This window comes from Bradyrhizobium sp. USDA 4502 (assembly GCF_054063355.1).
Genome location: NZ_JBSSGF010000001.1, coordinates 1,551,680 through 1,608,723, shown reverse-complemented (window position 1 = coordinate 1,608,723; position 57,044 = coordinate 1,551,680). Strand labels below are relative to the sequence as shown.

Sequence of the window (57,044 nt, the reverse complement as noted above, 5' to 3'; positions counted from 1 at the left end):
TCAAGCGCATCAAGCAGGAGATGAAGCATCCGGTCGTCGTCGACCTGCGCAACATCTACCGTCCGGACGAGATGGCCGCGCACGGCTTCACCTACGACAGCATCGGTCGGCCGCGCTGAGCGCTCGCGCCTGGCGACGATAGCCGCCGGCCGGTTCAATCCTGGAGCCTTGGTTCTGATCAAATCAGAACCAAGGCTCTTTTCTTGTCTGACGCGTTTTCTTCACGCGCACGGGCATCCACTTCCGAAGCCGTCCTAAGCGTGGGCGGGCGCGCCAAGCTGGACAAATGCATCCAGTTCGCGCGCCAGCGCTTCCCGCCAGGTCGGCATCGCCACGCCGAACTGCGCCTTCAGCCGCGACAGATCCAGCCGCGAATTGCCCGGACGGACCGCCTTGGTCGGAAAATCGGCCGCTGCGATCGGAGCGACGTTCTCGACCGCCAGCGTGACGCCGCGAGACCTCAGCCCGCCGACAATGGCGGTTGCGAAGCCGTGCCAGCTGGTTTCGCCGGCGCAGACGAGATTGACGACACCGCCCCGGCGCACGAGCTGATCGTGCAACGTGGTGAGGTTCGGCAGGACGATGCCGGCGACCGCACCGGCGATCGCTGATGCCGTGGTCGGCGCACCGATCTGATCGGCCACGATCCGCAGCTCCTTACGCTCGCCGGCGAGCCGCGCGATGGTGCGCAGGAAATTCGTGCCCTTTGCGGCATAAACCCATGAGGTGCGCGCGATCAGATGCGCCCCGCCCGCCGCCTGGATCGCGACATCACCGGCAAGCTTGCTGGCGCCGTAGACCGACAGCGGTTCGGTCGGGCTGTCCTCGCGCCACGGCCTGTCGCCAGAACCATTGAAGACGTAGTCCGTGGAGAAATGCACCAGCGGCACGCCGTTCGTTGCAGCCCATTTGGCGATCGCTTCAGGTCCCTTCGCGTTGACCAGGAACGCCAGCTCACGCTCGTCCTCGGCGCGATCGACGGCGGTATAGGCCGCCGGATTGATGATGAGATCGGGCTTCAGACTCTCAAGCTGGCTCGTCAGCATCTCCGGCTTCGACAGATCGAACTCCGCGGTGGGCGGCGCGATGATCGTGCCGTGGCTCTCCAGCAAAGGCTTGAGCGCACTGCCAACCTGGCCGCGTGTTCCCGTCAACAAGATCCGCATCAGATTTGTCCATAGGTCGGAAGGTTGCTGGCGTCGGCGAGGAGCGGCGCGTCCGCATCCTTGGCCGACAGCTGTGGCTTGTCGACGCCCCACTTGATCCCGATCGCGGGATCATTCCACCGGATCGAGAGCTCGTCCTTGGGACTGTAGAAATCATCGCATTTGTAGAAGAAGTCGGCGGTCTCCGAGAGCACCACGAAGCCGTGGGCGAAGCCGCGCGGCACCCATAATTGCCGGCGGTTCTCCTCGCTCAATTCGACCGCGACATGCTTGCCGAAATTCGGACTGCCGACGCGCACGTCGACGGCAACGTCCAGCACCTTGCCGCGCAGCACAGAGACGAGTTTGCCCTGGGTGACCGGGTTTTGCAGATGCAGCCCGCGCAGCACGCCATAGGCCGACCGGGACATGTTGTCCTGCACGAACGGACGCGTGATGCCGTGCTCGACATAACGCGGAGCCTGGTAGGTCTCAAGGAAGAAGCCGCGCTGGTCGCCGAACAGCTTCGGCTCGACGATCAGGACTTCAGGAATCTCGGTCTTGATGACGTTCATCTAACATTTGTTCCAGTTTGACGCGCTTGAAATGTTAATTTCCTTCTCATAACAAACTTGTGCAGCGCACGCTATATGTTATGTTCTGATAGTCAAATTGTGAGGGACCATGAAAGGCATTATCCTTGCCGGTGGCACCGGCTCGCGCCTCTATCCGGTGACGACAGTCGTCTCCAAGCAACTGCTGCCCGTGTTCGACAAGCCGATGATCTACTATCCGCTGTCGACGCTGATGCTGGGCGGAATCCGCGATATCCTGATCATTTCCACGCCGCAGGACAAGCCGCTGTTCCAGCGCTTGCTTGGCGATGGCAGCGAGATGGGTGTCCGGTTCGCCTATGCCACGCAGGAGACCCCGCGGGGTCTTGCCGACGCCTTCATCGTCGGACGCGACTTCATCGGTGATGACTCCGTTGCCCTTGTGTTAGGGGATAACATTTTCTATGGCCACGGCCTGCCGAGCATGCTGTCGTCCGCCTCGATCCGCAAGAAAGGCGCCACCGTGTTCGGCTATGTCGTGAACGCGCCTGAACAGTACGGCGTGATCGAGCTGGACGGCACCGGCCGGGCGCTCTCGATCGAGGAGAAGCCGAAGCGGCCGAAATCCAACGTCGCGGTCACCGGCCTCTACTTCTACGACAATGATGTGGTCGACATCGCGGCCGGCATCAGGCCATCCCCGCGCGGCGAGATCGAGATCACCGACGTCAACAAGGCCTATCTCGAACGCGGCGACCTCTATGTCGAGGTGCTCGGCCGCGGCTTTGCCTGGCTCGACACCGGCACCCATTCCTCGCTGGTCGAGGCCAGCCATTTCGTCCAGATCCTGGAGCAGCGCCAGGGCCTGCGCATCGCCTGCCCCGAGGAGATCGCGCTGCGCCAGGGCTACATCTCGCTCGAGGCGTTCGCGAGGGTCGCACAGAAGACCGCCAAGAGCAGCTACGGCGAGTACCTGCTGTCGGTCTACCGCTCATTCCACGGCGAGCCGCGCGCGGCGGAGGTATTCAAACATGCGGTTTAAGGGATCGACGATCTTCGTCACCGGCGGCGCCGGCTTCATCGGCTCCGCCGTGGTCCGCCACCTGCTGCGCGACACCCACGCCCGCGTCGTCAACATCGACAAGCTGACCTATGCGGCAAACCTGGCCTCGCTGCCCCGTGCCGCCGAAAGCCTGAATTACACCTTCGAGAAGGCCTGCATCTGCGAGGCGCAGAACCTGCGCCGGCTGTTCGAGAAATATCAGCCCGATGCTGTGATGAACCTTGCCGCGGAAAGCCATGTCGACCGCTCGATCGACGGCCCCGGCGAATTCATCCAGACCAACATCGTCGGCACCTTCACGATCCTGCAGGAGACGCTGCGCCACTGGCGTTCGCTCTCGCCCGAGAAGCGCGACCGGTTCCGCTTCCTGCATATCTCGACCGACGAGGTGTTCGGTTCGCTCGGCGACGAAGGGCTGTTCACCGAGACCACGGCATATGCGCCGAACTCGCCCTATTCGGCCAGCAAGGCATCGTCCGATCACCTGGTGCGGGCCTGGCGCGAGACCTACGAGCTGCCGACCCTGGTGACCAACTGCTCCAACAATTACGGCCCCTATCACTTCCCCGAAAAGCTGATCCCGCACATGATCATCAAGGGGCTCGCCGGCGAGCCACTGCCGGTCTATGGCGACGGCAAGAACATCCGCGACTGGCTGTTCGTCGAGGATCACGCCAAGGCGCTGACGCTGGTGCTGGAGCGCGGCGAGGTCGGCGAGACCTACAATGTCGGCGGCCGCAACGAGCGCACCAACCTGCACGTGGTCGAGAGCATCTGCGACCTGCTGGACGAGGTCGTGCCGGCCGCGGCAGGCCCGCGCCGCCAGCTGATCAATTTCGTCGCCGACCGGCCCGGCCACGACCGCCGCTATGCCATCGACGCCACCAAGCTCGAAACCGAGCTCGGCTGGCGCGCCGAGGAGAATTTCGAGACCGGCATCGCCAAGACCGTGCGCTGGTATGTCGACGAGCAACCCTGGTGGCGCGCCATCCTGGAGGGCGGCTACAAGGTGGAGCGCGTCGGCCTGAACCAGTAGTCGCCGATCTTTCCAATCACCGGCGTGGATGGCCAACAGGACGTCGAGAAGCGCGATGACGACTCAACCAGATATCATCGCTGCTTGACGAGCCGCGACCGCCTTCCGACGGTGGATTGGCAGCCACCCGCCAGACAACAACTCGAGAAACCACGGAATCCCGTCATGAACATCGCAATGGACGGTCAGGAACTGACACTGTTCAAAAGTTTCGTGGACCTCTCGACGCGGTATCTGGAATTTGGCTCGGGAGGAAGCACTTGGCTGGCCTGTCAAACCAAGAAGGAGTGGGTCATTTCCATTGATTCCTCCGCGGAATGGCTCGCCAACGTTGCCGACGCCACGGGCGACGCGAGCACCAAGCCTTTGCTGCTGCACGTCGATATCGGCAAGCTGCGCGAGTGGGGTTATCCCGTGGAAAAGGACAAGGAGCGCTCGTGGCCCGAGTATCACGAACGTGTCTGGGAGCGTCCGGAAAGCAAGACCGCCGACCTGTATTTCGTTGACGGCCGGTTTCGCGTGGCTTGCTTCGTACAGTGCGTGCTTCACGCCGCACCGGGAGCCTTCATCGCAATTCACGACTTCGAGAATCGTCCCCACTACCATTCGGTGCGGACGGTCGCTCGCGAAATCGCGCGCGCCAACAACATGTCGATCTTCCAAAGGCCGGCAGAGATTGATCTCGTCGCCGCACAGCAGTTGCTTGCGAAATACCGGCTGGAACCGCTGTAGCCGATCGCTGCGGCCAGAGTAGCCGATCGCGGCGATCAAGAATCACTTCAAGCACACGATCGGGCGCGCCGCCTGGCGCGCCCTCCTCCAGCGAGGACATCGCTGTTCCCTTGAATTCAGCCCTGAATCAGTTTCTTCAGCTCCGGAAGAAACCTCTGGATCGTGGCGTCTTCGACATCGTTGCGATCGCGCAACGTGAAGAATTCCATTGCGCGGATCTTTTCAGGATCTCCATCGCCGAGCGGCCTGCCCCGCTCACGCTTCTTCAGCAATTGCTGCCGCGACTTCGTGTAGTAGTGATTGATCACGAGCTTGTTCCGCTTCGGAGCAGTGCAGCGCCCGCCGATCGGGAAGACAGGCGTGCCGTCCTCGTGAACGTAGCAACCCAAGACAAGCGATTGATGGGGATGCAGATAGGACACGATGGTGTCAGGCCGCACGATTGACTTCATGATGAAATGATCCGGGAAATCGTCCGGAGCACGACGCGTGAAAGATTCGATGCACAGACCGGCCGGCCTCGCGTCGTGACCGTTCGACCCGAAGTTCAACCAATGCACCGCCACCGCCGGCGCCGGCCCGAGCTCGGTCAAGACGTCCTTGATGTTGCCGGCCTGCGTCGGAAACAGATACTCATCGGCATCGATGAAGGCGCACCATTCGGCACAATTGCGGTAGCTGTCGATCGCATGCGAGAACGCGCGCATCTGGCCGAATTCCCCTTCCACGAAATGATAGGTGATCATTTCGGGCCACGGGAAGGACTCGATCACGGCACGAGTATCATCAGTGCTGCCGTTGTCGTAGAGGTAGAAGTGATCAACGCCGACCAGTTTGTGGAAGTGTAGCCATTCCAGCAGATCGTCGCCTTCGTTCTTGATGGCGCACACCACCGCCAAGCCGTGCTTCTTGCGATCGACCCCGGCGTAGAGCTTCTTGGCCTCCATCACGCGCAGGAGGCCGGCAAACTCTCGCCGCAGATTTTCACTTTTCGGGGCCGCAATGAGCGCGGCAAGATAGACATCCTGCGCTTCATGGGCGGACCCCATATTGAGGGCCGCGATTGCCAGGCGATGCAACACCCGCGAGTCGGATGGCATCTGCTTGACGAGGTCGAGAAGGATTCCACGCGCTCCGGCGAAATCGCATGCCTGCACAAGCGCCGCCGCCTTTGCAAACTGGAATTCCTTGTAATCACCGAATTGCTGCTCCAACTGCTTGACCGATTGGATCAGCTCGTCGGGCTTCGGATTTGCGATCCGCCCGGAAAAGAACTCTCTAAGCCTTGTCTCGATCTCACTTGCTGGAAGCGTATCGAGATTCACGCCTGAGCTGAAACTAGACAATGCTGGAATTTCCATGTCCAACCTGAGCCGCTCCACGAGATCAACAAGCTATTAACATTGGTTCGCACCACGAATTCCCTATTAGCGCACATATCCTACAAGAATAAGGCTATAACACGCAGTGCTCACAATTAACTCTTGTAAGGTTATTTCGAGGAAAATCAATACAATAGAGCAAGGGGCTCGACGTCATTTGCACGAAAACCGCGTCACGGGACCGGAACGATCGGAGATCGCCGATGGACGACGGGAATGAAGCAGTCCGCTAGTCGTTCGGGCTTACAAGAACGATGCTTTTGACATCGTTATCCGCAAGCCTCCCGCCCGGCGCGTTCAGCTTTTTGAGTTCCAGCACCCTGCTGCGGCTGCGGCACGCTCCAGACCTCTCGTCGGCGCAATTCGATCGGACGCCAGGCTCCCAGCCGACGAAGCGATGAAGCAATCGCTCGGTCTCCATCCCAATCAAGGCCCCGTTCCGATTGTGTCGGAACGGACAAGACTGGCCTTGCATTGCTCGATCAGCGCCAGCGAACCGGCCGGGTCCGATCGTTCGACTCCACCGTCCGGTGTTCTACATGATAGGGCGCGTAGATCTGCTTCACCCAATAGTTGAAGTTCGGGTGCAGCTTCACGAAGTCATAGAATGAATCGCCGAAATTCGACGGACTGAGGCAGGTCTTGTTCTGAGGCCGTGACGCGATTGCATTCAGGCAATACGACATCATGCAAGCCTTTGTCTCGCTCTCTGCCACCTTGCTCAGACTTCGGAAACTGTTGGTTGAATGAAGTCGGTACAGATAGCGGTCGGTCTCGAGATAGGTCGGCTCGACCTTGGTTACCGCGCGCAACGCAAAGTCCCAGTCATGGCAGTATTTGAGATCGGCAAGCCAACCCACCTGCCGCAGCAGTTCACGGCTGAAGACAAAGTTTCCGGTCGATGCCGCGATCTGAGAATCCAGAAATGTCCATGACAACGGCGCACCTGCGATCTGGGCCCGATCGATCGCATAGCGCAGGCGCGTTGGAAACTGGAAGTTGCTGATCGACTTTCCATGTTCGTCGATTGGCTCAACCGCCGAGAAGCCGAAGAACAGCCGATCATTGGCATGCTTATCCGCGAACAGCCGAACCCGATCCTTGGAAAAGGCATCGTCCGAATTCAAAAGGAAAATCATGTCGCCGTTCGTCAGCGATAATGCCCTGTTCCAGGTGTAGTGGGCGCCAAGATTTTGAGGGTTCTTGAGCAGCTTGCAGGAAACAAAGCGCTTTCCGAACGACCTCTTCTTGATGACCCTCTGCGCGACTTCAAAACTCTTGTCCGGCGAATTGTCGTCTACGATGACGAGCTCGATGTCGGCAAACGTCTGTTGATAGACAGTCTCAAGGCATTCCTCAAGATACTGCTCATGCTTGTAGCACGCGATGACAACACTTGCGAGCATCGGTGGCGACCTCAACGTCTCACGATGATCGAGTGGCGAGACCGCACGAGTGCACTAGTCCCGTCGCCGACCTCCAGAACCGCGAGTTGATATTCACCATCCGGCAAATCTCGAATCGAGAAGGACAGCTGGAAACCGAAATAGCAGTCCTTGCTCTCGGCCTTCATATACTCCTTCACGTCCACGCGCTCGTGCCAATCTACGATCAGACAATAGCCGCCGTTTGCTGCGCCATCCGGAGTAAGCCCCGACAGGACCAGGAATCCCGTTCTCTGTCGGCTGGCCTCAAAGGCGTTGCCCGCGCAAATCCATCCCCGCACCAATATCTCATAGCGCGGATCGACAATCACCCGTTCGCCGGTTTGAGAATTGATGTTCTCGATCACCAGCAACGAACCTGCCGGATTACCGGACGCGCCTTCTGCCTCCACTGGCGTGCCGCTTCTTACGCGCTGCACCCCCGAATGGGTGAGGCCCGACCGGTGCAGGCTTGCGAGCACTTCGACATGCGTCGAGGCTTCTTTTACCGCCCACTCAAGCTCCTGCCTACTCAGGCAATCCAGCAAATCCGGGCTATTTCGAATCTGGGCCGAAATGGGCTCAGCCGAAGCGACCCTTCGCACGACCTCGAGAAACGCCCGTCCATGGCGCGAATCCGGCTCGAGATGCGCACCTTCCGCCCACTCGTTCCAGGAATTGATAAACACCAATGATTCGGAAAAGCTGTTGCCCTTGGCACGCAGGGTTGCATCGCGAAGCCAAACCTCAAACGCTTCCGGACTGGACCTGGTAAAGACGTGACCGCGCGGCCCCTTGCGAGGCGTATTGTCCCAACGCGGCATCACCGCAGGAAAGAACGGGAAGTCGTAGATCTTGCCGATCGACGATCGCATGGCATCGACATAGTCGTACACCTTTCCAGCGAAGGTCGGCGGTGCATCGACTTCGGTCGGCGGCACCTCCCTTGTCGAGACCGTGTGCGGAGGAAACTCGATTGCCGCGTCGCAATTGACGTCGCGCGGATCGAACTCTCCGAACGTCATCGCATTGCAAATGAGAAGCTCGCCGATTCCGAGTTCTCTGGCTCGCTCGCGCCAAATCTCGAACAAGCGCTGCTTGTCCGGCAACAATGACGGCCTGTAGATGACGATGACCTTTCGACCGTCGACAGTTATGTAGCGCTCATCGAGCAGCAGGTCGGCCATGTCGTCGATAAAGCGGACATCGTCGTCCAGGGAGTGGTTTTGTCCCAACAGAAGCTCAGCGTCCGAGCCGTCCCACCGACGAGACCAATTCTCGTTTGCCCAGCAAATGCAGAAAGGCAGGTTCGGCTCGCCGTCCTCGAGCAGCAGCTGAAGCGGCTTTTCCAATAACCTTCGGCCCTGGAACCAATAGACGTAGTAGCAAAATCCATCGATGCCATACTGGCGCGCCAGCTCGCCCTGCTGACGACGCGTTTCCGGCAGCCGGACGTCATAGAATCCAAGATCGGCCGGCAACCATGGGGACTCGTGTGCCGGAAACTGGGCACGCATGCGCGCGACGTTGGTCCACTCGGTAAACCCTGGCCCCCACCACCTGTCATTTTCATCAAATGAATGGAATTGCGGGAGGTAGAAGCAAATGTAGCGCACCTCCTTGGGAGGCGCGTCCGCCAGTCCAGCAACGATCCTGTTGTTGCTCGGAAACAACAAGTCGTCGTAGTCCGCGGTCGAGAACCCCAGCGCGACGATCAATTCGCCTGGCGTATAGTTCTCGAACAGGGGTATTTCGTAGTACTCGCCATCATTCAGGCTGATACGCAGATAGATCTGCGCACGCTTAGGCTCCACAAGCGCATTTCTCAGGGCGCGCGCCAAGCGACGGCGCACTCCCGGCGCGGATAGATCGATACGAAATCCGGGACGTCCGATCACGCTCCGCGGACCTACGCGGGCCGGCATAGATCGGCCTGTCCGTCCCTCCTCGACACAGTGGGAACCAACAAAAAGCGCGATCGAAACGGTTGAAGCGGGCGACTGGGCATCGACAATCCAACCCGAAATCCCACGCCCCGAATACTCCAGTATCGCGCCGCGCAGACGCGATCCTGACTGGAGATCGCCTACGTCGGGATCCAGGAACAGGCTCTGCGGATGGTCGTCCTGCTGAACCGGACTGGCAACGGGCAACATATCCTTTGTATCCCTGACGCTCCGTTCGACCATCTTGTTCATTGCCACTCAATCTCCTGCCAACGCTCAGCGCCGGGTCCAGTTTCTCTTTCCCGGTCGCGCGGAAGTTCGATCCCGAGATCACGCTGCCTGACATGCCCGGATCGTGACCTCTTGATCCTTATCGATCATCTCCACACAACCAGAGGTACAATGAACATTTCTTCCGCGAACGCAACATTAGCGCAATCTCTCTGTCGTCGATGTGAAAACCATTGTTAGTTCTGCCTAGATTGTCACGCGGACTTGCCCGCTTCCGTGCCTTCGCGCTCAAAAACAAAGCTGTCCATCATCTCTGCCGTTGCCTGCGCGCGACGCGATGCCGCCTCCAACAATCTCAGCCAACGCTCTCGCCCATTGCCTGCAGACGACGTCGCGCGCCTTCGTTGTTCTGCTGTGCCGCTTGTCGATACCAGTGCAACGCCTGATCGCGGTCCTGCGCGATGCCGTCGCCGGCGCGCAGCGCATCGCCAATCGCGAGTTGGGCTTCGACCATGCCCTGCTTCGCCGCGGCCTCGAACCATTCGGCTGCCTTCGCCGGATCGGCGTCGCACCCCTGTCCCCGGCCGAGCATCACGGCAAGGTTGTATTGCGCCGTCCTGTGGCCCTGGCGCGCCGCCGCCTCGTACCACGTGACGCCCTTGGCGAGGTCCTGCTCGACGCCCTGCCCGGTGCAATACATCACCGCAAGCTTGAACTGCGCCGCGGCATTGCCGCCGTCCGCGGCCTTGACGATCCAGCCGGCGGCGGCCTGCGGATCCTTGAGGCCGCTCTTGGGATCGGAATACAGCAGCGCCAATGTGTGCTGGGCCTCGACGTGGCCGGCGCTCGCCGCGCGTTTGAACCATTGGGCTGCGGCCGGAACGTCGACGGCGCCGCCGGATCTCCCCATGTGAAGCCCGCCCAGCTGAAATGCCGCAGCCGGATGGCCCGCCTCGGCAGCGTCGGTCAGCAGCGCACGTGCCTGCGCAAGACGCTCCGCGGACGGTTCATCCTGGGTAAGAAACATCGCATAGGCCGTCTTCGCATCGGCATCGCCGCCGTCGGCCGCCTTGCTGAGCCACTCCGCCGCACGTGCTTGATCGCGCGGCACGCCGTTGCCCGCCGAGTAGAGCCGGCCGAGCTGCACGCCGGCGGCGCTAATGCCTCCTTCGGATGCGCGCTCGAACCACTTGATCGCAGCGGCGACATCGCGCGCCACGCCCCTGCCATTGAGATAGAACACCGCAATGTTGTGGGCCGCCGTGGCATGGCCGCCCTCCGCCGCACGCTCGAACCATTTCGCAGCCTGGCGAATGCTCGGCGGAACGCCGGTGCCGGTGGCATAGAAGCGTCCGGTCAGGAACTGCGCCTGCGTATCGCCGCGCTCGGCCGCCTTCTCGTACCAATACGCCGCCTCGCGCAGATCCGGCTCGGCGGCAGTCCCGAGCGCATAGAACTCAGCCAGCGCCTGGATCGCCGGCAGGAAGTCCTTCCGCGCCGCCTTGCGCAATGCGGTCTCGGCCCTGTCGAGATCCTTGACAGCCCCTTTGCCGCTCAACCGCAACAGTGCAATGTTGTAGAGCGCGATCGTATCGTCATGCGCAGCGGCGCTCTGGAACAGCCGTGCGGCCTCTTCGACATTTTCGGGGAGCCCGGTGCCCTTGAGGCACATGAAAGCCAGCGCAACCTGTGCGCGAACATGTCCCTGTTCCGCGGCCTTGTGATACCAGATTGCGGCCTGCGCGAAATCGACGGGAACGCCCCGCCCCTGATAATACACATCGCCAAGCGCGAACTCACCGGCCGCCGCCTTCTGCTCGGCCGCGGCCTCGTACCAGCGCAGGGCGGCAGCGTGATCTTTCGTGCAGCCTTGCCCGTTGGCGTACATATCGCCAAGGATCGCTTGCGCCTCCGCTTTGCCGGCCTCCGCCGCCACCGATAACCAGAGGAACGCGGCGTCGATATCCCTGGGCACGCCGATTCCGTTCGGGAAAACCAGATCGTGGAGGTTGACCGCCTTGTCGCCCAGACGCGCCGCAGTGGATTGCCGCCACATCTCTGGCCTGTTCGGTCCAACCGTAGCGTTGACGCCGTTGAAGTAGATCAAGCCAAGCTGGAATTGGGCTTCCGTATGCCCCTTCAGGGCGGCGCGTTCGTACCACGCGACCGCATCCGGAAGGCTGCCGATAACGCCCTCGTTCCGCGCATAGAGCAGCCCGATCCGGTAATCCGCCTCCGGATCGCCGGCTTGCGAGGCGAGCCGCCAAAACCGCAACGCCTCGAGATATTGCCGGTTCTCGTACGCCTCCAGCCCCCGTTCAAACGGCTTCGAGTCTGAACGGGACGAGCCGGGGCGCAGCAAGTCGAGAAGGGAACGCGTAGATACCGTCATGGCTCGCGCATTGCTTCTTTTGCGCTGCGCAGCATGCCGCCGAGCAGATACATCGCCACCGAGCGGGTGCCGACATTGACATCACCCTGCAGCGTCATGCCGGGGATGAGGCGGAAGGTCTTCGGAACATCCTTGAAGTTGGTCTGGTCGACCGAACACCGCGCCTTATAGAAGGCGTCGACAGGCTTTCCATCATCGTCGTTCGTGAAGGCGCCTTCGCTGATCCAGCGAATCTTGCCTTCGGCCGTACCGTGCTCCGCCGCGTTGAACGCATCGACCTTCATCGTGCAGGGGTCGTTGGGCCGGACGAAGCCGACGTCGCGCGACAGGATCTGGATCTCCGCCTCGAGCCGCGTCTTGAGCGGCATCAGCGTGATGAAGGGATCACCCGGCTTCAGCACGGACCCGACCGAGAGCTTGGCGAGGGTCAAGACGACCGATGGCTCGGCAGCCGTCCACCGCACGAGGTCCTGATGCTTGATCGCCTTGTCATACTGTGAGCGGGCCGTATCAAGGTTGTTGCGCGTCGTGACCAGATCCTGGCTCAGCTGCGCGTTCCACTGCTCGGTGAAGGCGTTGCGATCCGCCTTCAAGGAATCCAGCTGGTGCTGCGCTTCAAGCAAAGTGTTGTGCGTGTTGTCGATCTGACGCAACAGCTCCAGGCGCGTGTCCTGCGACAGATACAGGTTCAGCTTGGACCCGCTGCCGCTTTCGGCGAGCGTCGAGCGCATGTCCTCGATCTTGCCGGCGATCTCGGCACGCTGACTGTACCGCTCGTCGTCCTTCTTCGACTTCTGGATCGTCGCTTCGGTTTGGCTGATCTTGGAATCGTAGCTGTTCACCTGTGCGTGGTACTGCGCGACGCGCTGGTCGTAGAGCGCCTTTTGCAAGGAGTTGTACCTGGTGACATCAGGATCGTTGGATTGGCCGTACGACAACGGCTTTCCGGACAATTCGGCCTCGTCCCGGGCGACCTGCGCCTCAAGGCTCGCAACCTGCAGCTTGTACTGCGTGACATCGGCAGCCGTGAACGTCGAGTCCAGAGTCGCGAGCAATTGTCCCGTCTCAACCTGCTGACCTTCCCGAACATCGATCGTCTTGATGATGGACGCGTCCAAAGCCTGCAGGACGTTGATCTGATCGACGGGAACGATCTTGCCGCCCACGCTCGTGATCACGCGATCGACGCGCGTGAAGCACATGATCGCCACGACGGCGGCGAGGAACCCCACCAGGACGAACAGCGTTGCGCGGGCCAGCAACGGCTCGGCGGCCTCGCGGATCGCATCGGTCTCGGACTGGAACTGGCGAACGGTCGCGAGCGAAGCTTGATTAGGAGACAAGGGTCGGACTCCTGAAGTTCTTTTCATTGCGGCCCGCCGGCGCAAGGTGAGTGTTCTGCTGGTACCAGAGCGAGCTGTAGATGTCGTTCCGTTCAAGAAGTTCCTCATGACGACCGATATCGTCGACGACGCCGCGGTTGAGAACGAGGATCGCGTCGGCCTTCGTCAGCGACGACAGACGGTGCGAGATGATGATCAGCGTGCGGCCATGGGCAATCCGCGAAATATTCGCGTTCACGATCGTCTCGCTCTCCGCATCGAGCGCGCTGGTCGCTTCGTCCAGGATCAGAATCGGCGGATTGACGATCAGCGCTCGCGCGATCGCGAGGCGCTGGCGCTGGCCTCCGGAAAGATTCGTGGATCCCTCGTAGATATAGGTCTCATAGCCTCGCGGCAGCTTGTCGATGAATTCCTCGGCACCGGCCAATCGCGCCGCCCTGACGATGTCATCGAAGGTCGCATCGGGCTTTGCGGCCGCAATATTCTCGCGGATCGTGCCGCTGAACAGGAAGTTCTCCTGCAGCACGACGCCGACGTTGCGCCGGAGATGGTCGACGTCGTATTCGCGGACATCGATACCGTCGACCTTGATCAGTCCGCCATAGTCGGAGTGCAGGCGTTGCAATAGCCGCGTGATCGTGGTCTTGCCCGAGCCGCTCTTGCCCATCACGCCCAGCGTCGTACCGAGCGGAATCTCGAAGGAAATATTGTTGAGCGCCGGCGACACCGCGCCCTTGTACTTGAACGTGACGCCGGAGAATTCGACCAGCCCCTTCAGCGGGACCCTCACACCATGGCCGGAGCGTCCCTCCTCGGCCGGCTGATTCACCAGCCTGCCGACGATCGTGACCGCGGTGCGCGCCTCGTCATATTGGTTGATGAGCTGGGCCATCTGCATCAGCGGGCCGGCAACGCGCTGCGACAGCATCAGAAAGGCAAACAGCGCGCCAACATAGACCGGATCGCCACTCGACACGGCCATGTAGACGCCGAACGCATAGGGAGCACTCACCGCCAGCCGCTCCAACGGCTTCACCAGCGTCTGGATGGCGGTTCCGGTCATGCCTTCCGCAAGCCGCGCCTTGGCGACGCGCGCCACCAGCACGTCCCACATGTGGCGCTGGCGCGCATCGAGCGCCAGCGATTTGATGGTCCGCATGCCGTTCAGGCTCTGGATCAGAAACGCTCCCTGTGCCCCTTCGGCCGCCAGGGTTGCCGAGGACTTCTTCCGATAGGCGGGCAGCATCACGATCAGCCAGGTCACGATCATCGCAGCAAAGGCAAGAACCATCAGCGTCATGAGCGGGCTGAAGAAGAACATGACGGGCAGGAAGAAGAACAGCGTCGTCGAATCGAGAATGGTCCCGAACAACTGCCCGGTCAGAAAGCCGCGAATTCGAAATACTTCGCGGATATCCCGGGAAATCAGGCCGACGGGATTCTGCTCGAAGTAGTCGATCGGCAGATTGAGCACCTTCTCGAACACGTAGGTCGACAGTTTGACGTCGAGGCGTGCCGTCAAACGCTGAACCAGATACTGCCGCAGGAACGAGAATGCCGCCTCGAACACGATGACCACGAGCATCGCAGTACACAGCACATAGAACGTGTTGTAGGCCTTGTAGAAGATAACCTTGTCCGAGAGCAGCCGCCAGAACATGATCGGTGCCAGGCCCATGAAGCCCAGGATCAGCGCCGCAATCGCGACGTCGCGCAGGATGCGCCGTTCGCGGAACAACAATGCGGTGACAAAGCCGAAGCTGAACGGCTGCGTCTCGTCGGAAATCTCATAGTCGCGCTTGGCCATGACGACGTCGCCCGACCAGATGTCCTCAAAGCGCGGTTGATCGATCACGAGCAGCGCGTCCTCGCTCGCGTTCGGATCCTGCAGGACCACCCGGGAGCTGTTCTCGTCGCCTTCGAGGCGCAGCAGCACCATGTGGCTGCCGTCGCGCAGCCGAACGATGGCCGGCAGCGCCCTCTTGAGATGGCTCAGACCCTTCCAGTCCAGCGTGACGGCCTTTGCCGTCATGCCCGAGGAATTGGCACACTTCAAAAGCTCGGCCAGCGTGACTTCCTGATCGCCCAGGAGGTTGTCGTGTATCAGCTGGGACGGGGTCAGATGCAAGCCATGCTGCCTTGCCACGATGACGAGACAAGCGAGGCCCGAAGGTGGCAGCGCCTCCACCGAAGGTGCGCCGACGAGCGAGAGGTGTTTGGTCATGGATGCCTCGAAGTTTCGACTGCGCAAGGTCCGGTCCCAGCGAGATATAACGTATCACTGTTAGTTCGCTAACGCAGCATTTTCAGCGCGTCACCCGAAAAAGATATGTTTCACGGCAGGCCGCGAAGCCAATTTCGAGCACGTTCTCGCGCGATTTAACCAGGGAACCTTATAACATTGTTTAACATCGACAAATCACGAGTCGGCGGTCACCGTCTCCTGGAAGTCGAATCCGCAGGCCTCCAGCTGCGGCCTGATCCGCTCGTCCCTGGCCTCCGGCATGAGTGCCAATGCACAGATCTCAAAATTCCCGCTCCGAACGGAAACCGTCGGAAAGCCGGCGCTGAGCAGCAGGTTTCCCATCCGCTCGGTCGAAAAGCCGGTCTTGTGCGCCATGTGATAGCGCCCCTGCTCGATCGCGCCGGAATGCCCGTAGATCATGTCCAATGGCCGGATCGGACCTGCCGGCGAGACGTAAGCGATCGCACCGAGACCGCGCGTCAACATGTGCTGCGCGACCGCCTCGAGGTCAGGAGACATGATCAGTGCGAATCCGTCCGGCTTGAGGACTTGGCGGAACTGGACGAACGTGGGGTGAACCTCATGGGCGTAGAGATGCTCCATGACATGAGAACACCAGATCGCGTCGAACGAGGCCGCCGGGAACAACCGGGCAACATCGGTAATCGACCCGACGACGTCGGGGTTCACGCCGCCGTCGACGTCTAATCGAATCTCGTCCCATTCATGCGATGTCAGGAGCGGCTGGATGCGCTTGGTAACCGTCGATCCAGCGCCGGCATTCAGCATTTTTTTCTTGGCCAATTCGAGAGCTCCGCGAGTTCGTTAAGCGGCTGAGTTCTGCAGCGATCGTTCGTCTTGAACAAAGGTGCCAGGGCCGCAGATAGCCATCGGGCGCAGCTCCGTTGTGTCAAGCAAGCGGCACGGCTTTACAAAAGCTACGTGGTCCGAATGTGACGAACTAACTTATAACATCCATTGGCGGAAATGCCCCGGGCGGAACTTGTGATTGATTCGATGCATCCGACGCGAATCGGCCGACAAAGTTCCAATCGGGATGCGCGCATGCGCTTCCCCTTGAGGCGAGCCGTCGAACTCATCGCAGGTGCGTCATGATCATCAACGGCAGCGTATTCGATTGTTCAATTTCAATTACCCGTTCCTGACGGCCATGCTGGCGATCAAAGAAAAAGGCGCCGCCTCAACCTCGGTTGGGGCGGCGCTTTCGCTTAGTGCAGACCTAGGATCTTACAGCTTGGTCGAGTTACCATCGTTGAAGATCAGGTATTCAATGTTGCTGATCTGGGTCACCTGACCATTGCTGAAGGTGATGTCCATAGAACCGTTCGATCCAGAGCTGATGTCGCTCACGTCGGTCGAAGCGTGATCCAGGAAGGTCAGGGAGTCCTTGTTGCCGCCACCGCCATCGATGGTGTCGCTGCTGGTGGCGTTGTTCAGGTAGAAATAGTCCTGACCGGAGCCGCCAACCATCGAGGCCGTACCGGTGTCGGAGCCGACGAACGAGTCCTTGCCGTCGCCGCCGATCAGAGTCTGCGTGCCGGAGCCGGCGACCAGCGTATCGTTGCCGGAACCGCCATGCAGCGTGTCGTTGCCGGCGCCGCCATAGAGCGAGTCGTTGCCGGCACCGCCGTCGAGCGAGGTCGCGTGCGACGCATCGCTGCCCGAATAGAGCACGTCCTTGCCGTTGCCGCCGAACTCAGCAGCAGTCTGGGCACCGCCGACAAGGAGGTCATTGCCGTTGCCGCCATGCAGCGTGTCGACACCGGAACCGCCATACAGCGAGTCGTTGCCGGCGCCGCCGTCCAGACTGTCGTTGCCCGCACCACCGTACAGCGCATCGTTGCCCTTGCCGCCATCCAGCGTGCTGGAATTGCCGGCGGTGCTGCCGGACACCAGCACGTCCTTGCCGTCACCGCCACTCAGCTGCGACGAGCTGCCGCCGTAGAGTGTGTCGTTGCCGGAGCCACCATTCAGGGTGTCGGCACCGGAGCCGAACAGCAGATCGTTGCCCTTGCCGCCATCCAGCGTGCTGTGACCGGAGACGTTGTCGACCAGCACGTCGTTGCCGGAGCCGGCATCGATCGAGTCGTGACCGGCACCGCCGAAGATGGTGTCGTTGCCGGAGCCGGTGAGAACCGTCGTGTCGCCGGTGTTGTTGATGAACACCTGATCGTTGCCGTGGCCGGTCGCGACCAGCACCGGGGTGCTGCCGTTCACCGTCAGCGTGACGTCCTTGTTGGTGTCCTCGATGATCGCCTTCAGGTTGGCGTCGGTGTTAACGGTGTTAATCGGGTTGGTTTCGATCAGAACATTGGCGTTCGGATCCGGGTTGGTGATCCCAGCCCCTTCCTGCACCGGAATCGTCGCGCCGTTATCCGGGCTGGTGTATCCGATCCCCGCGTTGATCAGATAGTCAAGAATCTGTTGCTGGGTCGAGTGATCGATCGTTCCGTTGATCGCGTGTTTGAGGTCCGTCTGGTCTAGATTGTAAGTCGCCATCGATGTAGCCCCTGCTTGGGATACGAGGATTCAAGCCGCTCGCCCACACATAAGCTGTTGATTCACAACTGGTTTGTTGCGACGCAACTCAAATGTGGACCCAGGTTACGAACTTGTTAAGTCCATTGTTAAGACCGTTAGGCCGGAGTGTCAATCAGCAATGCGCTGTTAACACCTGGTTCCCTGAGATTTATGTGAGACTTAGCACTACTTCCAATGCACTATAACATTGGGCGCAGGCCAATCGCCAATGTTAGCCGCGACGCAAAAAAGGGTAGCGATTATACGGGGTTTCACGGGGCCCCGGGATACCGCGGGAGCGCAGAATTTCGCTGATGCTGTGAGCGCTTCGACGCGATTTTCTGATCTGAAAAAAATATTTCTGCATCGCATGAGACGTTTTGCAAAAAAGCGTCAAACTTCGCAGCCGGCGCCCCACCGGCCAGTGTTATAGCGCCCCTTGGCAGCAGTTTGCGGGCTCGATCAAGCGAGATCCATGGAATCACCCGCAGAATCAGCGCCGTTCGACCGCAAGATCAAAAACCTGGCGCGATGCCGCTCAGACACCCTGCTGTAACAAATTAACACCAGATTTGCCGCAATATGTTAGCAACGCCGGCATGGAACCGGCGATGCCCGATCGCGGGCAGAGCGCCGACCTGCGGCGATCATCCCCCGGCGGCCCGCGCGTAGATGGCCTCGAGCAGCCGGCGGTTCTCGTCCGGCGCGTAGCGCTCGAGATAGGCGGCTCGTGCGGCCCGTCCCCATGCGGCGGTCAGTTCGGCGGCGCCGAGAACCTCACTGATCCGATTTCGGAGCGTGGCCGCGTCGCCCGGCGGCACCAGCGCGCCGGTCTTGCCGGCGCTCACCACCTCGGCAAGTCCGCCGATCTCGGAGGCGATGACCGGCGTGCCGCACGCGAAGGCCTCGACCACGACCATCGGAAATCCTTCGTACCATAGCGACGGCACCACCAATGCCCGGGCATTCGCCATTTCCCGCAGCACCTCATCGCGCGAGAGCCCGCCCAGGAAGGTGACATGATCGGAAGCCCGAGCCTCCAACGCAGCACGCTCCGGCCCCTCGCCCACGACGCGCAAGGGCACGCCGGTCCCCGCAACGGCCTCGAGCAGCACGCCGACGCCCTTCTCGCGGCTCAGCCGTCCAACATAGAGTAGCCCGCTGCGCGGCGTGGCTGCATCGGGCGCCCCCGGATCGGCCATGAAATTCGGTTTCACGTCGATCCGATCGGCGTCGAAGCCGGCCTGCGTGAACAGGGTTTTGGCGAACTGCGTCAGCGCGATCAGGCGCAGGCCGGGACGCGTCCAGGTGCCGCGGCGCTGGTGCTGCGCGATCATGTAGGCCGAGGCGATCGAGCCCGGAAGCGATCCGCGGTAGCAGCGGTGCACGACGCCCCAGAGGTGTCCGCGATCGAGGCACTTGTGGCAGATGCGGCCGTCGCGCAGCAGCATGCCGCCGGTGCAGATGCTGCGATAATTGTGCAGGGTCGCCACCGCGGGCACGCACTTTTGCCGGCAGAGATCGAACACGGCGGGCGACAGCAGCGGGAAGAAATTGTGGACGTGCACAACGTCGGGGCGAAAGCGGTCGATCGCTTCCGCCACGACCCGCTTTCCCTCCGCATTATCGGCGATCGACAGCGTAGTCGTGATGCGCGCGGGGAGCGAATTGATCGCCGCGTTGCTGACCGTGAGCGTTTCAACGCTGTGTCCTGCGGCGCGCAGCAGGTCGACTTCCGCTTCAAACACGACGTCCTCGCCGCCGCGTCCCTGATACCTGTTGTGAGCGACCAGGATCTTCATGATCCGGCCGGGTCTGAAAACCAGCGCAGCTCGGTCACCAGGTTTTGCCTGCCCGCGAGCGTACCGCAGCCGATCAGCGTCGTCGCCGGCACCTTGAGATCGAAGGACGGCGAATACCAGCCGGCCGGCATGGTCTCGTCACCCCGATACGGCACCCAGCTGAGGGCCGCCGGCAGATCGAGCTCGCCGCGCCCGCCGGGCCATGCGAGCTGCGCCCTGTGCCCTTCGAGCCTGCATTCGACCTCGGGACCGAGATGCCAGCTGAGGCTCGCCGGCACCGCAAGCCCTTCATCAGCCAGCACGGTATCGGTGACGACGAGCCGCGCCGCCCGACGCTGCAATTGCACCGAGCGGCGATGCACGACACCTGCTTCGTCGCGATATCCCGAATGCTCCGCGACCCAGTTCGCATCCGCATCGCGATCGTCCAGGCCGCTGGCTGCGACAAGCCGGCTCTGCGCATGCCTTGTCCAGAGAAACGGCCCGCCCGACCCCGACTGGTCGCGCGCGAACAGGCACAGCGTGTTGTGCGCCAGCGTGGAGCGGAAGTAGGCCCGCCATCGCGGATCGCCATGGTAGCAATAGGTGCCGGGCTCGGCGAAGATCTCCGCACCGCCGATCCTGCATTCGAGCGACAGCGCGTCCGCATGGGCGTGAGCGGCAATGCGGCCGAAGCCATGCGGGCCGTGGTCGCAACGGCACCACACCGCGCGGTCGGAATCGATCAGAAAGGTCTGTCCCGCCCCTTCAAGCAGATGCGGGCGGCGCGTGGGCCGCCCGGCGATCGCACGGGCCTCGATGCCGTCGGTGAGCACAAAGCTACGCAGATCGGGCTCCGGCGATGTGGGCCACCATGGCTGAGCGCCGAACAGGCGCGCGCCGCTGGCGAGCAAGCCGAGCCAGCGATTGCCGGCGTGATCGTCGAGCAACAGGCCGATGCCGTCGTCGCCATCGCCCTGCCGCGGCGGATGACCGCGATCGTCCAGCATCGCAGCAATGACGTCGCTCATGCGGCACATCGTGGTCCACACTGCATCGCCAAGCGGATGTCCGGAGGACTCGCCCTGCACTGCCGCCGCCAGCAGCAGTTCGAGAACAAAGCCATGATAATCGGTCGCGAGCTCGCTGTTGCTGCCGCAGGCAAGCGTCTGCGCAACGACTTCGTGCGCCAGTGTGGCGGCCGATTGCTCGCGCCATCGCGCACTGTCCTGGAAGAACGGAAACACGCAAGCCGCCACGAACTGCCCGGCAGCCTCCGCGATGAGGTGGTTGTTGGCCGAGGAGCCACGGCTTGGGAACTGCGACAGCCAGTATTGATGCGCATAGAGCTGCGTCAGGAACAGTTCGTTGTCCTCGAACAGCGCGGCAGCGCCGGGCCAGTTCTGCAGCAGCTGACGTACCCAGGCCCATGAGATCAGCCGCACGCCAAGCTCGATGCCGCTGATCCAGTGCGGGCCGCGCGGGAACGGATTTTCGCGCCACCAGCTCACCAGATGCTCGGCCGCGCGCCTGGCGTAGCGCTCGTCGGAGCTCAGGTAATACGCGGCCGCGAGCACCGTGAGATGGTGGTGACGCGACGGCTCCCAGATGTATTTGATGTTTCCGACCGCGGTTTCGTCACGATAGGGAACCGCGAATGCGTGCACGCCGGCCGGCGCCCGCTTGCCGCTTCTGATATCGACGAACCAGTCAGGCCGTTCGCCGAGGGCCCCATGGTCCCTGGCGAAAATCCGCCAGTGCCCTACGAGAATCCGGTCGGCGCTCTGGATCAGCCGTTCGGCGGCCTGTTGCGGGGCGCTCGCCCGCGAAGGCAGCGGCTTCAGGCGCGGCTGCCGCGGGCCGGGAGCGAGCCTGGCGCCGGCGCGCCGCGCGATATCCGGCGGAGTGATCCGCCAGAGCAGATGCAGCACCTGGTCGTTCACCCGCCCCGCAAGCTCGGACGGCTCCATGCGCTGCAGCCTGCGCAGATACCAGGCCGGATTCATCTCACGCCGTCGAGGCGTGCGCGACGCCCTGCTCTGCCGCGCCGGCCGTCAGATCGATCGGCATCCCGGCGGCCGCACTTTCCTGCACGGCAAGCGTTGCGCGCGTGGTCGCCAGCAGCGAATCGAGCGCGATCGGCATCGCGGCTCCCGATGCGACCGCGGCGATGAAGGCATCCAGCATCGGCCGCTGGCCCTTGTCGAGCCGCGCTGTCTTCGCCGTGCGCTGTCCGGCGTGCCAGACCTCGAAGCCCGAGAAATTGTCGAAGGCGGCAAAACCCGTGCTTGCCGATATCTCGAGCGCTTCCTTCGGCACCCGCGGATCGCCGCCGGTGAGATAGCTGAGACTCGCGACCGACCCGTCGGAAAAATCGAAGGTGGCGACGAGATTGTCGACGTCCCTGCCCGCCGTGCTCGCGGAGACACGCACCGGCTCGGCGCCGAGCCACCAGCACAACACGTCGATGAAATGGCCGCCCTCGCCGACGAAGCGGCTGCCTTCGCTCTCGGCCTGCAGATACCAGGACGATTTCTCCAGCGGCCCGGCGATGACGCGATATTGCAGGGTCTGCGGTCCTGCCGGCGCGAACGCCGCGCGCATGCCCTGCAGCAGCGGCGAAAAGCGGCGGTTGAAGCCGACCATCAGGCGGCTGTTGCCGGTTTCCCGGATTACCTGCTCCAATCGATCGAGCGAGCTTGTATCGATCGCCAAGGGCTTTTCGACAAACACCGCCTTGCCGGCGCGCAGCGCCTGCGTCGCGAGGTCGGCATGGGAGGCATGGCGCGTTGCGATCAGCACGGCGTCGATGTCGTCGGCGCCGATTACCGAGGCCGCGTCCGTCGAGGCACGCGCGAAGCCGAACTTACGGACCGCAGTGGCGCCGCTCAGGCCGGTATTGGTGGCGACCTCGACAAGATCGACGCGCTGGTTATTCGCAAGCTGCGGCAACAGCATGCTGGAGGCATAATTGCCGGCGCCGATGACGCCGAGCCGCACCCGGCCGCTGCGCAGGGCAACCGCCGGACGATAGGTCATCTGCATCGCGCGGGGAGCGGCGTCCGGATAGGCGAACACCATGCCGAGACCGACCTCGCCACGGCTCATGCGCTCGAACGCCGACGTCGCCTGCTCCAGCGGCACCGTTTCGGAAATCAGCGAGGAAAAATCGAGCCGCCCGTCGGCGAGCAGCGCGACGATCGCCTCCATATTGCGCTTCTCGGTCCAGCGCACATGACCGATCGGATAATCGATGCCGCCCTCCTCATAGAGCGGATCGTAGCGGCCGGGGCCGTAGGAGCGCGAGAAGCGCACGTCGAGCTCCTTGTCGTAGAATTCGCTCCACGGCAGGTTCAGCGTGCATTTGCCGATATCGACAATGCGGCCGCGGTCGCGCAGCAGCGCCGCCGAACGCGACGCGAGATCGGGATCGTCGCTGCCTGCGGTGATGAACACGCAATCGACGCCGTTGCCTGCGGTCAGCTGGTCGATCCGGGCGCGGAATTCGGCCGCGGCATCATCCGATGCGACGGCACAGACCGCGGCGCCAGCAGCCTCCGCCTGCCGGCATCGCGCCTCCAGCCTGTCGAGCCCGACGACCACGACACCGGCGCTGCGCAGCAGCCGCACCATGATCTGCCCGATCAGGCCAAGGCCGATCACGCAGGCGGTCTCGCCGAAACGGATCTCCGACTGGCGCATCGCCTGCAGCGCGATCGAGGCGATCGTGGTGAATGCGGCCTGGTCGAGCGCAGCGCTGTCCGGCAGCGGCACGCAGAGGTTCACCGGCACCCAATTATATTCGGCGTGGGTTGCATATTGATTGCCGCCGCAGCAGACACGCTGTCCGACCGAGAAGCCGCCGACGCCCTCGCCCACTTCCACGACGGTGCCCGACAGCGAGTAGCCGAGCGGCGTGTAGGAATCGAGGCGGTTCATCACCTTCTGATAGGTCGCGGCCAACCCCTGCTGACGGACCGAGCGCACCACCTTGGCAACCTGGTCGGGTCGCGCGCGCGCCTTGCCGAGCAGCGACAGGCGGCCTTCGGTGAACTTCATCATCTCGGTGCCGGTCGACACCGCGGAGAACGCGGTGCGCACCAAAACCCCGCCGGGGCGGCAGCGCGGCGCCGGCACATCGATCAGCTTGAGCTCGCCGCTCTTATAGTTTTGCGCGATCTGCTTCACAGTCGGTCAATCGCCTCAAGTTAACAGCGCTCCTTGTATCGCGCCCAACGCCCGCAATGAAGCCAAGAACATCGTCATAATTGTCTCATTACCGGAGACTTAACATTGTTATCATTCCAGCAACAGGACCGGTTTTGGCGAGATCTCGACCTCGCCGTTGGCGACAGGCCCTTCGCCGCCGTCGAGGCCCTGGTAAAGGCTGAAACGCGGGTCGACCCGGTAAACGGACCGGCCCTTGGTGGTCCAGAGGATCAGACCGTTGCGGCCATCCGGCATGCGAAGCTCGACGCGCCAGGTCGTCGGCGACGTCCTGCCTGCCGCCACGACACTTGCACCGACCAGCCAGGACTGGATCGTGCGGTAGGCAATTCCGCTCGGAAGCAGCCCGCGCGCCGGGTCCCATAATTTTCCAAAGTCGCTGCCGCCTCCGGCAAACTCGTACCAATAGAACCGGTCGACGCCGCTGATCCATTTCAGGATGTAGGCGCGTGCCAGACACCCGTCCGGATTGTCCTCATAGGACGACCAGCCGGCCTCGGTGTCCCAGATCGGCCTCGCGGACAGGTCGTGCGCGGCAAGGATTTTCTTGAAGCGCGCGATGATTCCGATCACCGCTTCGGGCTCGCTCGTATAGCCGTGAAAGGCGAACACATCGGCATATTGTCCGCCGCCTTGCGCCATGAAGGCCTGTTGCCAGCGATATCCGTCCGGTGTGCCGTTGGACGGCGGTGTCAGCACGGTCAAGGTGGGATCGCTGGCTTTAATGATCTCGTAGGCCCGCTTCTGCAGCTGGACCATGGTCGCGATATCGCCCGAGTAATATTTGGGATCCTCGGGCTCGTTCCAGATTTCCCAGTATTTGATGCGGCCGGCGGCGCGCGCCACGGCCGCGCGCACCCAGTCGTCCCATGACGCGAGATCGGCCGGCGGTGAGCTTGCACCGGGCGTGAACGCCGGCGGCGCATCCTTCACCGACGCGGCCCAGCGCGGCGTATAGGCGAGATTGAGAACGATCTCGACGTGTTCTCGCTCGGCCGCCGCCAGGATGGCATCGAAGCGCGCCCAATTGTAGATGCCGGGCGCCGGATTAATCTGTGCCCAGTAGATCGCGCCCCATAGCCGAACGCCGTCGAATTTGAGCTCCGGCCAGGGCTGCGACTTCGGCTGCGACTGCCCGATTGCGTTGATCGTCATGCCGAACAGCGCCGGCGGGATCACCGCATTCACGCGGCTCGCACTCAGCGCATCGCTTGACGTCGAACCATTCCACTGCAGCGGCCATTTGTAGGCCAGCGGCAGCACCGCGCTCAAAACCAGCGCAATCAATGCCCGTTGGCCCCAATCCCTCACTCTGCCTGCCATGTCCTGTCTCGTCGCCGTCACATCGGTGCCGGGATTGCATAGTGGAAGCCGCGCATGTTAATGCCGATGTTAGTCGGATTGTGATGTTGTTAGGTCAATGGTATAGATCATCTCAGATGTCGAGAGCTGAACCATCACCGCGGCGGATCCTGTTCATCGTCGAGAACCTTCCGGTTCCTTTCGATCGCAGGGTGTGGTGCGAAGCAACGTCGCTGCGCAAGGCGGGCTATGAAGTTTCCGTGATCTGCCCGAAGGGGCGGGGTCATAACGAATCCTACGAATGCCTCGAAGGCATTCACATTTATCGCCATCCGATGCCGGTGGAAGCGCGCGGGATCGCCGCCTACCTGATCGAATATCCGGTCGCGCTGTTCTGGGAGACGTTGCTCGCGATCAAGGTGGCGTGGAAGCACGGCTTCGACGTGATCCAGGGCTGCAATCCGCCCGACCTGATCTTCCTGATCGGCCTGTTGTTCAAGCTCGGCGGCAAGCGCTTCGTGTTCGATCATCACGACGTCAATCCCGAGCTCTACGAAGCCAAATTCGGCCGCAGGGACCTCTTCTGGCAGCTGCTGCGGCTGGTCGAATATCTCACCTTCAAGACGGCGAGCATCTCGATCGCCACCAACGAATCCTATCGCGAGATCGCGATCACGCGCGGCGGCATGCCGGCCAGCCGGGTTTTCGTGGTGCGATCCGGCCCCAATCTCGACCGGGTGCGCTCGCGGCCGGCCGATCCGGCCTGGCGCCGTGGCCGGCGCTACAGCGTCGGCTATGTCGGCGTGATCGGCCAATCGGAAGGCATCGATCTTCTGCTGCAGTCGATCGGCCACATCGTGCACGATATCGGCCGCACCGACATCCAGTTCAACATCGCCGGCACCGGGCCGGAGTGGAATGCGGTGGTCAAGCTCTGCGAGGAGATGCAGCTCTCCGACTACGTGAACTTCACTGGCGCCATCGCGGATGATGCGCTGTTCACGATGCTCTCGACCGCCGACGTCTGCGTCAATCCGGACCGCGTCACGCCGATGAACGACATCTCCACCATGAACAAGATCATGGAATACATGGCGCTCGGACGGCCGATCGTTCAGTTCGACGTTCGCGAAGGCCGCCGCTCGGCGCTCGACGCCTCGCTCTATGCCGCGAAGAACGATCCAAAGGATTTTGCCAGCAAGATCATCACGTTGATCGACGATCCGTCGTTGCGACAGACGATGGGGGCGTTTGGCCGCAATCGCGTCGAGCGCGCGCTCTCGTGGACACATGAGGAGCCGAAGCTGCTCGCGGCCTATGAGGCGTTGTTCGCCAGAAAGGTCCCCGCACCGCGCGCGCATGCACCCGCCGAGCGGCCGACCTCGCAACCTTCCAGCGCGAACGCAGCCTCCGGACGGGCATCGTCTTGAACGCGCAGCCGCCTCACTCACGTCAAACGCGACGCGGCTGCGGCCACGCGCACGTCCTGGATTGTTGAAGGTCGAAGCATGAACGTCAGCATTTTCGGCCTCGGCTATGTCGGAACGGTGTGCGCCGCCTGCTTCACCGAACTCGGCCACCAGATCATCGGCGTCGACAAGAGCGTTGCGAAGGTCGACCTGATCCGCGGAGGCAGGTCGCCGGTCGTCGAGCCGGGCATCTCGGACAAGGTGGCGCGCGCGGTGGCAACCGGTCAGCTGACCGCGACCACCGACGCCACCGAAGCGATCGTCAACAGCGACATATCGATGGTCTGCGTCGGCACGCCCTCCTCCGGCAACGGCAACCTCGACCTGACCGCGATCCGACAGGTCGCGATCGAGATCGGCCGCGGACTGCGCGCCAAGAACGCGCCGCACACCGTGACGATCCGCTCCACCGTGCTGCCTGGCACCACCCGCGGCACCGTCGGGCCGCTGATCGAGGAAGCCTCCGGCAACAGGATCGGACGCGATTTCGACCTTGCGTTCAATCCCGAGTTCCTGCGCGAGGGCAGCGCGATTGCGGATTTCAACGCGCCGTCCAAGACCGTGGTCGGCGCTTTCAATCAGGAAACCGCCGACCGCGTCATGGCGCTCTACAAGGACCTGCCGGGCACCAAGATCACGCCGCCGGTCGAGACCGCGGAACTGGTGAAATATGTCGACAACAGCTGGCATGCGCTCAAGGTCAGCTTCGCCAACGAGATCGGCACGATCGCGAAGACGCTCGGCATCGACGGGCGCGACGTCATGAACATCTTCATGCAGGACACAAGGCTCAACATCTCGCCGGCCTATTTGCGGCCAGGCTTTGCGTTCGGCGGCTCCTGCCTGCCCAAGGACGTCAAGGCGCTGAAACACCTTGCGCACAGCCGCGGACTGTCGACGCCGGTGCTCGAGAGCATCCTGCCGAGCAATGACATGATCATGTCGCGCGGCGCCGACTGGATCCTGTCGCATGAGGGCCGCCGCATCGCGTTCCTCGGCATCAGCTTCAAGGCCGGCACCGACGACGTCCGCGACAGTCCCTTCGTGAGGCTGGTGAAGAGCCTGCGCGGCGCGCGGCGCGACATCCGGATCTACGACCCCAATGTGCAGCTCTCGCAACTGATCGGCGCCAACCGGGATTTCCTGATGCGCAATCCGGAGCTGGTCGGCCTGTTGAACGACGACGTGACGGCAACCATCGAGTGGGCCGACATTATTGTGCTGACGACGGCGGATCCGCGCTTCGTTGCGGCGCTGACGGCGACCCGTCCCGACCAGGTCGTGCTCGAACTGTCGGAGATCGGATTGCCCGAGCAGGTGCGCGCCAAAGTGAGCGGCTTCCACTGGTAGGGAATATCATGGCCACCATGGGCCGGACCCGCGAGCGACCCGAAATCCGCTTTCACGACGAGATTTCGTCGGGGTGGGAGACGCTGCATCAGAGCCGCACCTTCAGGGCGCGGACGGCCGCGATGTTCGGCCTGCTCGGGAACGCAGACCTCAATGGGCAGCGCTGGCTCGACGCCGGTTGCGGCACTGGAACGCTGTCCCGCCTGCTCGCCGGGCGCGGCTGCGACGTCACCGGCGTCGACGCCTCATCGGAGATGATTGCGGCGGCTCGCGGCCGCGGCGCCGACGGCACGCTCGCCGAACGGCTCACATTCCAGCAGATTCCGACCATCGCAAGCCTGCCGTTTCCCGATAGATCCTTCGACGGCGCGCTGTGCGCGAGCGTGCTGGAATATGTTCCCGACGTGGCGCAGTGCCTCGCCGAGATGCATCGCGTGCTCATGCCCGGCGGGCTGTTGCTGCTCTCGATCCCCAACCGCGGATCGCTGCTGCGCCGGAGCTACAAGCTCGCGCATGCGGCCTCTTCGCGCGTGTCGGCGCGGCCGCTGTTTCGCTATCTCGCATTCTCCAAATTCGATACCTCGCCGGCGGCCATGCAGGGTCTGCTCCGACAACCCGGCTTCACGATGCTGGGGAGCAGCTTTGCCGGCTCCCCGCTGCCGCCGGCACTCGATCGCCAGCCCGCAGTGGGCACGCTGATCAACATCCTGGCCCGGCGCGACGATTGACGTGGCAGGCGGATAGCTGCCTCAGGCCTTGATCGCCATCAGCGATTTGGTCATGCCGAGATAGCGTTCGCGATAGATCTTCGCGTCCGGAAACGTTTCGGTCATCTCTCGCCAGTCGAACAGATGCCAGTCGGGCGCGGTGCGCTTGAACCAGAAGCGATTGAATCGCTCGATCAGCGCGATCTGCAGCCGCCTCGGCAGCAAGACGATGATGCCCGGCAGCCAGGTATGGCTTTCGATCGGAAAGTACCGGTACGGCGTCTGCACGTAGAAGGACTTTGCGACCCGCGAGATCTCGCCCGCAAAACGGTTCTGATGCGCGCGCGCGATGCTCTGAAACGCCGCTTCGTCCTCGATCGTCACGACATCCTGCTTCGGCCCGGTGACATGTTCGATCACCGACGAGCAGAAGCAGAAGTCGAACGCCTGATCGTCGAACGGCAAGCGCTCGGTCTCCCGGAGCAGGACCGTCTTGAACCCAAAGCGCTCGCGCGCGGCTTTGAGATCGTCGGCCGAGATGTCACAGACCGTGATGTCGGTATGGCGCGGCAGGATCGCGCGAATGTGCCGGCCGGTCCCGCCGCCAAGATCGAGGATTTTCGCATCGAGCGGCAGGTTCACGGTGCGGACGAGGAATTCGCCGCGCCGCTGGCGCGCTGCATTGGAAAATCGGGCTTGAATCGCACCCAGCAAGGTCAGTCTCCTGCTACCGGCCGGTCCGGTCTAGCACGGCATGCGCGATCCCTCACGCTACGATGCATCGATTTTCCTGTCGCGCTCACTTGATGGCCTCGAAGAAGATCGACTCGTCCGGCCGGTTGTCGAGCCGGTCGATGTCGGGACAGACCCCCTCGCGATAGGCACGGGTGTAGGTTTCCGAACAGCCGGCGTTGCGGAATAGCGCGGCGAGCGAGGCGCGGGTAAAGCCCCAGTGATGCGCGAAGGCGGCCTCCTTGCGGCGATCGATCTCGAAAACGCCCTTGAGGAAAGCCAGCGGCGCCGCCGGATCGTAGAGCGCGACGATCCGCTCCATGTCGGGGACGACGATGCGACATACCCCGCCAGGCGCCAGCACCCGCGCGATCTCGCGCGCCAGCCGCTCGACCTCGTCAGGAAACAGGTGCTCGAAGACGTGCGCGCTGAACACCGCCGAGAGGCTGCGATCCGCGAACGGCAGCGGCTTGGTCAGGTTCATGTGGCGCAGTCCGGCAAACTTGCCTTGGCGATGCTCGGCATAGCGGGCATCGCTCAGCATGCCGGCGAGATGTAGCGCTTTCGCCGCGAACGGCACCCGCGCGATCCACAGGTGCATCGTGATGTCGGTATTGATCCAGCCGTCGATGCCGCAATTGAAGGCGCCGATATGCAGCTTTTCGAGCGAGCCGCCGCGCGCGTCGTCGGTCATGTCCGCTCCCGCGCCGAATTGGTCAGCACAACCGTGATCACCGACGCCGCGCTGGAGGCCACCATCGCCGCAACCGCGCCCATCACCTGCCAGGCCTCGGCTGCGAACGGCAGGACGCAGCACAGCGCAACGAGGCCGGCAATCCGGCTCAGCATGAACCGCTGCGGCTTGCCGGTCGCAAACAGCGGCAGAGCGAGGCCGAGCCACACCGCGTCGAGCGCCATCGCAGCGCCCATCAAGGCGAGGCTGCCGGTACCGATCTCATAGCTCTGTCCGTGGATGACAAGCGCCAGAATGCGCTGGCCGAGCAGCACGACCGCCGCCCCATAGGCCGCGGCGATCGACCCGAGCAACAGGGCATTTTCGCGCGCGGCAGCGGCGACCGCGCTGCGCCGGCCGGCGCGCAGTTCGGCCGCGATTTCCGGCAGGCGAACCGAGAACATCGTCGCGCAAAATTGGCTGAGCGGTGCGAACACCAACAGCAGGATTCGCAGCGACGCGCTCGCGTCCAGCCCGATCAGGAAGCCGCACACCGGGATCAGCCCGATGCTGCCGATCCAGTAGGTGAGCGAGGTCGCGACGAACCAGCGCCCGTTCCGAAACAGCCGCCGCAGCGAGCCGCGGAAGATTCTGGCTTGCGGCCAGGCCAGCTCGCGGGTGTGGGCCAGCAGCAGGCTGCCGGCGAGCGCGGCCGAGATCGCGATACACGCCATCGCCGCGGCGGCGCCGGCGAGCTTGAGCGCGATCATCAGCCCGGCCGAGACGACCAGCGCCACGCAATAGGTCAGCGAGGACGCCAGCGCGCGCGGCAGTCGCCCGTCGAGATAGCAGATCCGGCGGAACATGCTCTGCAGCCGAACCGCCGGGATCGCGAGCCCGGTTGCGATCACGAGCCCGCCGGCCTCCCCGCCGACGGCTGCGATCACAAGGCCCGCACTCACCAGCAGCAGGCCGAACGCACCCGAGACGAGCAGCGACGATAGATAGAGGCCGAGCCGCAGCTGCGGCCATAGCGATTTCGGAATCCGGTGCGCAGCCGCCGGCAGCCCGTCGTCGAACAGACCGCGCAGAAACACCGCCTCGATCAGGATCGACAGCGACCAGGCGACGCTGAACCTGCCGAACGAATTGATGTCGAGCACATTGGCGAGCACGATCGTCAGCACGAAGGCGGAGCCGCTCAGCAGCGCCTGATCGATCAGGCCGAGCGCGACATTGCCCCCGGCCCGCCGCAGCCGGCAGAGTAATCCGCTCACGGCACCGGCGACCCGGGCCTGAGCCGCCACCCGGTCCAGCCTGTCGATCAACGCACTCACGCCTCACTCACCCGCAATCTGTTGAATGTCCGCCGCGGCGCCATTTGCAGCCTGGCCTCCGGGCCGAAATAGCACCAGAACACCAGCACGCAGCCGAAATAATTGTGCAGCAGCTGGCTGGAGTCATTGGCCGACGCGATCACGACGAACAGCAGCATCGCGAATGGTGCCAGCCAGTACATCCCTGTCCGCTCGAACGCAAAGACGATCGTGTTCCACAACGCGCGCGCCAGCAGCAGCATATAGAGCGCACCGCCGAGCAGGCCGAACTGGAGAAAGGCGTCAAGATAGGAGTTCTCGAACGAGCCGAATTCGGTATTCCACGGCGCCATGCTCGTCAGCTCGTTCACCGGCGAGTTCGGCAGTTCGTTGAAGAATCCCGAAAACCCGTAGCCGAGCCAGGGGTGCTGCCAGAAGAAGTGCGGCCAGACCGACCAGAGGAACGAGCGGCCGGTGAGGTTTCCGCTGCGGCCCACCAGCCCGTACAACTCGTCGCTCGGCAGGGCGAACACGACAAGCGCAACAAGAGCGAGGCCAAGCCAATAGATCGAGGCAGCCCCCCTGTGCCCGAGCACCACGAGCACGAGCCCGAAGGTCACGGCAAGCGCCGTCAACATGCTGATCAGCGGACCTGCGGCGCCGGCCGCGGCGAGCGCAAAAAGATGACATCCCATCAGCAGCAGCGTCCAGCCGAACTGGCGGCGCGGTCCTGCCAGCATGCGCACGAAGCAGATCAGCACCATGAGACCGAAGAATGCGCCCGCGAGGTTCTTGTGACCGAACACGCCGGCATAGGCCTGGGTTCCGAGCACCGTCGGCCGATGCAGCGGGTCGTAATCCCATTGCGAGCCGATCACCGGAAACAGCAGGACGTGAACGATCAGCACCACGATCCCGATCCGGAACAGCGCATCGACGAGACGATCGACCGGGCAGCTGATCACGACCCACGCCGAGAACATCGTGGTCAACAGATACATCGCGAACTTGATCGACGAGCCGGCGGGGTCGGCGCTCAGCGCCAGTGATACCAGGGCGAAGGCGATGAACGTCAGATAGAGATGCGACTGCAGCATCAGCAGGCCGAAGCGCATCCGATCGATTGCAATGTGCAGCACCAGGAGGATGTAGAGCAGCAGCCAGGCGCCGCGGAACAGCGTGGATTCCCCGGCCCTTTCCGCGAACGAGATGCCCTCGATGAAATTGAACAGGAAATAGATGCAGCCGAGCACCATCACCAGATAGGCGTGCAGAAAGACATCGGTTCGCAGCCACCATCTGCCGATCATTGCACGGCCTCCTGCCGGGCCGGAGCCCTCAAGAGATGATCGACCGCGGCCGCAAAACGCGCCGCCGCGTCGGCAAGCGCATCGCGTCGCACGCTCTGCCGGGCCTGCCGCGACATCGCCTCCCAGTGCGCGGGATGTTCGAGCAAGCCGCGCGCCGCGTCGACCCAAACCTGTTCATCGAGCGCGCAAACATAGCCGTTGTCCTGGTCACGGACCAACTCGCCGCCTGCCCCGACATGGGGCGACACCAGGCACGGAACCCCGCACTGCAGGGCCTCGTTGCACACCAGGCCCCACGGTTCCAGCAGTGAAGGCAGCAGCAGCAGCCGCGACTGCAGAAAAACGTCCGATATCGCCTGCCACGGCAGGTAGCGGTCGTGGCTGACGTCGATGCCGGCACCGCCGAACCGCGCCAGCATGCGCCGTTCGGCGGTGCCGGACCCGACCACACGCACCTTCAGCCCGGGCACGATCCCACCAAGCGCGATCGCGACGTTCTCGAAGAAGATCGCGTTCTTGGCGTCGTCATTGAGGCGGGCGCACCAGAGCAGATGAAATGGACGGTCGTCGAATGCCGGCACAATCGCCGGCGGATCCCATGCCGGCACCAACGGCACCACGAACAGATCGTCGGCGCGAACGCCTTCGCCGCGGAAATACGCCCTGCCCTTGTCGCTGCAACACACCACTGCGTCGCACTGGCGCAGCAGCCAGGGTCGCGCCAGACGGTGATAGGCGGTGTTGGGCATCGTCTCGCGCCAGCCGTCGATCGTCAGCGCGAGCGCCTTGCCGTTGGCGCGCGCCCATGCCGCGCCCGCCAGCATCGAGGGATAAAGACCGTTCACGAACAGCAGGTCGGGCGCGAGCGCATTCAAGGCGCGCCCGACCCCGATATTGACATGGGTGTGACGCGACCGCGACAGCGGAATCGATACACCCGGCACCGTGCGCGTGATGTAGCGCGGCGTGAACGAGCCGGCCCAGGAGCGATCGGCCTCCTGCTGTGTACAGGACAGCACGGCGAGATCCAGCCCGCGGCTGGCCAGCTCGTTGTAGAGACGGTTGGTGTAGGGTGTGATCATGTTGTTGAAGACGACCACGCGCGGCGCCATGGCTTACCGGTCCTGCGACAGCGCCTGCGCCTCGTCACGCCGGCAGAGCGCCCCGCAATGATAGGTCGCAAGCCTGGTCGCGAACGCCGGGCCGACCGACAACAGCGACTTCCGCACAATGCTTTTGGCGAGCCCCTTCACCCGCGACGAATGGAACGCATGAACCGGCAGGCTGTGATCATAGGTGCCGAAGCCGGTGACGCGGAGCCCGGCCGTCTCCAGCACCAGGCGGAACGTGTCGGGCGTGTAGAAATTGATATGGCCGATGTCGAGCGTCGATTGCAACGCCCGGCGATTGGTCCGCGCATGCAGCTCACACGGCACCTCGACATAGACGAAGGTCCGCGCGACCCGGGCGAGCTCGTGCAGGAATGCCCGCGGTTCGGGCACGTGCTCCAGGACGTGGCTGGCATAGACGAGGTCGAACGATCCGTCGGCGAACGGGATCGTCGCGCCGTCATAGCTGGACCAGCGAAATGGGGCTGAAGCGGCGCCGTCGATCTCCAGATTGGTCGCGGGATCGATCACGTCGATGCCGGTGAAGTCGCGGCCGACGCCGATCGCCGACAGCCGCGCCAGCACGGCGCCGGTGCCGCAGCCGACCTCGAGCACATAGCCGACCTTCGCGGCGGCTGCGCCGAGCAAGCCGGCGATATGATCCGCCTTGTCGACCGCGCAGACGCGGCGCCAGTCGCGCTCCTCCGCCGAATAGACGCCCTCATAATGCGCGTTGTGCTGTCCGATGCAAAATTCCATCGTCATGGCTTAGCCCTCGCCTCCGGCGGCATTCGGGCAAGCTCGTCGAGGCGGTCGTTCGATTTGCGCTCCCAATTGCGCCGTTCCGCCGGCGAGCGGCGGTCGAGATCGTATCCAATGTCGGCCATGGTGCGGGTCAGGATGTCGACGTTCCGTTGCGGGACAGCTGCAAGGCCGGCCAGCAACTTGTCGCGGTGTGCCCAGCCCGGTCCCTTCAGGAGATCGATTGCCTCGGTGTACAGTTCGGTCTTCACGAGACGCGCGAACTCGGCAACCACGTCGGACGAAAGGTCAGGCGGCAGCGCGTCGAACATTGCGAGCGCCATCGCGCTGCGCTTGACTACGATCCAACCCTCATTGGGTCCGAGCCGGTACGACATCCGCAGCAGGTCGAAATTGGCGTCGCTCAAGCCCTGCCGTATATTGCGAAGCCAGAACAGCACGAGCCAAAGATAGGGTTCGGCCGGCGCGCAGCCGAGCGATTTGCGGACGGCTTCGTCAAGCTCGCCCATCCGGGCGTCGACCTGCGCGCCGGATGCAAGCGCGTTCTCGGTGAGCCGCAGCCGGATCACCGCCACGCTGCGATCGATCGCCGGTATGCAATCCTTCTCCGCCACGGCGCGCGACAGCAGCGGACCGAGGTCGTCGAGCTCGGCGTCGCTGACCGATACGTTGCGAAGGATCAGGTCCTTTGCGCCGTCGAGCCGGGTCTGGTCGACAAAGGCCGGCAAGGTGGTCGTGCCCCAGGCGACGGACGAGCATGCGACCGCGGCCAGCAAGCCGCGCGCAAGCCAGGCGGCTGCGCGCCCGGGCATCCCGCCGTGCGTCTCACTCGGTGTAGCCATATCGCCCATAGTGCGAGTTGTAATAGTAGTTCTTGCCGCCATAGCCGCTATAGCGGCTCATCGCGGCAATATCGGCCTTGTTGAGCACGACGCCGAGCAGGTTCTCGTTGACCGCTCGCGCACTGCGCAGCGCACGCTCGACCACCTGCACCTGGGTCTTGCCCCATTCAACGATGAAGACGAAGGAATCGACGAAGTGGGCGGTGATGCGGACATCGACCACCGGCGTGAGCGGCGGGAAATCGACGATCACGTAGTCATAATGGCTGCGGGCCCCGTCGATGAAATCCCTCATCTGGTCGGAGGCCAGCACGTCGTGCGAATGGGCGATGCGCGATCGCGTGGCGCCAGGCAGGAAGGCGAGGCCGGTCTCGGGATCGCGCCATAGCGTGTCCTGCAAGGTCGCATTGTTCGACAGCACGTCGAGGATGCCGCGCTCGGCAGTCGCGGCGACCTTGCGGCTGAGCGAGGGATTGCGCAGATCGCAATCGATCAGGAGCACGCGGGCCCCGCTCTGGGCAACCAGTTGCGCAAATACGAAGGCCAGCGTCGACTTACCCTCGTTGGGCAGCGCCGAGGTCAACCCGAGGATCTTCGACGGCTTGGTGACGTTGAGGTCGGCATTGACCTTGATCGAGCGGATCGCTTCCGAGAACCGCGAGAATGGCGAATCGATCGCCGCCCACAGCACCGGCTCGTCGCCGCGCCGGATCGTGCGCGGACCGATCGGCAGATTGGGACGACCGGCGACCGGCGCCTTGATCTGGCCCGGCGAGACGCGGGGAACGATGGCGACGCAGTCGGCCTCGAGGATCGTCTCGACCATTTCAGCGGTGCGGAACACCCGGTCATAGAGGTCGCGCAACACGCCGAGCCCGAGCCCGGCGATCAGGCCGCCGAGGGCCGAGAGCGCGAGCACGACCAAGGTTTGCGGATGGCTCTTGCTGAGCGGACGCGAGGCACGGGTGATCACCCGCGCCTCGCTGACCGGGAACGACTGCTGCTGCACGTTTTCCATGTAGCGCTGCAGGAAATTGTCGTAGAGCGAGCGATAGGTCTGCGCCGAGCTCTCGAGCTCGCGCAGCGTTACCTGCGCCTGGTTGGTCGACTGCGACTGCGACACCGAGTCGTTCACGGCGCGCTCGATCTCGTTCTGGCGCTGCAGGGCGATCGCATAGTCGCTCTTGTAACTTTCGGCGAGCCGCTTCAGCTCGTCCACAATCGACGACTGGATCTCGCGCATCTGGTTGCGCAGGTTGACGGCGGCCAAATGATTGTAGCCGTAGCGCGACGACCAGTCGGCCTCGCGGTTGGCCAACTCGAGATATTGCGAGCGCAGCTTGGTGATGACCTGGTTGTTCAGGGTATCGGCCACCGTCGCATCGGGGACGCCCCCCTTCACCACCGCCTCGATGCGGTCGAGCTTGGCCTTGGCGTCGGTGACCTGCGACTTCACGTGGAGCAGCTGGGTGTTGAGTTCGCCGAGCTGCTGCTCGTTGAGCAGCTTGCCGCTGGAGGTGACGATGTTGTTGGTCTTCTTGTAGTCGAGCACCGCGCGCTCGGCGTTGGATGCCTGCGTGCGCAGCTCCTGGATGCGGTCCTGCAGCCAGACACTGGCGCGGCGCGTCGCCTGATATTTGGAATCGAGCTGATCGACGATATAGGCGTCGGCGACGGCGTTCGCGATCTGCGCCGCGCGCTCGGGATCGAGCGAGCGGAAGCTGACCTCGATCACATAGGTCATGCCGCGGCGGCGGACGTCGAGCTGCTTCTGGAACGTGCGGACCGCGCGCCGGGTCCGGTCGAATTCGGTGGGCGGCACCCCGCCGGCGAGCAGGCCGGACACGAAATCGAGCACGGCTCCTACCGCGCCGGCTCTGGAGCCAACGAATTCCGGATCCTCGTTGAGCTTGAGGTCGCGGATCACCGCGAGCGCCACATTCTCCGACTTCAGGATTTCGACCTGGCTCTCGACCGCGGCGGAATCGACGGGGGCCTCGCTCACCGGCGATTGCTGCTGGAAGGCCTGGAATTTGCGCGTGTCGATGATCATCGTGGCAAGCGCCGTATAGCTCGGCGCCGCCGTCGCCAGATAGCAGATGCCGCCGAACAGGCAGAGCGCGGCGGTCCCGAGGATGACCCAGTATTGCCGGAGCAGATAGGTGACGAAGGCGTCGAAGGTTTCCGCCAGCGACGGCAATTCGGCCGGACGATTTCTCAGATCGACAGACGGCGAAATCTGGTTGCGCTGAAGCATCTCGTCCTATCGTCGCGCCGGCAGGATGGATCCTGCCCTCGCGCCCTCCAATGATCCTGGGAAGCGTCCCGCCGCTGACACCGAAGCGCGTTGCTGCAGAAAGTTCTCCATTGGCGATCGGACGTCCGCTCAGGGGGTAACTGTTGAAATGAGTGTGGTGCCGGTGCCCGTGGCCGTACCAGACGTCGTGCTGCCCGAACTGCTGACCGACGAGGTGAAGCTGAAGATGCCGGTGTTCACGCTGTTGCCGTCGATGGCCTCGAGCGTGCCGCCGCCGGCGCCGCTGGCGCCCAGCGCGCTGGTCTGGCCGCCGGATGCGCCGGCGCTGCCCGCGCCGCCGGCGCCGGTCGCCGCGGTGCCGCTGTCACCCGATGCAGCAGCAAACGCCATCACGGTGTCGAGATCCTTGGTGTCGGCAATCGCCTGCTGGATGCGCGTCGCGTAGGGCTGGTTGCTGCGCACCACGATGCGCGCGGCCTGGGCGAGGCCGGCAGCGATCGCCGTCTTCTGGTCCTTGCTTGCCTTGGCGAGCAGCGCAATCAGCGGATCGAGCGATGTCGGATCGTTGAGGGCGAAATCGCGCGCCCGCGAGGTCAACTCCACGCCTGCATTCGGATACTGGGTCAGTAGCTGCTCGGGATTGGCCTTGAAATTGGTGAGCGCCTGGGACAGCTGGATCAGCCCGCCAGTTGTCTCCGCCAGCGCCGCGCCACCGGGTATCGCGAGCACCAACATCACCACCAACGTCGCCAGGCGCGGGGCGGAAAAGCCGCCGGATCGCTCAAATGTGAACACAGCTATCTCCCTAACGAATACTAACAGTTCGTTAGCATAGTCAGAGTTATCGCGCCAATTAAATAGCCTCGCCGGCCGCGGCCGGGCCGTGGCGCGCGAAATCAGCGTTAACCGGCCGCCCGACCGTAGCACGGGCGTCACGGTCGGAGCCGCCACCGCCGGCGCCGCTGCCGGAGCGGAAGGATTGCGACAGGCCTGCCCCGAGCAAGGCCGCGATAACAACGGCATAGCCGGTGATCTGGAGCGAGAAATCGATCATCGAATGGAGCGCGCCGGCGACCGACGCGCAGAGCGCCGCGAGCGGCACGATCACGTCGCGGCGACGGGTCCGCACGCCATGCGCAAGCACGACGAACGCCGCGAGCAGCGCGATCATGGTGGCGCCGGCCATTAACATTCCGCCGTCGGACGCCAGTTCGAGCCAGCTGTTGTGCGCCCGGTTCCAGGTCCCGCGCAGCGAGATGTCGTCGGTGCGATAGGCCGGATAGACCCATTCGAAGGTCCCGAAACCATCGCCGAGCCACGGGTGATCCCAGATCATCCGCAACGTTGCGCGATAAGTCGAGAACCGTCCCTCATCCGACAGGCCCATCGTGCTGAAGCGCGCGCCGACGCCGCCGCCGAGAAGCTGCAGCAGTGCCAGCGCGACCAGGCTGCCAACCCCGAGCGCCACGATCATGCCGTAGCGGCGCGGCACCCGGTTGCGGAAGAAGATCGCGGCAGCCGCGACCGCAGCGAGCAGCGAGATCCCGACGCCGCCGCGCGAGCCGGTCAGAAACATCGCCAGCAGGCAAGTGAGCCAGCCGAACGCATGGCCGGCGAGCCGGCGCCGCGCCGGCATAGCGAGGCGCGCGAGCAGCCGTGACAGGCCGGCACGGCGCGGCGGCCAATGCCGCTCGATCAACTCGCAGCCGAACAACAGCCAGATCAGCGCGCAGCAACCGTAGTAGATGCCGGCCGTGTTGCGATTGACGAAGGGCGATGTCAGCCACGCCAGGTGCGCCTGCTTCTCGTGCACCAGGTAGATCCGGGTGGGATCGATCGTGAAAGTGATGATGCCGCAGATCGCATAGACCAGCCCCGCCGCGGCCACCGCCCGCAACAACCCGCGCGCCAGTCTGCGGTTGGCACCGAGCACGACGCCGATGGCGAAGCTGAGCAGGCAAACGATTCCGACGCCGATCGAATAGAACGGCTGACCGCGCGCCATCGACGCGGCCGGCGGCAGCTCGGCAGGCAGCAATTTGCCGGCCTGCGCCCACAACGCGTTTGGCGCCACACCCGACCAGGGCCGGACAGCCGACTGCTCGTGCAGCACCAGCATGGCAAGCGCCGTCAACAGCGCCGTCACCGCGAGGATCGCGAGCTGACTGCCGCGCAGGCGCATCGGCAATACTCCAAGCAGTGCAATCCCGAGCAGGATCGACCAGATCGCGGGCGCAACTGTACCGACCGAGCCGAGCGGCAGCGGCGCCAAAGCGATGACGGCGCAGAACAGCCACGATGACCAGCGCACCGGCCACGGCAATGCCGTCGCCTCGCTTGAGCCGGAAGGTAATCTTACGCGTGTCATGAAGCCGGCCGTGCCGGCTCACGCCCCAGTATCAGGGCGCAAGCTTGATCGAGTTACGAAGTAAGGTTGCGTTGTAGGCGGCCACGATCGGATCGTTCGCCGTTGCGGTCACGAGGCGGATCTGCTGCATCACCTTGGCGTCCTCAACGGATGCCGCGTTCGACGCATAGAGCACGTCCTTGTTGCGCAACTGGAAACGCGTGGCCAGGAAATAGCCGGCCGGATCGCGGAAATTGATGTTGTAGACGACCGGGATGATCGGCCCTGAATATTTGCTGACGTCGACGCCAAGCTTGGCCGCCACTTCCGGCAGTTCGCCGCGATAGACGAACACCGAGGCCGGATCGGCCGAGGAGTCGTTCAAGCCGCCCGCCTTGGCGACGGCTTCGGCGAGCGAGATGCGCCAGGCCTCGAAATTGAACTGGCCCTGCGCGCCCGACGCGCCGAAGGCGACGAAGGTTTGCGGCTCGCGGTAGACATAAATGGTGTCGCCGGGATGGGCGTAGATATTGCTCTTGGGCTCGTAGACCAGCTGGCCGAACGGCACCGTAGTACGTTTGCCGTCGCGCTCGAGCATGACCCATGTGTCAAAACCCTGCCCTTTCGGGCCGCCGGCGCGCGTGATGGCGTCAAGCACGTGCTCACCCGCGGCATTGGCGGGGAAGCGGTTCGGCGAATTGACCTCGCCGAGCACGGAGATCAGCGAGGTGCGCTGCTCGATCAGGGCGACCACGGCCTGCGGCTCGATCGCGCGATTCTTCAACGCATCGACGATCGAGCGCTGCACTTCGGTCGGTGTGCGGTTCTTGGCGCGGATCGCGCCGGCATAGGGCACCGAGATATTGCCGTCGGTATCGACGTTCTGGTTCGGCAGCGTGATGTAGTTGCCGGGACGCACGCCGGCCTCGACCGGAATGAACAGGCCGCCGGCGGCGGCCTCGAAGATCGTGACGCTGACGACGTCGCCGATGCCGAAGCGGATGTCCTTCGGCGGCGGGCCCTGGATGCCACCGGCGAGTTGCGGCGCGAACGACGCCAGCACGTTCTCGATCTGCGGTGTGATCTTGACCATCGCATAGGGCAGGCTTTCAGGATCGCGCTGCCCGGCCACGACATCGGAGCTCGTCGGACCGTTGGTCGGCATGTAATGGCAACCGCTGACCCAACAGGCGGCCGCAAGCAATAACATCACCCGAATGAAAATCGCACGCGACATCTAAATACTCCGGCCGTGCCGTAACACGCCGACTATCACAATCACAAGTTTCCGCGATATATTGCGATGCAATTGATAAATAATGTTAGCGAGGTGAGGCAATTCGGCGACACCGGCGCACCGCCGTGAGACAAAGCCCCGCGCGCCGTCACTCCGGCTTTGCTTTCGTCCGATCTCCCCGTTATCTGTGAATGAGATGGTTTGAGTTAACCGATTGAGGGTTCGATGGCCCGCAGGAAGCTACCCGCGATCGCGTTGGGAATGGTCGCCTTGCCGCTGATAGGCGCCCTCGGCGGCTCCGGGGTTTTCGCCGCAGAACTAAGCGTTTCCCCGGCCCCGCGCGCCGTGCAACGGGTCAGCGGCAATTGTCAGCGGCTGCAATATTGTCGTGGCGACGTCTGCCAGTGGAAACGGGTTTGCTGGCACGGCTGTCCCGATCGCTACTCCTGCGCGCCGCTCTACGGCGCCTATGGACCGTATGGCGGCCGCGATTATTGGGCTGCCTATAGTTCCGGCGATCTGCGCCCGTTCTGAATGTTAATCGACTAACAAAACCACAGGCCATCGAGCTCGGCCGGCACCGCGCCGGCCCGCTGGCGACGCGCGGGTTAACCCCGGCTTAGGCCCGGCCCGATACCATGCGGGCGCAGGGTTTGGTTATGTTATTTGTTTTCCTTGGCAATTTGATCGGCGGCACCGTTCTCGGTCTGCGCCAGCACTGTCTGGTGCTGGCGCCGGTGGCGCTCGCGGAACTCGCGCTGTTGGCCGCCATCGGAGTCGGGCGCCTGTCGTGGTCGGAAACCGCGCTGCTCATGATCGCTGCGATCGTAGCGCTGCAAATCGGATATCTGGCAGGCGCCTTCGCGCCGCTGTTCTGGTCTCGCACCTCGACGCCACGTCTCGCCCTGCGCCGTTCGCAATAGCAGGGCATGACACTGCCCGCTTTGGCGTGGCCGATTTCCGTTGACCTCGCGGCAAGCCCGGGGCATCCCGCTGCCTTGCGTCTCATCCTCTGCAGGACCTCCCCCTCTCGTGTGGAACGTCACGGCCTTCATCTGCATCTTGATCGGGGCGTCGATTCCGCTCGGTCTCATCGACGCATCGCTCGCGACGGGTGCCGTCGGCGCGGCGACGTCGCTAGGGCTGCTCGCAAGCCTGCTGGCGATCCGTCCGGGTGAGCTGTCGTTCCTGAAGTCGGTCGCCGGTCCCGCTGTTGCGGCGGCGCTTCTGCCGGTGCTCTGGATCGTCCTGCAGATGTTTCCGCTGGCGGCCCTGGCGCATCCGGTGTGGAAGTTCGCCGGCGAAACGCTGGGAGCACAGCTCAGCGGCAGCATCACGGTCGACACCGGCGCAAGCTTCGGCGCGCTGCTGATCTGGCTGTCACTCATGTCAGCCATGATCACCGCCGCCGCTGTCGCGATCGACGCCCGCCGCGCCGATATGGTGGCCCGCACCGTTGCAGCAACCGCGGCCGTCGCGGCCCTGATCCTGCTGCTATCAAGCGATCCGGTCAAAGTCTGGTCTGGCGCTGCACGCGATGAGACGGCAAACGGATTCCTGGTCGTCGTTCTCGTTGGCGTTCCGCTCGGCCTTGCGCGCGCGCTCGACGTCGGCGGACACGCCGATGGCCGCACCGCCGCCCAATTGAGACGGCTGCGCTGGCTGCTCGCTGCCGGCGCGCTGCTCTGCGCCGCCAGCGCCTGCTGGGTTGGGCGGCGCGGCGCCGCGATCGCGATCGCCGCGGGCATCGCCCTCGTCCTGATGACCTTCGCCGCGCGGAAACTTCATCTGCACCGCTGGAGCAGCGCTGCTGCGGCGACAGCGATCGCGCTGATCGCCCTGGCGACGGCGATCGGCAATCGTCATCCCGACGTGCCGCTTGCGATCGCCTTTGTTCATGCACCGTCCGAGTTCGTGCAATCGACCCACAATCTGCTCGCCGACCTGCCCGCGCTCGGCAGCGGCGCCGGCACCACGGCAACGCTGGCGTCGACCTATATGGACTGGCAGGGCGCCACCACGCGGCCCGTGGTTGCGACCAGCGCCGCGGCCTTGATCGCGCAATTCGGTTCCGCCATGTTCTGGACTTTAGTCGCGGCTATCATCGTCTGCATCGCAGCGTTCACGGCCGGTGCGCGCAATCGCGGCCGCGACTGGTCCTACCCTGCATCGGCCGCAGCCGTCCTGCTGACGCTGCTGCTGGCTAGCTTCACCTTGCCGGAATTGCCGGCGCTGCCCGGAGTGATCGTGTTGGGAGCCGTGATCGGAACAGGACTGGCACAGCGGATCAGCCGTTCACGGTTGCAGGCGAGCTAGACGCCAGATGCGCAGCTTCCTCCAGCGTCTTGTCGGCCAGACCGGCAATCTCGAGCATGAGGGCGACGAGACCTGCATCTACGCCGTCGGCGATATCCACGGTCACGCCGACCTGCTGCACGAGATCTGCGCCCGCATCGATGCCGACATCCGTCGGTTCCGGCCGGCGCGACCGATCCAGGTGTTCCTCGGCGACTATATCGATCGCGGACCGGATTCGCGCGATGTCATCGCCATGCTCGATCAACGCCGCCGCACCCGCAGCATGGTCTGCCTGCTCGGCAATCACGAGGCCTGCCTGCTGGAGTTTCTCGTCAATCCCGACATGCTCGCGCAATGGCGGCAGTTTGGCGGCTTGCAAACGCTGATGTCCTACGGCCTGACGCCCTCGCCCAATCCCGACGCTTCCGAACGCAGGGCGCTCGCCCGGCAATTGATCCGCCAGATGCCGCCGGCCCATCTCGCCTTCCTGCGCTCGCTGCCGCTCTGTTATGTGCACAAACGCTATTTCTTCGTCCATGCCGGCGTCAGGCCCGGCGTCGCTCTCAACCAGCAGCGCAAGGAGGATCTGCTCTGGATCCGCGACGACTTCCTGATCTCGGAAGATGATTTCGGCAAGGTCGTGGTCCACGGCCATACGCCGGTGCATGAGGCCGAGCTGCTGCGCAACCGCATCAATGTCGACACCGGTGCCTATGCGACCGGCCGCCTGACCTGCGTCAAGCTCGAGGGAGCCCGGCGAACCCTGCTGATGACCGGCAACCGGGCCGCGCGCCATGGCTAATACGATGGCTAACACGATGGCTGACGCGATCGGCCGGAATGCGAGGCGTCTCTCGCCGGCCTTCGTGCCGGCGGCCGCTGCGATCGGCGCGGCGACGCTGGCCTTGTCGGCCTGGTGGCTCGCCGCCGATGCATTGCGCGGCAGACCGGCGATCGCCGCAGAGGTCGGCATGGTCCGAGGCGAGCTGTGGCTGCGCGACGGCTGGAGCCAATTGCAGACGTCACCGGAGGCGGCCGAAGCCGCGTTCACGCGCGCGCTTCGCCTCTCGCCGATGGACGCCGGCGCCTGGTTCGGCCTCGCCTCGGCAACCGGACGGTTCGACTGGCTGAACCCGACCGCGTCGAAGGCGCTCAAGATGTCCTACTATACCGGCTTCAACCGCAGCGACTTGATCGCGCCGCGCCTGATCCTTTTGGCGCAGGTCGACACCACGCGCGATGTCGAATTGGTCGACCTGCTGCAGCGGCAGATCCGCCTGATCCTCACCCGGGCGCCGGAGCTGAAGGGCGCGATCGGGCAGGCCTATCGCGTGGCTGGCGACGCCAACCGGCGCATCATCGAGGCGGAGTTCAAGGACGCCAACCAGAGCATTCCGCAGTAACGCGCGCCTGGCGCCCAGATGCCCAGCCGTCAAATACCCTTGTGACGCAACACCGCGCCGACCGTGCGCAGCAGGATGCGCAGGTCGAGCACGAAGCTCCAGCTCTTGATGTAGATGAGGTCATGCGCCACCCGCAGCTGCATGTCCTCGATCGCCGGCGTCGCGCCGCGCAGCCCTTGCACCTGCGCGAGACCGGTGATGCCGGGCTTGACGTGCTGGCGCTCTGCATAGCTCGCGATCAGCTTCGAATATTTGTCGTCATGCGCCAGCGCGTGCGGCCGCGGCCCGACCAGCGACATGTCGCCGCGCAATACGTTCACCAGCTGCGGCAGTTCGTCGATGCTGCGGCGGCGCAGCGTCGCGCCGATCCCGGTCAGCCGCGGATCGTTCGGGCGAGCCTGCGTGATGACATCGCCATCCTCGAGCACGTGCATCGAGCGGAATTTGAGGATGGTGAATTGCTTGCCGTCGAAGCCGTTACGGCGCTGCCGGAACAGGATCGGTCCCCTGGAGTCGAGCTTGATCGCAATTGCCGTTCCGATCAGCAGCGGCGCGAACAGCACCAGGAGGCCGCTGGATGCCACGATGTCGAACAGCCGCTTGCCGGCGCGCTCGAGCGAAGTAAGCGGCGAGCGCTGCATTTCCAGCGTCGGGATCGGGCCGGTCGCCACCATCCGCAGCGCCAGGAACCGCTCCGCGGTCCGGTCCGGCAGCAGCCGCACCGGCAGCGGCGATGCCCGCAGCTGATCGCACACGAACTGGATGCGCGGCTCCTGCTGCCAGGGCATGGCCAGGATGATCTCGTCGGCGCCGCACTCGCGGGCTGCAAGAATGGCCGACGCGACGGCGGCCCGGTCGCCGGCGTCGTCGGACGATCCGGAGAGCTGGACCCGTCGCACCTCGCTGAGGCCGAAATCGCGCAGCAGGCTCGCTTGCCGCACCCGGGACAATTCGTCCGCCATCCCGACCACGACCGCGCGGCGCGTGGCCAGCATGCCGCGGTCGATCGCGCGTTGCAGCGGCGCCTGCAGCAGCATCCGTCCGCCGACCAGCCCGAGGCCGCCGATCAGGCCAAGTGACAGCACCGACCCGCGCGAGACGCCGGAACCCACCTTCAAAAGGAAGATGATCAGGGTCATCAGCAGAACGACCAGCAGCCATCCGCCGAGCAGGCTGCTCCAGCGCCGGTCGAGACCGGCCAGCACCTGCGCATTGCAGAGGCCCTGCGACTTCGCCACGAACATGTGAAGGATGGCGGCGAGGACCCCGATCCCTAGAAAACCCTCGAAGCTGTTGCTATAAACCGTGTGGTAGTAAAAGAGGTGATAGGCCGCGCCGCCGACGATGCTGGACAGCACGACGATTATCATCTCGAACGCGACGGCAAACGCCTCGAGGGAAGCGAAAGCGAACGAGAAGGCGCCGAAGTTAACCGGTACCTTCGCCAATCGAGCGTCCGAAAGGTCGGTCATCGGGAATTAACATTCGTGTTAACAATTCATATGTGTATTATCAGGCGAGTCGTGAGCTCGCAAGACCTGCTGCGGATATCGGATAGAGAGCGCGCATGAGTTCATCGGCTGGCGAAACCGAGGCCGCGCTGGTGGCCCTCCTCCATCTCATCCGCCTGATGGGCGCCGAGCTCGTCGCGGGCCAGCACCGCGACGATGTCGAGGTGCTGGTCAAGGCGATCGAGACAAAGCTGCGCGCGGCCCGCTTCCCGGCCGACATGCCGAATCAGGACATCGTCAGGGGCTTGGACCTCGCACAGGCCAGACTGCGTCCGATCTTCGCAGAACTGCGCGCAAGGTCGGAGAAGGCACATCTGAGCGACCAGCTGCTGCTGGCTCCCAGGCCTTCACGCATCCACTAACGGATAGCTTACGTCAGCTTTGGGCTTCACCACGGCGGGGCAAGCCGCTCCCGCCGCCGGACCTGAGCGCAAGCTTTTCCTCGATCTTCATTTTCTCGAGCAGCAAGTCGGTCACGATACGGCGCAGCCGTTCATTTTCCAGCCGTAATTCATCAATACGGTTATGGACAGGGGGGATCCCATCTCTATCATCGGTGCGAGCGGCGAATTCGGTAACAGTACCATTCGCCTGGTGGCCGCGTGCGGCCTCCTGCTTGCGCCAGCGATGAAATGTCATCACGCTAACGCCCAGCACCTTGCACGCTTGGGCCTGGGACTGCCCCCGCGCCATGAGTTCCTCGGCCTGTTTGACCTTGGAACTGATCTCCTCAGTAGAATGACGCCTCATTGGTCATCTCATTGCCCCCTAGATTAGCAATCATCGCATGGCCTATAAGCTATGTAAATGCAACAGGAAATTCAAATTGAGGGTTTCCCGGGGGCCTTTCGGGAGCCTCGAACTTGCCGGTCGGCAGCAACACATAGTGCGAAGAAACGCCGAAGCTGCAAGGTATTGAGCGGAATATACGGGGAATATTCCTCCGCTGAAAGGGCCCGATAAAAAAAGTTATACGACTTTCTGTTATGAGAGTTTGATCGGGATAACTGGCGCACTGTTTGCATTCTCAAACGGGAAGCAAATGAGAATATTCAATCGGTCTCTCGACAGATTGTGAGTGCGCCATGCCTCGCCGCGATAATCGCCCCACCGGTCAAGCGCAATTTTCACAAATTTCTAACAAATTAATCCCGCGAGTTTCGCGTCCGGCCGCTTGCGGGCGTACACGCCCAGCAGTAGTTACTAGGACGTTAGGTGTCATGAGGGTTTCAACATATTTGAGGATTATTTTCACGAAACCTAACACTCATATCTCGATCCACGAATTATCAATTAAGCGCTTTCCCACCCGAGGCCATCAGGCGGAACCACGTCCGCCCGATAATCCGCGAACCATTCCGTGCTGACGCTTGTCAGAGCCAGTCTCTGATCAACATTTTTGCGAGGATCGACACCATGGCGCGTCTCAAGGTCTTCGAGGGGAACCAACCCGCGTCAAGCGAGGCGGCCGACATCCTGGAACGCCTCGTCGCGGAGAATTGCGAACTCCGGCATACCGCGGTCGAGCTGGTCTTGCAGAATTGGATCCTGCGCGAGCGTCTGTCCGATGTCGGGGCACGCAAGTCCGTGCCGCTGGAGCACTGACCACCCCAACCCTCACGACCGCGATTATCCGCAGCAACGTCCGCCAGCTCGCCTAGACGAGCATCGGGCCAGCGCATCATTCAATTTAGAATTGAAATGTCCGCAACTGCAGGCGCGCCAGCATGCTCGCCGGATTGGCGAGGATGTGGCCGCATATTCTGCCGATGAGAAAAGGCTGACGGACTTCAGCTGTGAACCCGGCGCAGCGCGACGCGCGGGGTGTTCTGCTCTCGAGACATGCCGAACGAACGCGACGAGCCCGGGCGTTCCTGGATTTCACGTAACTCAGCGATATCAAGCATCAGCGCAACGACTTCGTTGCGCAGCGATTGATTGGTCGCGAGCAACGCCTCTTCGATCGGCTGATGCAAATGTTGAACTTTGTGCTGCTTCATGGCGCGCCCTCGCTCTGCGGTTAAGGGTATGAGCGATGTGATTGAAGTTTCGATGACAGGGTTATTCCGCGCACATGGAAGGCGGTTAATGGGGCAGGTTTGCGACCAACATGGCTCCGAGTTAAATTTTCTCAATCAGGTTCCACAACCTGATCGCGAAGCGCTCGATCGGCGGCCTTTGATGTGTCGTACAGATGAGTTGGCAGCGGCAGCTATGAGGCGCGCGGCTGGACAACGCGGCTCAATGTGGGTCGGAAGCTCTACCAAGCGCATGATATTGCTTGGTGATCATTGATGGCTGCCGAGTTGTTTCAACCGAACGTGCATTGTCCGGCTATCACAATGTCGCCGTGTTACAGCGATCGCGCTTCAAGGGACGCGCTCAGCTGCACACAAGATATTCCACCAAAGCTGCTCCGCAGACGCAAAATCTGCTGCTGCCACGTCCATCAAGGATCGCAGAGTGTTTCGACCGGTTGCGAATATTGAAGCGGCTGACGGTGCCCTGAAGCGCTCGAGCAATCCAGCGAAATGAATTCAACGCTGAACATCGGACCAAACGCGATTTTGCCTCCGCCGGACCTAAACCGCGCTAACGCTATTCTAATTAAAATGAGCGGGACCGAAGCGTCCGGCTTGAACAGTGGGAGTGAACGCCTTTCGCGCGCCTGTCGCTGCATTCGCACGCGCTTGCACAGTCCCCACGAACAGCAGCGACAGCGAAGATTCGCCATAAGCATCGCTAATTCGCCCCGCGTCGCGATCGCGCGCTATTTCGATTTAGGAGGCGTATCGTCGTCCATCTTGCCACCATTGGCGACGCACTTGTTGAAATAGTCCCGCTGGGCTTTGGCGCCTCCCCGCGCGCTCCCGGAAGCGGGATTGCCGGGCTGTAGCGGCGGAAATGCCTTCGCCACCAAGGCATCGCAGGCGCGCGCCACCTGCAAGTCGATCGCATGCGCGGGAACCATTGCGCTGGAGATCATGATCACGGCTGAGGCGATCGCAAAACCCGAGATAACTCGCATTGCCACACTCCGTTCCAAACTGAATCAGTTTTTTTCTCGAGCCCGGACTCGCAAGGAGCGCACTAAAGCATGATCCGGAAAAGTGCGAAGCGGTTTTCCGTCGCAACAAAACGCGGATCGCATTTGCGCGAAGATCAAGCTCTGACTGCGATCTGAAACACGACGACGATTCTCGCGGCGCCTAGGTCCGATCGACGTCGTGATAGGCCCGATACCAGGCGACAAACCTGGCAATGCCATCCTCGATCCGCGTCTGCGGGCGGAAGCCGATTTCACGCTCCAGGTCGGAGACGTCGGCCGACGTCTCCAGTACATCTCCCGGTTGCATCGGCAGCAACTGCTTTTCGGCCTGTCGCCCCAAGCCCTGCTCGAGCAGCGCCACCACATGCATCAGTTCTTCCGGCCTGCTGTTGCCGATATTGTAGACCCGCCACGGCGCCCGGCTCGAACCCGGATCGGGATGCGCTCCCGACCAGTTGACGTCGCCTTCCGGCGCGCGGCCGATCAACCGCACCATCGCCTCGACCACGTCGTCGACATAGGTGAAGTCGCGCCGCATGTTGCCATTGTTGAACAGCTGGATCGGCTTGCCCTTGGTGATCGCGTCGGCGAACGCATAGAGCGCCATGTCCGGCCGATACCACGTCCCATACACGGTGAAAAACCGCAGCCCGGTTGCCGGCACGCGATAGAGATGGCTATAGGAATGCGCGATCAGCTCGTTGGCCTTCTTGGTTGCGGCGTACAGGCTGACGGGATGGTCGACATTGTCGTGGACCGAAAACGGCAACTTGGTGTTGGCGCCATAGACCGACGATGAGGACGCAAACAACAGGTGCCTGCACGCAGTGTGCCGGCAGCCCTCGAGGACGTTGAGGAAACCCTCCAGATTAGAATCCGCATAGGCGTGCGGGTTCTGCAGGGAATAGCGCACGCCGGCCTGCGCGGCGAGATGCACCACGATCTCGAAGCGATAACGCTCGAACAGCGCCTTCATGCCGGCTCGGTCGGCGAGGTCGAGCTCCACGAAGGTGAAGCCACGGTGCTGCTTGAGCAGATCGAGGCGCGCGCGCTTGAGCGCCGGGTCGTAATAGTCGTTCAGATTGTCGATGCCGATGACCGGCTGCCCTGCCCTCAGCAGATGCTCCGCCAGATGGAAGCCGATGAAGCCGGCGCAGCCCGTGACGAGTAGATTGCCTGCGATCACCACGTCTTGCCTGTGCCTTTCGCCTTGCGCCGGACCGTCGGATACGCCGTTACACGCGGCAACCGCGGCTGCCTTCGCGTTGCGCGCCGCCAGGCGTCAGCTGCTGGCGGCCGGAGGCTCGTAGTCCGGAAAACGGCTCAGGACCGCGGCCTTCATGAACTTGAAGTGCGCAATCTCGGTCGCCAATTCCTTCAGCCGGCGCTGGCCGTTTAAGATCTCGGCGTCAAACAGGTCTTGATGATAGTTGTCAAGCGCCTCGCGTTCCAGATATTCGTCGGTGCCGTTGCCGAGAGTCACCGCGGCGCGGGCCAGAACATCATCGACGCGGCGGCCAAGACCGGATTGCTCGCTTTCGGCCGCCTGCAACGCGGCCTCGATCGCGGCCATGATCGATCCGATCCGGGCGCGATCGGTCTCGGCATCGCGCTCAGCCGAGCGTGCCTTGAACCCTTCCTCGCCGCGCCGCGATTTGATCAGGTCGTGCGCGCGAGACCGCAAAAACAGCTGAAACATCTGTCAGTATCCGGTTCGGGCCCATTGAGGCAGCACAGGTCAAAATCGCCCGGTCTTAGTTAAAAAAGGGTGAATTGCCCTCATGCCCGGCTCTCAGGTCGGCTTTCCACTTGATCCAGGCCTTGTCGTGCTTGTCATAGAGTTCGAGCCACCGTCCCTCACCGGCTGACGGCACCAGGCCCGTCCCATTATCGTGCCCGTCCGCCAGTCCCGGCAGCGAGGAGTCCAGGTCCTCGAACTCCGACGTCTCCTCAAGCGTCAGCCCGACCAGCACACGCTTGCCACTGACATCGACGACATACCGCCTTGGCGAATGCCCCCTGAGATCACTCATGACGTGAAAGTTCCCTTGCGATCCGCGGGGCTGGCGACGAGATCAGGGGCACGCTGGCATGCAACCAACCCGCCTGCCGCAACGGACGCCGACATGATGACCGATTGCATGTTGCCAGCCAACCCCAACTCACCGCACACCGTCGCGCTACCTCGATCGAACTACTCCGCTAGAACGCGCGACGCATGTGGCCGAACGCACTGACCGGCTGTTCCCGCCTCGACGATTTCGCGGCTGATGGCGCCACATACGGTGCATAGATCCGATATTGCGCGCGGCGCTTGTGCGACCGCCACGAGCGCGCGGCGAAACCGGAGAAGAAGCCTGCGACGAACACCGCCGCGAGAATCAGAGCAGGAGAAACCATCACAACCGTCCACGTTCGCCCCGATGTTATTAACATTCGAAGTTGTGACGACATCATGATTGGACGCGCCGAAAGATTGTTCAGCCGCTGGAATTTTTGTGCAATCGAACGACGCATCAATGATCAGGCGTCGACAATAATTGTTCTCGCGAGAGAACGTCTCAGGAGAACCACCAGAGCATGAATTTCAGGAACATCGAGCTGAGAAGATAAATCCACCCCGCCATCGCCAGCACCGTCAGTCCGACGAAGACACCTGAAACGCTTTTCTCCTTGAAGCGCGCCAGCAACGAGTTTTTTTCTTCTTGCGAGTAGAACATCTCAGGCTCAAGGCGTAACTGATTCAAATCAGCTAGCAGTCAATTTCGATGATCTCGTGACGCGTCGCAGCAGCCATTCGCATCGCGCATCACAGATCACCGCTGCAAAACGCCGCCAGGCCGCACGCCATCGCGCAGTGGAAATTCCGTTCGACACGATCAGGAATTTTACGTCGGCGATCGCGGCGGCCCGCGCGCCGGAATTTCCCTTCGGATCCTCGCCCGATCGACGTCACATACGTCGATCAAGACGGTCGTGCAGCTTGACCATGCGATGTGGCCGGCATGCAGGATAGCCGCGCGCCGGAGGCCGGCGCGGCCGAACGGATTCTTCCCGGGAGCAATCTGCCCGCTTCGCCCTGCCTCTCAGTTTAACAATCAAGTCCTCGCACGCGGTCAACCAATGATAATCGCCTCACACGCGGAAAAAGGCGAACCAGACAATGCCGAGGATCAGGACGGCCAGCCCTGTCGAGGCCGTGAGCAGCGCGAGAACCGAAGGTCCAGGCTCGGCCTGCCGCGCCTCGGTCGGGGTTTCGACAATTTGGCCGTGTCGTTCCGTTGCCATGGCAACCTCTTTGCTTAAGTGCCTGTAATTCCGGCGTTTGCCGCGCCCCTTCGACAGCCAACGCGTGATCGGGAGCGATGTTCCGAGGGCGTTGACGGCTGGGCCGACGGCAATCCCGCCCGCCGCGTCAAACGGGCGCAGCGCGAGGGCACGGTTAACGCCGTTGCGAGATTCACCGGGCCGTGTTGTTTCAAACTGGGGTGCCCGGTGTTATCCTTGATCGTACCGTCGGTTGCGTAATCGGAGTTTCCCTGGAGTTCCCCCATGGCCCCTCGCGCCAATTGGAAGGGCTTTTTGCGCCTTTCGCTCGTGACTTGCCCGGTTGCCCTGTACCCGGCGACATCGGATACTGAAAAGGTCTCCTTCAACCAGATCAACCGCAAGACCGGCCACCGGATCAAATACGCCAAGGTCGACGCCGAGACCGGCGAGGAAGTCTCCACCGAAGACATCATGAAGGGCTACAAGGTCGACACCGACACCTATATCGAGGTCACCAAGGAAGAGCTCGACGACATCGCGCTGGATTCGACCCGCACCATTGAGATCGACGAATTCGTGCCGCGCAGCGAGATCGACAGCCGCTATCTGATCCGTCCCTACTACCTCGTTCCCGACGGCAAGGTCGGCCACGACGCCTTTGCGGTGATCCGCGAGACCATCCGCAGCCTGAACAAGGTCGCGATCGGCCGCGTGGTGTTGACCAATCGCGAGCACATCATCGCGCTCGAGCCGCTCGACAACGGGCTGATGGGCACGCTGTTGCGCTACCCGTATGAGGTGCGCAGCGAGAAGGAGTATTTCGACGACATCCAGGATGTGAAGATCACCAAGGACATGCTCGATCTCGCCAAGCACATCGTCGAGCAGAAGTCCGCCGACTTTGATCCGGAGGAGTTCGAGGACCGCTACGAGCAGGCGCTGATCGACCTGATCAACCAGAAGCGCAACGGCATCAAGGTCGCCAAGCCCGCGGCGAAGACCAGCGGCAACGTCATCAACCTGATGGACGCGCTGAAGAAGAGCCTCGCCAACGAGAAGCAGGCCGCGCCCGCCAAGACTGAAGCAAAGGCCGCGAAGGGCAAGAAGCCGAAGAAGCGCATCGAGGGCCAGCGCGAAATGCTGCTGCCGATCTCGGGCAGCGGCAGGCGCGAGCCCAAGGAGGCCGCCAAGCCCGAGCCGAAGAAGGCCGAGAAGACAACGCGCGCCCAGGGCACCGCGGCGCGCAAGAAGGCAGGCTAGCGCAGCGACCGCAAGATGAGCCCGGTCCACAGCTCCTGAGATGTCCCGGTCGAGATGCCCTGGTCGACGCCGTTTGACGAACCGATCGCGCTGCATCGCGGCGGCACGCTGGTGACGCTGCAGCACGCTGCCGACTACATCATGAAGCTATCGGAAGACACCCAGGAGGAGACGCGCTGGCAGATCGCGGTCGAGCATTTGATCAATGCGGCGGAACAAGGTGCCGGCTGGTTGATGTTCGCGCGCATCGCGATGCTGCGCGCGTTGAATGGGGACGACTGAATCCGGAAAATGGCGAACTGCCGGCAGCGCTTACTTGAATGCCGAACTGACGGCATTGAATTGGCCGCTTACACTGGTGCCGATGCCCCTGACGCCCGCGACGATCACGATGCTGATGCCACCGGCGATGATGGCGTATTCAATGGCGGTCGCCCCGACCTCATCACGCAGAAACCTTGCCATCAACGCGCGCATGAAAAGCTCCTGTCCGACGCTCGCGGCTTTTTCTCCCGCGCCGTAGTAATATGCTTGCGAAACTAGGCCACATTGGTTGACGGCCCATTGAGGGAAAGGATGAACGATCGCTTAAAGGTTGCAGGGAATTTCCCTGCTAGTTCTGCCTGCATCAGGTTGCCGCCGGGCGAGGCACCGGGCCGCGGCGGGAGCGCTTTCCGGCGAAGTGGACACCGGCTCGTGCAAAGAAAACGCGTCAAAACAAGTATCTAGAGCTCCGTTCTGATCCTCTCTGACCGGAAACAGCTCCAGTCGTAAACGCATATCAGAACTACCCGATCCGGCCCCGGCCGCGCTTTACCGGTGCCGCGGAATCCTGTTCCTTTATCGGACAGGCGACAACGAGGCCGGAACGAACCGGCCGCATGCAAAGGGAGTGACCGTCATGAAGCTCGGCACCGCGATCGCGGAAATCATGAAGCGCGAGGGCATCGAGATCCTCACGGGCTACCCGGTCAACCACCTGATCGAATACGCCGCCAATGCCGACATCCGCCCCGTGATGGTGCGCCAGGAGCGTATCGGCGTGCACATGGCGGACGCGATCTCCCGCGTCACCTCGGGCGAGAAGATCGGCGCCTTCTGCATGCAGCACGGCCCCGGCGCGGAGAACGCGATGGGCGGCGTCGCGCAGTGCTACGGCGAATCCGTGCCCGTCCTGGTGCTGCCGATGGGCTATGCACGTCGGCTGGCGAATATCGACCCGAACTTCAATTCCAGCCAGGCGATGAAGGCGTTTTCAAAATCGTCGGAGCCGATCAACATCGCAGCCGAGGTCTGCAACATCTTTCGGCGGGCGTTTACAAAATTGAAGAACGGCCGCGGCGGGCCGGTCATCGTCGAAATCCCCGCCGACATGTGGAACGAGGAGGTGCCGGAGCCCTTGAACTACACGCCGGTGCTGCGCACCCGCTACGGCGCCGACCCCGTCCATGTGAAGGAAGCGGCTGCCCTGCTCGTTGGCGCCAAGCGTCCGGTGATCTATGCCGGCCAAGGTGTGCACTATGCAAAGGCCTGGCCGCAGCTGAAGCGCCTCGCCGAACGGCTCGCGATCCCGGTCACCACCAGCCTCGGCGGCAAGTCGTCCTTCCCCGAGACGCATCCGCTCTCGCTCGGCTCCGGCGGCCTCGCGGTGCCGCGTGCGGTGCCGAAATTTCTTTCGGAAGCCGACGTGATCTTCGGCATCGGCTGCTCCTTCACCGAGACGTCATTCGGCATCGCGATGCCGAAGGGCAAGACCATCATCCATTCGACGCTCGATCCGAACCACATCAACAAGGATGTCGAGGCCAAGGTCGGCCTGGTCGGCGACGCCGGCCTGGTGCTCGACGCGCTGCTGGAGGAGATCGGCAAGGCCGTGACCTCGGACCGCAACGCAAGCGCGGTCGCCGAGGAGATCGCCGCCTCCCACAAGGAGTGGCTGGCCAAGTGGATGCCGAAGCTGACGCACAACGACGCGCCGCTCAACCCCTACCGCGTGCTGTGGGACCTGCAGCACACCGTCGACATCCACAACACCATCATCACGCACGACGCCGGCAGCCCGCGCGACCAGCTCTCGCCGTTCTGGAAGTCGGTCGAGCCGCTGTCCTATATCGGCTGGGGCAAGACCACGCAGCTCGGCTACGGCCTTGGTCTCGCGATGGGCGCCAAACTGGCAAAGCCGGACAAGCTCTGCATCAATGTCTGGGGCGACGCCGCGATCGGCTTTACAGGGATGGACTTCGAGACCGCGGTGCGCGAGCGGATTCCGATCATGTCGATCCTGCTCAACAATTTCTCGATGGCGATCGAATTGAAGGTGATGCCGATCTCGACCGAGAAATACCGCTCGACCGACATCTCCGGCGATTACGCCGCGATGGCCCGCGCCTTCGGCGGCTACGGCGAACGGGTGACCAAGCCCGAGGACATCATCCCCGCGATCAAGCGCGGCATCCAGAAGACCAAGGAAGGCGTGCCGGTGCTGCTGGAATTCATCACCAGCAAGGAGACCGAGGTGTCGCGGCCGGGGACGTGACGGCACCTCACACGCCGCTCTGCCACTTGATTTGACCGCGCCAGCGCAGGCAAGCTCCCTCCGGTGCAACTTCGGAGGGAGAGATGGCGCGCATCCTGGTGCTGGGGGCCGGCTTTGCCGGGCTATGGGCCGCGCTCGGCGCAGCCCGCAAGCGCGACGAGATCGGTGCACGGGCAGCGGACACCGAGATCCTGGTCGTCGATCGCAACGCCTATCACAACATCCGGGTGCGCAATTACGAGGTCGATCTCGGCGATGTCGC

54 protein-coding genes (2 of these 54 running past the window's edge) are annotated in these 57,044 nt (G+C 63.0%); 18 read left to right on the top strand and 36 right to left on the bottom strand.

Going from position 1 to position 57,044, the window contains the following annotated elements:
• Window positions 1-119 carry the 3' end of a UDP-glucose dehydrogenase family protein gene (locus tag ACVW1B_RS07150; protein WP_057020237.1) on the top strand. 1,189 nt of this gene lie to the left of the window's left edge, so 119 of the gene's 1,308 nt are visible here — the last part of the coding sequence; its start codon lies off the left edge, out of view; the stop codon is at window positions 117-119.
• Window positions 120-254: 135 nt separating this feature from the next.
• On the opposite strand, the gene rfbD is transcribed toward ACVW1B_RS07150, so the two are convergent.
• Window positions 255-1,166 carry a dTDP-4-dehydrorhamnose reductase gene (gene rfbD, locus ACVW1B_RS07145; RefSeq protein ID WP_456821421.1) on the bottom strand — a complete coding sequence of 304 codons (912 nt, stop codon included), beginning with the start codon at window positions 1,164-1,166 and terminating at the stop codon, window positions 255-257.
• A complete protein-coding gene (rfbC, locus tag ACVW1B_RS07140) occupies window positions 1,166-1,720 on the bottom strand; it encodes a dTDP-4-dehydrorhamnose 3,5-epimerase (RefSeq protein WP_456781091.1) in 555 nt (184 codons plus the stop codon). The genes rfbD and rfbC overlap by 1 nt, the downstream gene beginning before the upstream one ends.
• 109 nt (window positions 1,721-1,829) lie before the next feature.
• On the opposite strand from rfbC, the gene rfbA reads away from it, so the two are divergent.
• The 3 genes from rfbA to ACVW1B_RS07125 all read left to right on the top strand — a co-directional run bounded on the left by rfbA (window position 1,830) and on the right by ACVW1B_RS07125 (window position 4,530).
• On the top strand, window positions 1,830-2,741 hold the full coding sequence (rfbA, locus tag ACVW1B_RS07135) for a glucose-1-phosphate thymidylyltransferase RfbA (RefSeq protein WP_018270712.1): 912 nt from the start codon (window positions 1,830-1,832) through the stop codon (window positions 2,739-2,741).
• Window positions 2,731-3,798: a dTDP-glucose 4,6-dehydratase gene (gene rfbB / locus ACVW1B_RS07130; protein WP_057020236.1), complete on the top strand. Its 1,068-nt coding sequence runs from the start codon at window positions 2,731-2,733 to the stop codon at window positions 3,796-3,798. The genes rfbA and rfbB overlap by 11 nt, the downstream gene beginning before the upstream one ends.
• Before the next feature lie 165 nt (window positions 3,799-3,963).
• Complete coding sequence (locus ACVW1B_RS07125) at window positions 3,964-4,530, top strand: hypothetical protein (RefSeq protein ID WP_225161215.1); 567 nt, start codon at window positions 3,964-3,966, stop codon at window positions 4,528-4,530.
• A 116-nt stretch (window positions 4,531-4,646) separates the two neighbouring features.
• Here ACVW1B_RS07125 and ACVW1B_RS07120 read toward each other — a convergent pair whose 3' ends face one another.
• The 12 genes from ACVW1B_RS07120 to ACVW1B_RS07065 form a co-directional block, all read right to left on the bottom strand.
• Window positions 4,647-5,891, bottom strand: a complete 1,245-nt coding sequence (locus ACVW1B_RS07120) for a glycosyltransferase family 92 protein (protein WP_456823007.1) — start codon at window positions 5,889-5,891, stop codon at window positions 4,647-4,649.
• Window positions 5,892-6,394: 503 nt separating this feature from the next.
• Complete coding sequence (locus ACVW1B_RS07115) at window positions 6,395-7,318, bottom strand: glycosyltransferase family 2 protein (protein WP_456821420.1); 924 nt, start codon at window positions 7,316-7,318, stop codon at window positions 6,395-6,397.
• An 11-nt stretch (window positions 7,319-7,329) separates the two neighbouring features.
• A complete protein-coding gene (locus ACVW1B_RS07110) occupies window positions 7,330-9,534 on the bottom strand; it encodes a glycosyltransferase WbsX family protein (RefSeq protein WP_168856485.1) in 2,205 nt (734 codons plus the stop codon).
• Window positions 9,535-9,868: 334 nt separating this feature from the next.
• Window positions 9,869-11,905: a tetratricopeptide repeat protein gene (locus ACVW1B_RS07105; protein WP_456821419.1), complete on the bottom strand. Its 2,037-nt coding sequence runs from the start codon at window positions 11,903-11,905 to the stop codon at window positions 9,869-9,871.
• Window positions 11,902-13,248 carry an HlyD family type I secretion periplasmic adaptor subunit gene (locus tag ACVW1B_RS07100; protein ID WP_076833256.1) on the bottom strand — a complete coding sequence of 449 codons (1,347 nt, stop codon included), beginning with the start codon at window positions 13,246-13,248 and terminating at the stop codon, window positions 11,902-11,904. Before ACVW1B_RS07100 ends, ACVW1B_RS07105 begins: the two co-directional genes overlap by 4 nt.
• Entirely contained in the window at window positions 13,238-15,472 is a 2,235-nt protein-coding gene (locus tag ACVW1B_RS07095) for a peptidase domain-containing ABC transporter (RefSeq protein WP_057020230.1), read from the bottom strand. Before ACVW1B_RS07095 ends, ACVW1B_RS07100 begins: the two co-directional genes overlap by 11 nt.
• Window positions 15,473-15,667: 195 nt before the next feature.
• Window positions 15,668-16,282, bottom strand: coding sequence for a class I SAM-dependent methyltransferase (locus ACVW1B_RS07090; protein ID WP_456821418.1), 615 nt, complete (start codon window positions 16,280-16,282; stop codon window positions 15,668-15,670).
• Window positions 16,283-16,741: 459 nt separating this feature from the next.
• A complete protein-coding gene (locus ACVW1B_RS07085; RefSeq protein WP_253609495.1) occupies window positions 16,742-18,013 on the bottom strand; it encodes a calcium-binding protein in 1,272 nt (423 codons plus the stop codon).
• A 668-nt stretch (window positions 18,014-18,681) separates the two neighbouring features.
• Window positions 18,682-19,836 carry a glycosyltransferase gene (locus ACVW1B_RS07080; RefSeq protein ID WP_456821417.1) on the bottom strand — a complete coding sequence of 385 codons (1,155 nt, stop codon included), beginning with the start codon at window positions 19,834-19,836 and terminating at the stop codon, window positions 18,682-18,684.
• Window positions 19,833-21,821: an alginate lyase family protein gene (locus ACVW1B_RS07075; RefSeq protein ID WP_456821416.1), complete on the bottom strand. Its 1,989-nt coding sequence runs from the start codon at window positions 21,819-21,821 to the stop codon at window positions 19,833-19,835. Before ACVW1B_RS07075 ends, ACVW1B_RS07080 begins: the two co-directional genes overlap by 4 nt.
• 1 nt (window position 21,822) lies before the next feature.
• On the bottom strand, window positions 21,823-24,003 hold the full coding sequence (locus ACVW1B_RS07070; RefSeq protein ID WP_456821415.1) for a bi-domain-containing oxidoreductase: 2,181 nt from the start codon (window positions 24,001-24,003) through the stop codon (window positions 21,823-21,825).
• A gap of 111 nt (window positions 24,004-24,114) precedes the next feature.
• A complete protein-coding gene (locus ACVW1B_RS07065) occupies window positions 24,115-25,365 on the bottom strand; it encodes a glycosyl hydrolase (RefSeq protein WP_456821414.1) in 1,251 nt (416 codons plus the stop codon).
• A 116-nt stretch (window positions 25,366-25,481) separates the two neighbouring features.
• On the opposite strand from ACVW1B_RS07065, the gene ACVW1B_RS07060 reads away from it, so the two are divergent.
• The 3 genes from ACVW1B_RS07060 (at window position 25,482) to ACVW1B_RS07050 (ending at window position 28,891) form a co-directional block, all read left to right on the top strand.
• Entirely contained in the window at window positions 25,482-26,774 is a 1,293-nt protein-coding gene (locus ACVW1B_RS07060; protein ID WP_456821413.1) for a glycosyltransferase family 4 protein, read from the top strand.
• A 78-nt stretch (window positions 26,775-26,852) separates the two neighbouring features.
• A complete protein-coding gene (locus tag ACVW1B_RS07055; protein WP_456821412.1) occupies window positions 26,853-28,163 on the top strand; it encodes a nucleotide sugar dehydrogenase in 1,311 nt (436 codons plus the stop codon).
• 8 nt (window positions 28,164-28,171) lie between these two features.
• Complete coding sequence (locus tag ACVW1B_RS07050; RefSeq protein WP_456821411.1) at window positions 28,172-28,891, top strand: class I SAM-dependent methyltransferase; 720 nt, start codon at window positions 28,172-28,174, stop codon at window positions 28,889-28,891.
• Window positions 28,892-28,912: 21 nt separating this feature from the next.
• On the opposite strand, the gene ACVW1B_RS07045 is transcribed toward ACVW1B_RS07050, so the two are convergent.
• The 11 genes from ACVW1B_RS07045 to ACVW1B_RS06995 form a co-directional block, all read right to left on the bottom strand.
• Window positions 28,913-29,584: a class I SAM-dependent methyltransferase gene (locus ACVW1B_RS07045; RefSeq protein WP_057020220.1), complete on the bottom strand. Its 672-nt coding sequence runs from the start codon at window positions 29,582-29,584 to the stop codon at window positions 28,913-28,915.
• An 85-nt stretch (window positions 29,585-29,669) separates the two neighbouring features.
• Window positions 29,670-30,296, bottom strand: coding sequence for a class I SAM-dependent methyltransferase (locus ACVW1B_RS07040; protein ID WP_057020219.1), 627 nt, complete (start codon window positions 30,294-30,296; stop codon window positions 29,670-29,672).
• On the bottom strand, window positions 30,293-31,612 hold the full coding sequence (locus ACVW1B_RS07035; RefSeq protein WP_456821410.1) for a polysaccharide transporter: 1,320 nt from the start codon (window positions 31,610-31,612) through the stop codon (window positions 30,293-30,295). The genes ACVW1B_RS07040 and ACVW1B_RS07035 overlap by 4 nt, the downstream gene beginning before the upstream one ends.
• A complete protein-coding gene (locus tag ACVW1B_RS07030; protein WP_456821409.1) occupies window positions 31,609-32,901 on the bottom strand; it encodes an O-antigen ligase family protein in 1,293 nt (430 codons plus the stop codon). Before ACVW1B_RS07030 ends, ACVW1B_RS07035 begins: the two co-directional genes overlap by 4 nt.
• Window positions 32,898-34,013 (bottom strand): glycosyltransferase family 4 protein, encoded by a 1,116-nt coding sequence (locus ACVW1B_RS07025; RefSeq protein WP_456821408.1) that lies wholly within the window; start codon window positions 34,011-34,013, stop codon window positions 32,898-32,900. Before ACVW1B_RS07025 ends, ACVW1B_RS07030 begins: the two co-directional genes overlap by 4 nt.
• 3 nt (window positions 34,014-34,016) lie before the next feature.
• Window positions 34,017-34,775 (bottom strand): class I SAM-dependent methyltransferase, encoded by a 759-nt coding sequence (locus tag ACVW1B_RS07020; protein WP_456821407.1) that lies wholly within the window; start codon window positions 34,773-34,775, stop codon window positions 34,017-34,019.
• A complete protein-coding gene (locus tag ACVW1B_RS07015; protein ID WP_456821406.1) occupies window positions 34,772-35,584 on the bottom strand; it encodes a hypothetical protein in 813 nt (270 codons plus the stop codon). The genes ACVW1B_RS07020 and ACVW1B_RS07015 overlap by 4 nt, the downstream gene beginning before the upstream one ends.
• 13 nt (window positions 35,585-35,597) lie before the next feature.
• Window positions 35,598-37,871: a polysaccharide biosynthesis tyrosine autokinase gene (locus ACVW1B_RS07010; protein WP_456821405.1), complete on the bottom strand. Its 2,274-nt coding sequence runs from the start codon at window positions 37,869-37,871 to the stop codon at window positions 35,598-35,600.
• A 129-nt stretch (window positions 37,872-38,000) separates the two neighbouring features.
• A complete protein-coding gene (locus tag ACVW1B_RS07005) occupies window positions 38,001-38,666 on the bottom strand; it encodes a hypothetical protein (protein ID WP_456821404.1) in 666 nt (221 codons plus the stop codon).
• A 58-nt stretch (window positions 38,667-38,724) separates the two neighbouring features.
• The gene (locus tag ACVW1B_RS07000; RefSeq protein WP_456821403.1) at window positions 38,725-40,239 is read right to left on the bottom strand and encodes an O-antigen ligase family protein; all 1,515 of its coding nucleotides are present in this window, start codon (window positions 40,237-40,239) and stop codon (window positions 38,725-38,727) included.
• A gap of 31 nt (window positions 40,240-40,270) precedes the next feature.
• Window positions 40,271-41,455, bottom strand: a complete 1,185-nt coding sequence (locus ACVW1B_RS06995) for a polysaccharide biosynthesis/export family protein (RefSeq protein WP_194295410.1) — start codon at window positions 41,453-41,455, stop codon at window positions 40,271-40,273.
• Window positions 41,456-41,680: 225 nt separating this feature from the next.
• On the opposite strand from ACVW1B_RS06995, the gene ACVW1B_RS06990 reads away from it, so the two are divergent.
• The 5 genes from ACVW1B_RS06990 to ACVW1B_RS06970 all read left to right on the top strand — a co-directional run bounded on the left by ACVW1B_RS06990 (window position 41,681) and on the right by ACVW1B_RS06970 (window position 45,156).
• Entirely contained in the window at window positions 41,681-41,989 is a 309-nt protein-coding gene (locus ACVW1B_RS06990) for a hypothetical protein (RefSeq protein WP_456821402.1), read from the top strand.
• Window positions 41,990-42,093: 104 nt separating this feature from the next.
• Window positions 42,094-42,378, top strand: a complete 285-nt coding sequence (locus ACVW1B_RS06985; protein WP_316394481.1) for a hypothetical protein — start codon at window positions 42,094-42,096, stop codon at window positions 42,376-42,378.
• A 109-nt stretch (window positions 42,379-42,487) separates the two neighbouring features.
• Entirely contained in the window at window positions 42,488-43,771 is a 1,284-nt protein-coding gene (locus ACVW1B_RS06980; protein ID WP_456821401.1) for a hypothetical protein, read from the top strand.
• Between the two features lie 7 nt (window positions 43,772-43,778).
• A complete protein-coding gene (locus ACVW1B_RS06975; RefSeq protein ID WP_456821400.1) occupies window positions 43,779-44,555 on the top strand; it encodes a metallophosphoesterase family protein in 777 nt (258 codons plus the stop codon).
• 16 nt (window positions 44,556-44,571) lie between these two features.
• On the top strand, window positions 44,572-45,156 hold the full coding sequence (locus tag ACVW1B_RS06970; protein WP_253587372.1) for a hypothetical protein: 585 nt from the start codon (window positions 44,572-44,574) through the stop codon (window positions 45,154-45,156).
• Between the two features lie 29 nt (window positions 45,157-45,185).
• Here the strand turns inward: ACVW1B_RS06970 and ACVW1B_RS06965 are convergent, their stop codons facing one another.
• Complete coding sequence (locus ACVW1B_RS06965; RefSeq protein ID WP_456821399.1) at window positions 45,186-46,604, bottom strand: exopolysaccharide biosynthesis polyprenyl glycosylphosphotransferase; 1,419 nt, start codon at window positions 46,602-46,604, stop codon at window positions 45,186-45,188.
• 119 nt (window positions 46,605-46,723) lie between these two features.
• On the opposite strand from ACVW1B_RS06965, the gene ACVW1B_RS06960 reads away from it, so the two are divergent.
• Entirely contained in the window at window positions 46,724-47,029 is a 306-nt protein-coding gene (locus ACVW1B_RS06960; RefSeq protein ID WP_092079551.1) for a hypothetical protein, read from the top strand.
• Between the two features lie 13 nt (window positions 47,030-47,042).
• On the opposite strand, the gene ACVW1B_RS06955 is transcribed toward ACVW1B_RS06960, so the two are convergent.
• Window positions 47,043-47,417, bottom strand: coding sequence for a helix-turn-helix domain-containing protein (locus tag ACVW1B_RS06955; RefSeq protein ID WP_018270679.1), 375 nt, complete (start codon window positions 47,415-47,417; stop codon window positions 47,043-47,045).
• 666 nt (window positions 47,418-48,083) lie between these two features.
• Between ACVW1B_RS06955 and ACVW1B_RS06950 the strand changes: the two genes are divergently transcribed.
• Window positions 48,084-48,272 (top strand): hypothetical protein, encoded by a 189-nt coding sequence (locus tag ACVW1B_RS06950; RefSeq protein ID WP_028331611.1) that lies wholly within the window; start codon window positions 48,084-48,086, stop codon window positions 48,270-48,272.
• 185 nt (window positions 48,273-48,457) lie between these two features.
• On the opposite strand, the gene ACVW1B_RS06945 is transcribed toward ACVW1B_RS06950, so the two are convergent.
• From ACVW1B_RS06945 to ACVW1B_RS06910, 8 genes are all read right to left on the bottom strand, one after another.
• Complete coding sequence (locus tag ACVW1B_RS06945; protein WP_016841790.1) at window positions 48,458-48,667, bottom strand: hypothetical protein; 210 nt, start codon at window positions 48,665-48,667, stop codon at window positions 48,458-48,460.
• Between the two features lie 770 nt (window positions 48,668-49,437).
• The gene (locus ACVW1B_RS06940) at window positions 49,438-49,653 is read right to left on the bottom strand and encodes a hypothetical protein (protein WP_456823006.1); all 216 of its coding nucleotides are present in this window, start codon (window positions 49,651-49,653) and stop codon (window positions 49,438-49,440) included.
• Between the two features lie 223 nt (window positions 49,654-49,876).
• Window positions 49,877-50,905: an NAD-dependent epimerase gene (locus tag ACVW1B_RS06935; RefSeq protein WP_456821398.1), complete on the bottom strand. Its 1,029-nt coding sequence runs from the start codon at window positions 50,903-50,905 to the stop codon at window positions 49,877-49,879.
• 93 nt (window positions 50,906-50,998) lie between these two features.
• Window positions 50,999-51,415 carry a hypothetical protein gene (locus ACVW1B_RS06930; RefSeq protein WP_310880754.1) on the bottom strand — a complete coding sequence of 139 codons (417 nt, stop codon included), beginning with the start codon at window positions 51,413-51,415 and terminating at the stop codon, window positions 50,999-51,001.
• A gap of 55 nt (window positions 51,416-51,470) precedes the next feature.
• Window positions 51,471-51,749 (bottom strand): hypothetical protein, encoded by a 279-nt coding sequence (locus ACVW1B_RS06925; protein ID WP_057020207.1) that lies wholly within the window; start codon window positions 51,747-51,749, stop codon window positions 51,471-51,473.
• A gap of 169 nt (window positions 51,750-51,918) precedes the next feature.
• The gene (locus tag ACVW1B_RS06920) at window positions 51,919-52,116 is read right to left on the bottom strand and encodes a hypothetical protein (RefSeq protein ID WP_028331616.1); all 198 of its coding nucleotides are present in this window, start codon (window positions 52,114-52,116) and stop codon (window positions 51,919-51,921) included.
• A gap of 161 nt (window positions 52,117-52,277) precedes the next feature.
• Window positions 52,278-52,436, bottom strand: coding sequence for a hypothetical protein (locus ACVW1B_RS06915; protein WP_168856472.1), 159 nt, complete (start codon window positions 52,434-52,436; stop codon window positions 52,278-52,280).
• Between the two features lie 415 nt (window positions 52,437-52,851).
• Window positions 52,852-53,004 carry a hypothetical protein gene (locus ACVW1B_RS06910; RefSeq protein ID WP_016841798.1) on the bottom strand — a complete coding sequence of 51 codons (153 nt, stop codon included), beginning with the start codon at window positions 53,002-53,004 and terminating at the stop codon, window positions 52,852-52,854.
• 264 nt (window positions 53,005-53,268) lie between these two features.
• Between ACVW1B_RS06910 and ku the strand changes: the two genes are divergently transcribed.
• Both ku and ACVW1B_RS06900 read left to right on the top strand, forming a co-directional pair.
• Window positions 53,269-54,246 (top strand): non-homologous end joining protein Ku, encoded by a 978-nt coding sequence (ku, locus tag ACVW1B_RS06905; protein ID WP_456821397.1) that lies wholly within the window; start codon window positions 53,269-53,271, stop codon window positions 54,244-54,246.
• Between the two features lie 54 nt (window positions 54,247-54,300).
• Complete coding sequence (locus ACVW1B_RS06900; RefSeq protein WP_253609519.1) at window positions 54,301-54,528, top strand: hypothetical protein; 228 nt, start codon at window positions 54,301-54,303, stop codon at window positions 54,526-54,528.
• A 30-nt stretch (window positions 54,529-54,558) separates the two neighbouring features.
• Here the strand turns inward: ACVW1B_RS06900 and ACVW1B_RS06895 are convergent, their stop codons facing one another.
• Entirely contained in the window at window positions 54,559-54,723 is a 165-nt protein-coding gene (locus tag ACVW1B_RS06895) for a Flp family type IVb pilin (RefSeq protein ID WP_016841801.1), read from the bottom strand.
• 424 nt (window positions 54,724-55,147) lie between these two features.
• Between ACVW1B_RS06895 and ACVW1B_RS06890 the strand changes: the two genes are divergently transcribed.
• Complete coding sequence (locus tag ACVW1B_RS06890; protein ID WP_456821396.1) at window positions 55,148-56,782, top strand: thiamine pyrophosphate-requiring protein; 1,635 nt, start codon at window positions 55,148-55,150, stop codon at window positions 56,780-56,782.
• 83 nt (window positions 56,783-56,865) lie between these two features.
• Window positions 56,866-57,044, top strand: partial view of an NAD(P)/FAD-dependent oxidoreductase gene (locus ACVW1B_RS06885; protein ID WP_456821395.1) — the 5' end (the start) only. Its footprint extends 1,036 nt past the window's final position; only the first 179 of its 1,215 coding nucleotides appear in the window; the start codon lies at window positions 56,866-56,868; the stop codon falls past the right edge of the window.

Bases quoted from the DNA above. Each gene is read 5' to 3' on its own strand.
- ACVW1B_RS06945 (WP_016841790.1), bottom strand. From the start codon at position 48,667: ATGAAGCAGCACAAAGTTCAACATTTGCATCAGCCGATCGAAGAGGCG.
- ACVW1B_RS07075 (WP_456821416.1), bottom strand. From the start codon at position 21,821: ATGAATCCGGCCTGGTATCTGCGCAGGCTGCAGCGCATGGAGCCGTCC.
- ACVW1B_RS07065 (WP_456821414.1), bottom strand. From the start codon at position 25,365: ATGGCAGGCAGAGTGAGGGATTGGGGCCAACGGGCATTGATTGCGCTG.
- rfbC (WP_456781091.1), bottom strand. From the start codon at position 1,720: ATGAACGTCATCAAGACCGAGATTCCTGAAGTCCTGATCGTCGAGCCG.
- ACVW1B_RS07000 (WP_456821403.1), bottom strand. From the start codon at position 40,239: ATGACACGCGTAAGATTACCTTCCGGCTCAAGCGAGGCGACGGCATTG.
- ACVW1B_RS07050 (WP_456821411.1), top strand. From the start codon at position 28,172: ATGGCCACCATGGGCCGGACCCGCGAGCGACCCGAAATCCGCTTTCAC.
- rfbA (WP_018270712.1), top strand. From the start codon at position 1,830: ATGAAAGGCATTATCCTTGCCGGTGGCACCGGCTCGCGCCTCTATCCG.
- ACVW1B_RS07040 (WP_057020219.1), bottom strand. From the start codon at position 30,296: ATGACCGACGACGCGCGCGGCGGCTCGCTCGAAAAGCTGCATATCGGC.
- ACVW1B_RS06930 (WP_310880754.1), bottom strand. From the start codon at position 51,415: ATGTTTCAGCTGTTTTTGCGGTCTCGCGCGCACGACCTGATCAAATCG.
- ACVW1B_RS07090 (WP_456821418.1), bottom strand. From the start codon at position 16,282: ATGCTGAATGCCGGCGCTGGATCGACGGTTACCAAGCGCATCCAGCCG.
- ACVW1B_RS06920 (WP_028331616.1), bottom strand. From the start codon at position 52,116: ATGGTTTCTCCTGCTCTGATTCTCGCGGCGGTGTTCGTCGCAGGCTTC.
- ACVW1B_RS06990 (WP_456821402.1), top strand. From the start codon at position 41,681: ATGGCCCGCAGGAAGCTACCCGCGATCGCGTTGGGAATGGTCGCCTTG.
- ACVW1B_RS06985 (WP_316394481.1), top strand. From the start codon at position 42,094: ATGCGGGCGCAGGGTTTGGTTATGTTATTTGTTTTCCTTGGCAATTTG.
- ACVW1B_RS06900 (WP_253609519.1), top strand. From the start codon at position 54,301: ATGCCCTGGTCGACGCCGTTTGACGAACCGATCGCGCTGCATCGCGGC.
- ACVW1B_RS07120 (WP_456823007.1), bottom strand. From the start codon at position 5,891: ATGGAAATTCCAGCATTGTCTAGTTTCAGCTCAGGCGTGAATCTCGAT.
- ACVW1B_RS07105 (WP_456821419.1), bottom strand. From the start codon at position 11,905: ATGACGGTATCTACGCGTTCCCTTCTCGACTTGCTGCGCCCCGGCTCG.
- ACVW1B_RS06995 (WP_194295410.1), bottom strand. From the start codon at position 41,455: ATGTCGCGTGCGATTTTCATTCGGGTGATGTTATTGCTTGCGGCCGCC.
- ACVW1B_RS06910 (WP_016841798.1), bottom strand. From the start codon at position 53,004: ATGGCAACGGAACGACACGGCCAAATTGTCGAAACCCCGACCGAGGCG.
- ACVW1B_RS07085 (WP_253609495.1), bottom strand. From the start codon at position 18,013: ATGGCGACTTACAATCTAGACCAGACGGACCTCAAACACGCGATCAAC.
- ACVW1B_RS07055 (WP_456821412.1), top strand. From the start codon at position 26,853: ATGAACGTCAGCATTTTCGGCCTCGGCTATGTCGGAACGGTGTGCGCC.
- ACVW1B_RS07115 (WP_456821420.1), bottom strand. From the start codon at position 7,318: ATGCTCGCAAGTGTTGTCATCGCGTGCTACAAGCATGAGCAGTATCTT.
- ACVW1B_RS07080 (WP_456821417.1), bottom strand. From the start codon at position 19,836: ATGAAGATCCTGGTCGCTCACAACAGGTATCAGGGACGCGGCGGCGAG.
- ku (WP_456821397.1), top strand. From the start codon at position 53,269: ATGGCCCCTCGCGCCAATTGGAAGGGCTTTTTGCGCCTTTCGCTCGTG.
- ACVW1B_RS07030 (WP_456821409.1), bottom strand. From the start codon at position 32,901: ATGATCGGCAGATGGTGGCTGCGAACCGATGTCTTTCTGCACGCCTAT.
- ACVW1B_RS07110 (WP_168856485.1), bottom strand. From the start codon at position 9,534: ATGAACAAGATGGTCGAACGGAGCGTCAGGGATACAAAGGATATGTTG.
- ACVW1B_RS06925 (WP_057020207.1), bottom strand. From the start codon at position 51,749: ATGAGTGATCTCAGGGGGCATTCGCCAAGGCGGTATGTCGTCGATGTC.
- ACVW1B_RS06890 (WP_456821396.1), top strand. From the start codon at position 55,148: ATGAAGCTCGGCACCGCGATCGCGGAAATCATGAAGCGCGAGGGCATC.
- rfbB (WP_057020236.1), top strand. From the start codon at position 2,731: ATGCGGTTTAAGGGATCGACGATCTTCGTCACCGGCGGCGCCGGCTTC.
- ACVW1B_RS06975 (WP_456821400.1), top strand. From the start codon at position 43,779: ATGCGCAGCTTCCTCCAGCGTCTTGTCGGCCAGACCGGCAATCTCGAG.
- ACVW1B_RS06970 (WP_253587372.1), top strand. From the start codon at position 44,572: ATGGCTGACGCGATCGGCCGGAATGCGAGGCGTCTCTCGCCGGCCTTC.
- ACVW1B_RS07010 (WP_456821405.1), bottom strand. From the start codon at position 37,871: ATGCTTCAGCGCAACCAGATTTCGCCGTCTGTCGATCTGAGAAATCGT.
- ACVW1B_RS07095 (WP_057020230.1), bottom strand. From the start codon at position 15,472: ATGACCAAACACCTCTCGCTCGTCGGCGCACCTTCGGTGGAGGCGCTG.
- ACVW1B_RS07125 (WP_225161215.1), top strand. From the start codon at position 3,964: ATGAACATCGCAATGGACGGTCAGGAACTGACACTGTTCAAAAGTTTC.
- ACVW1B_RS06960 (WP_092079551.1), top strand. From the start codon at position 46,724: ATGAGTTCATCGGCTGGCGAAACCGAGGCCGCGCTGGTGGCCCTCCTC.
- ACVW1B_RS06895 (WP_016841801.1), bottom strand. From the start codon at position 54,723: ATGCGCGCGTTGATGGCAAGGTTTCTGCGTGATGAGGTCGGGGCGACC.
- ACVW1B_RS06955 (WP_018270679.1), bottom strand. From the start codon at position 47,417: ATGAGGCGTCATTCTACTGAGGAGATCAGTTCCAAGGTCAAACAGGCC.
- ACVW1B_RS07015 (WP_456821406.1), bottom strand. From the start codon at position 35,584: ATGCCCGGGCGCGCAGCCGCCTGGCTTGCGCGCGGCTTGCTGGCCGCG.
- ACVW1B_RS06915 (WP_168856472.1), bottom strand. From the start codon at position 52,436: ATGTTCTACTCGCAAGAAGAAAAAAACTCGTTGCTGGCGCGCTTCAAG.
- ACVW1B_RS06950 (WP_028331611.1), top strand. From the start codon at position 48,084: ATGGCGCGTCTCAAGGTCTTCGAGGGGAACCAACCCGCGTCAAGCGAG.
- rfbD (WP_456821421.1), bottom strand. From the start codon at position 1,166: ATGCGGATCTTGTTGACGGGAACACGCGGCCAGGTTGGCAGTGCGCTC.
- ACVW1B_RS06940 (WP_456823006.1), bottom strand. From the start codon at position 49,653: ATGATCTCCAGCGCAATGGTTCCCGCGCATGCGATCGACTTGCAGGTG.
- ACVW1B_RS07025 (WP_456821408.1), bottom strand. From the start codon at position 34,013: ATGGCGCCGCGCGTGGTCGTCTTCAACAACATGATCACACCCTACACC.
- ACVW1B_RS07020 (WP_456821407.1), bottom strand. From the start codon at position 34,775: ATGACGATGGAATTTTGCATCGGACAGCACAACGCGCATTATGAGGGC.
- ACVW1B_RS07060 (WP_456821413.1), top strand. From the start codon at position 25,482: ATGTCGAGAGCTGAACCATCACCGCGGCGGATCCTGTTCATCGTCGAG.